Consider the following 54,891-nt stretch of genomic DNA (forward strand, 5'->3'; position numbering starts at 1 on the left):
GTCGCCCCCCTTAAAGACAAAGCCGCACTTTCGTACATGGCCAGGGGCGACCTGGCGGCGCGAGTTTGTGAGCGCGCTGGCCAAAAAACACAGGCTTCTAGCCGCACCTCAGGACTAAACCAAAAAGCCCCTGAAGGCCACCATGACGGCGTAAAACGCCGTCATGGTGGCCTTCAGGGACCGTCAAGCCTGCTGCTCGGCAATGTGCTGCGCGACGGCCTCCGGCAGCGTGATCGTGAGCGGGGTGCGGACCGGCATTGGCGCGTCGCCGCGGTCGACGATGGTGTGCCGCACGATCTCCCGCAGCACGGCGGGTGCCTGCGAGGCCTGCGACTGCGGCCCGGCGATGACCCCGCGCAGCATCCAGCGGGGGCCGTCGACGCCGACGAACCGCAGCGCGACGTCGCCGACGATGGCGGAGAGCTCGAGGCCCCACTCCCCCATGCCGATGCTCACCTTGGCGCCGTCGGCGCGCAGCTGGTCGCCCAGTTCGGCGCCGACGTCCTTCCAAAGGCCGCCGGAGCGCGGTGCCGCGTAGCCGCTCACCGTGATCTGGCCCTGCTCGGTCACGACGTGGACCGCGCGCACCCCGCCGTTGGCGGGGTCCATCTCGACCTGGACCTGCGAACCGTCCGGGACCGGCACCTTGACCGAGCCGAGGTCGATCCGGGGTATGCCGTCGTCGGTGGCGTCGGCGATGTCGAACGGGCCGTCCGGCGTCGCCGAAAGCCCCGTCTCCTCGTCGTCGTAGTCGTCGTGGTCGTCAGCGTCGTCGACCTCGGGCGCGGCATGCCGTCCGCCGGGCCGATCGTCCGCGGCCCGCCGCTTGCGTCCGAAAATCCCCACTACTTCTCCGTTCCTTCCCCAGTACCGGCTCGTGCTCCCAGTGTGGCGTGTCCACCTGTCGAGCCGTATCCACTTTCGCCGCGTTCGGTCGCGTCGAGCTCGCTCACCTCGACGAACTCGGCGTGTTCGACCCGCTGGACGACCAGCTGCGCGATCCGGTCGCCGCGCGCCAGCACGACCGGCTCACGCAGATCATGGTTGATCAGGCAGACGCGGATCTCACCGCGGTAGCCCGCGTCGATCGTGCCGGGGGTGTTGACCACGGACAGCCCGGTCTTGGCGGCCAGCCCGGACCGCGGGTGGACGAACCCCGCGTATCCCGGTGGGAGCGCGATGGCGATCCCGGTGCCGACCAATGCCCGTTCGCCGGGACCGAGGACGATATCCGAGGTGGTGACGAGGTCGGCGCCCGCGTCGCCGGGCCGCGCGTAGGCGGGCAGCGGGACGCCGGGGTCGATCCTGGAGAGCAGTACCTGAACGCTGGACACGGGCGGCGAGACTACCCTGAGGAAGTGGGTAACAGCGTGAGCGCGGCCGTACAGGGCGCCGTCAGACACTCCGAACGGCTTTACGTCCCCTGGTGGGCCTGGCCGCTTCCCGTGATCGGCGGTGTTTTGCTGGCCGCGGAGATCGACATGGGGTATCCCGGTGTCCGGGCGTGGCTGCCGTACGTGGTCCTGCTGCCGCTGGTGGTGGCGCTGATGCTCTCCCTTGGCCGCACCCGCGTGCGGGTCACGGGCGCCGGCCCGGACGGCCAGGAGGCCGAGCTGTGGGTGGGTGACGCGCATCTCCCGCTCCGGTTCGCCGGGGAGGTCGAGGTCATCGGCAAGGAGGCCAAGCGCAAGGCACTGGGCCCGGAGGGCGACCCCGCGGGCTTCGCGATGCACCGCGGCTGGGTCGGCCCGATGGTCCGGGTGTGGCTGACCGATCCAGACGATCCGACGCCGTACTGGCTGTTCAGCACCCGCAACCCGGAGAAGGTCGCCGAGCTGCTGCGCGCGGGCTCCTGAAAGGGCGGGTCCTGACACGAGGAGAGGGGGCCGGCCTGGTTGGCCGACCCCCTCTTTCCCTCTTCTTTACGCCCCGTACCCCGCTGTCGCGCCCGTTCGTCCCCTGAAACCCGTAGGCTCAGGCGCAGTCGCGACAGATCAGCCGGTTGCCGTTTTCCTCGGCAAGCCTGCTGCGGTGGTGCACCAGGAAGCAGACAGAGCAGGTGAACTCGTCGGCCTGCTTAGGCACGACCTTCACGGTCATGTCCTCCCCGGAAAGTCCGGAGAGGTCAGCACCGGGAAGCTCGAAGTTCTCGGCGGTCGCGTCCTCGTCGACGTCGACTACGCCGGACTGGTTTTCGTTCCGCCGTGCCTTCAGCTCTTCCAACGAGTCTTCGGCCAGCTCGTCAGCTTCGCTGCGGCGCGGAGCGTCGTAATCGGTCGCCATTGTCCCTCACCCCTGCGATCAGCTTCGATGTAGATGGCCCGGACCCCCCGAGCAGGAACTCGTGAAGTCCTTCGTGCCGCTGGTCAACGTCCCAGCGCCCCTGTTTGTGCCCGGCAAGCGCAGTGAGCGAGGTCTCTCTTTTGTGCCTCTTTCTACGGCCTGAGCTCGCAGAGGGTAGCTCACCGCGAAAACGGCCCCGCAACGAGTCAGACCTAGCCGGAAATACGTCACCCATCAGGGGGAATCACGTTCCCAGACGATCTTGGTCCGAAAGGGTTGCCCAGGAGTCGGCAGCCTCACCGGGGTGCCGTGTCGGCTTGCTCACGCGGACCCTCGCGTGGTGCTATCCCAGTGCAGCGGCCGCAGAGCCCCGGTCCCGTCTCGGGCACCGCCGCGACGAACTGAGCGACGAGGGCAACCCTCACCACTGCCCGAAGCGTGTAACCGCATAGGGTTATCGGCGATAGACAGTACGGATGATCGGACGCTGTCCGGGATCCGCGTTCGGAAGGGACGGGGCAGGGTGGCGTCGGGGAACGGCATTGGGGACCGTAAGGCGCGACCGTATCGCAAGCGCCGTCCGCTGCCCGCGCTCATCGTGATCGGCGTGCTCGCGCTCGGCGCGATCGTCGTCTGGGTGCACGCGGTGGTGACCCGCGCCGACATCGACGCCGCGGTCCGCTGCGACCCGCCCCCCAACCCGGCGCCCGGCGTCACCTACACCCCGCTCCCCCATTCGGGTCTCGACGACCGCACACCCATCCCGCCCGACAAGGTCGCGGCCAGGGTGCTCAACGCCAGCGACGTCCGAGGCCAGGGCGGCATCGCCACCACCTCGCTGCACGACCTCGGGTTCACCCAGATGGGCGAGCCGACCAACGACCCCGCCTACGACGGCCGCAAAGCCAAATGCCGCGGCCAGATCCGCTTCGGCGAGAACGGCGCGTCCGCCGCCCGCACACTCAGCCTGGCCGTCCCCTGCGCCGAACTGATCAAAGACAACCGCAAGGACGCCACGGTCGACCTGACCACCGGCACCACCTTCGGCGACGTCCGCCCCAAGGCCGAAGCCCGCCAGATCCTCGAGCAGCTGACCCTCTGGTCCCAGCAACACTCCGGAGGCGGCGGAGGCGAGCAATCGGCAGGCGCCACCGCACCGCCTCTGGACCAGAGCGCACTCGCTTCGGCTCGCGAGCTCGCCTGCTGATTCTTTTGGCCAGCGCGCTTACGAACTCGCGCCGCCAGGTCGCGCGGCGTGAAGTGGTCCTGGCCCCCGGGGCTGGGTTTGTGACTGTCCCTGAAGGCCACCATGAGGGCGTTTAGGTCCCTCATGGTGGCCTTCAGGGCACGCTGCAATCGGGCAAGTCGGAATCAAACGGACTACAGCGGGACTGTTTCGTCCTTTGTGGACGGAGGGTCGCCTGGGCGACTGCCCCTGAAGGCCACCTTCACCGCGTAAAACGCCGTGAAGGTGGCCTTCAGGGGCACGTTGGGTGCGGTTTCGGGTTAGACGTCGCCGATGCCGGAGGCTATTAGGGCTTCTCGGAGGGGGGTGGCTATTGAGGACGCGGCCGCGTAGGTCGCGTCGGGGCCCAGGGCCGGGTCTTCGCCTGGGAGGGAGACTGTCGCTCCCGCTTCGGAGGCGACGAGGGCTCCGGCGGCCCAGTCCCAGCGGCCGAGGCCGTGCTCCACATAGGCGTCGAGCCAGCCCGCTCCGACCGCGCACAGGTCCAGGGAGGCCGCGCCGTTGCGGCGGATGTCCCGGACCCGGCCCACCAGTCCCGCGGCGAACCGTGCCTGCCGCAGGCGGCGGTCGACCTTGTAGGCGAAGCCCGTTCCCACCAGGGTCAGGTCCAGCCGTTCGGGCGCCGACGTCGTCAAGGGCCTGCCGTCCAGCCAGGCACCCTGGCCGCGGGCCGCCGTCCAGACCCGGCCGCTGACCGGCTCCACCACCGCGCCCGCGACCGACACGCCGTCCACCTGCGCCGCCACCGAGACCGCGAACCACGGGAGCCCGTAGAGGAAGTTCACGGTTCCGTCGATCGGATCGACCACCCAGGTGACGCCGTCGCCCGCGTCCCCGCCGCCCTCCTCCCCCAGGACGGCGTCGCCCGGCCTCAGTTCGGCCAGGCGCGCCCGCACCAGCTGCTCGGACTCGTGGTCCACGGCGGTGACCACGTCCGTGTCCGCGGACTTGGTGTCCACCCGGACGACGCGGCCCCTGTTCATCCCCTCCCACGCGTCTCGGACCAGCTCGGCGGCTTCGCCCGCGACACGCTCGGCGACACCCTTCAGCAACGACTCGTCAACGCCCACGTCCGCCATGTCATCACATCCGGTTAAAGTCTCCGAGGCAGGCTTCTGAATCGTGCGAGAAGGGACCACGTCAGTGACGGCGACCCGAGGTTTCGGTATCGACATAGGCGGCAGCGGGATCAAGGGCGCGCTGGTCGATTTGGAGCAGGGGCAGCTCATCGGCGACCGGCTCCGCATCGACACCCCCCAGCCCTCGACCCCGGAGGCGGTGGCGGACGTCGTCGCCGAGATCGTGGCCCACTTCAGCTGGGACGGCCCGGTCGGCGTGACGCTGCCCGCCGTGGTCAAGAAGGGCGTCGCGCACACCGCGGCGAACATCGACCACAAGTGGATCGGCACCGACGCGGACGCGCTGTTCGCCAAGCGCATCGGCCGCGGCATCGACGACATCGCGATGCTCAACGACGCCGACGCGGCGGGCATGGCGGAGATCCGCTTCGGCGACCCGGCCGCGCGCAAGGGCGTGACGGCGCTGCTCACCTTCGGCACCGGCATCGGCTCCGCGGTGTTCCACGACGGCAAGCTGGTGCCCAACCCCGAGTTCGGCCACCTCGAGGTCGACGGGCACGACGCGGAGAAGCGCGCCGCCGCCTCGGTCAAGGACAACGAGGGCATGTCCTACCCCGATTGGGCGAAGCGGGTGAAGCGTTACCTGACCGTGCTGGAGAACCTGATCTGGCCGGACCTGTTCATCGTCGGCGGCGGGGTCAGCAAGAAGGCCGAGAAGTGGGTGCCGCTGCTCGACATCCGCACCCCGATCGTCGTGGCCTCGCTGCAGAACAACGCGGGCATCGTGGGCGCCGCGGCGGCCGCGGTGGAGGGCATCGAACACTGATCGCCCGCGTCGCGCGGCGTGTCGCGACGGACCGAGAAAGTGATCGCTGCGCGACGCACTCGCGCAACGTAGTTACAATGGAACACGGCCCACGGCTGCGGAGGACAAAACCGCAGGCCGGGGCGTGTTCCCCGAATTTGAGGCAGCTGAGGCCGTCGTGCCTTTGCTCGTCATGATCGACCGCTGCGAAAGGGCGTAAGTGGCAGCCGCAAGAACCGCAACCCGAAGCGGGACGAAGACAGAGACCGCAGCTGGCGAGCCGGCCGACGAGGCAGCCACCGGCGCGGACAAGCCCGCCGCGCGCAAGACCGCTCCCAAGGCGGCCGGCGCGAAGAAGGCCCCTGCCAAGAAGGCGCCGGCGAAGAAGGCCGGAGCCAAGGGCGAGGACGGCGAGCCCGACGGTCCAGCAGACCTCGACGAAGCCGAACTCGAGACCCCGGATCTGTCCGACCTGGAAGAGGTCGAGGTGGACGTCGTCGACGCGACGGTCACCGAGGAGCCGGAAGAAGCCGACGACGAAGAGTCCGACGAGCCCACCACCAGAGCCGGACGGCGGGCGGCCTCGGCCGCCGAAAAGAGCAACTCCAAGTCCTCCGACAACCCGGACTTCGTCTGGGACGAGGAGGAGTCGGAAGCGCTCCGCCAGGCCCGCAAGGACGCCGAGCTCACCGCCTCGGCCGACTCGGTCCGCGCGTACCTGAAGCAGATCGGCAAGGTCGCGCTGCTCAACGCGGAGGAGGAGGTGGAGCTCGCCAAGCGCATCGAGGCCGGGCTCTACTCCGCCGAGCGGGTACGCAACGCCGAGGAGGAGGGCGAGAAGCTCGTCACCCAGATGCGCCGCGATCTCAAGTGGATCGTGCGCGATGGGGAGCGGGCCAAGAACCACCTGCTCGAGGCGAACCTCCGGCTCGTGGTCTCACTGGCCAAGCGCTACACCGGGCGTGGCATGGCGTTCCTGGACCTGATCCAGGAGGGCAACCTCGGCCTGATCCGCGCGGTCGAGAAGTTCGACTACACCAAGGGCTACAAGTTCTCCACGTACGCCACCTGGTGGATCCGTCAGGCGATCACGCGAGCGATGGCCGACCAGGCCCGCACCATCCGTATCCCGGTGCACATGGTCGAGGTCATCAACAAGCTCGGCCGTATACAGCGTGAGCTCCTGCAGGATCTCGGTCGCGAGCCCACCCCCGAAGAGCTCGCGAAGGAAATGGACATCTCCCCGGAGAAGGTCCTCGAGATCCAGCAGTACGCCCGCGAGCCGATCTCGCTCGACCAGACCATCGGCGACGAGGGCGACTCCCAGCTCGGTGACTTCATCGAAGACTCCGAAGCTGTCGTCGCCGTCGACGCGGTGTCGTTCACGCTGCTGCAGGACCAGCTCCAGTCGGTCCTGCAGACCCTGTCCGAGCGTGAGGCGGGCGTGGTCCGGCTGCGCTTCGGCCTGACGGACGGCCAGCCGCGCACGCTCGACGAGATCGGCCAGGTGTACGGGGTCACCCGTGAGCGCATCCGGCAGATCGAGTCGAAGACGATGTCGAAGCTGCGTCACCCGTCGCGTTCGCAGGTGCTGCGCGACTACCTCGATTGAGATTTAGCCTCAAAAAGGCCGCTGACCTGTGAATCCATGGGTTGGCGGCCTTTTTGCTGGACACCTACAGCGCTCCCTGACTGGACCTTGAGTCCCCACTCAACGCTCGCGCGCCGTCCATGTCTCGGTCTCCGCCTGGGTGACTCGCCCCTTGCGCAGCGACTCGGGGGCCTTGACGCGGTCCAAGCTGTCCAGCGCGGTCACTGCTGGCCGGTCTCCGGCTCGCGACGACCTGGGGCACCGCAGTACGGCGTCCGTACCCGTCGCCCGTCCGGCAGGTGCTCGACCCACACCCCGGCCGGGGTCAGGCCGCACGGACACCGCTCGTCATGGCGCGGCCGGTCATGCGTCACCGGGTTGCCCGCCGAGCTGTCGGGGTAGCTCACGAGATCCTCCCGGTCCGCACCAGCGCGAGCTCGGCGCGGCACTCGTGGCAGACCTGAAACGGGCTGTCCGGCGTGATCGGCGCGGTGTCAACGTCCTCATACCGGTGGAGCTCGGGCGTGAGTTTGCCGACCTGGCACCAGAGCGTCAGTTCGCTGACGGACCGATCGGCCAACTCGCGCTTGCGGTAGTAGTGCGGCGCGCCGTGCGCCCGGTAATACCTCGCCGTGTAGTCAGCCTCTGTGACCACCGATGCGGCCTCAACCAGCGTGCGTTTCCCCATCGCGCCCAACTCCACCGTCACTGGTAAGGATGTCTTGACCACTTAACGGTGACATAGGACTTGCAACTGGTCAAGACGAGTTGATGTGTGGACAATGACGGCCATGGTGGATCGCACAAGCGGGGTGCCCGCGTTCCGACAGGTCGCGGCTGACCTCCGCGCGAAGATCAGCGCTGGCCAGTACGCGCCGGGAGTGCGGCTTCCGAGCGAACGGGAACTGGTCGACACCTACGGTGTGTCACGCCCCACTGTCCGCGAAGCTGTCAACCTCCTGCGGCTGGAAGGCGTCGTAGACGTTGAGCACGGCCGGGGCGTGTTCGTCCGGCCACCGTCGAACATCCACCGCCTCGCGCGGTCCCGCCTCTCCCGTGAAGCCCGGGAACGAAACCAGGGTGCGTTCCTCGCCGAGGCCGCCGCGCAGGGTTTCACGGCCTCCAGCAACGTCAAGGTTCGATTCGAGCAAGCCGACGCGCGTGCAGCTGGCTATCTGGCCGTAGACCCGGGTACCGAAGTGACTGTGAGGGACCGGGTGATGCGCGCCAATGGGCTCGTTGCCCAACTCGCGGTGTCCCGCCTGCCCCGCTCGATCACTCGGGACACCGCTATCGAAAAGGTCGACACAGGCCCCGGCGGCGCCTACGCACGCCTGGAAGAGGCCGGTCACGTGATCGGCTCGTTCGTCGAACACGTCGGCGCGCGGATGCCGACACCTGATGAGATGACGCTGCTGCAGCTGCCCGACGGCGTGCCCGTTGTCGCCGTCACTCGTGTTGCCTACCGCGCCGACGGCGTCCCGCTTGAGATGAACGACATCGTGCTGCCCGCCAACCTGTACGAGCTCTCCTACGAGTGGCCCGCGGACTGACTTGCGTTTATCGCAGGACGGTCAAGGGACGGCGAGGCCCGCTCGGCGCAGGGACTCCTCGACGCGCAGGCGTTCGAGCTCGCGGTCGAGGCCCTCGGGCAGCTCGGCGAGGCGTTGCTCGATCTCCACCGCTGAACAGGCCTGGGCCAGCAGGGCGTCGTAGGCCTGCTTGGTCGCGGTGCGCCGCGAGGCGGGGGTGCCCGTGCCGAAGTGTGCCAGGAGCTCGTGCACGCGGCGCAGGTCGGCGGCGAGGAGCTGGATGGGAGGGTGGTCCGGCTGGGCGGCGGGCGGGCGGAAACGCCGGTGCGCCGAGCGGAGGAGGCGGGGCAGGGCGAGCAGGAGCCAGAACCCCAGGGTCGGCGTCGCCACCACCAGTGCGTAGAGCACCACGTTGGCGACCGGGAACCCGGTCGCTGCGGCCATGCGGGGAGTGTAGGCCCGGAAACCGCCTGGTGGAACCGGTCGGCAGCGTACCGTGATCATCGATGGCACCTGTGCGCTTTTCGGCCTCGACCTGGCAGCAGCCCGTCCCGGCCCCGGCCTCGGCCGCGCGGGGCGAAATGATCGCGCGGATCGCCGCGCGGGTGACCGCGCTCGGGGCCCATCGCCTGCGGGTGGGTATCGACGGTTTCACGGCGTCGGGCAAGACGAGCCTCGGGCATGAGCTGGCCGAGCGGATCGGTTCGCTGGGGCGTCCGGTGCTGCGGGCGAGCCTGGACGACTTCAAGAAGCCCTGGCGGGATCGGCATCTCTACGACCGCGAATCGGGTGAGGGCTACTACCGCAACGCCTTCGACTACCCGGCCGCGCGACGGCTGCTGCTCGAGCCCGCTGGTCCGCGGGGGTCGGGCCGGTGCGTGCTGTGCGGCATCGACCCGCTGACGCAGGTGGATCACTCGGCGGTGGTGACGACCGCGGAGCCGGACGCCGTGCTGATCGTCGACGGCGTCTTCGCGCTGCGGCCCGAGCTCATCGGCTACTGGGACTTGCGAGTCTGGGTGGACGTGCCCGCGGAGACCTCCGTGCGCCGCGGCGCCGCCCGCGACCAGGACTGGGCGGGCTCGGCGGCCGAATCGATCCACCGGGACCGCTACCTGCCCGCCGAGCGAATCCACCTCGCCGAGGCCGACCCGATCGGGCTGGCCGACGTCGTCGTCGACAACTCGGACTTCGCCGCGCCCCGGCTCGTCCGCGGGTGATCCCGGCCGAGCCACCCCCAGATGCGCGGCTCGGCCGGAAATTACTTGGAGCCGCCGCGCTGTTTGCGGATCTGGTGCAGGAACAGCAGCGCCGCGCCGGCGGCGACCAGCACGACGCTGGCCGCGACGTGCAGCTGCGGCGGCAGGAGGTGCAGCTGGAGGAACCAGCTCGGCGAACCGCTGCCCGCGAGCCGGTTGATCAGCCCACCGCCGCCCTGGATGACCAGCAGGATCCCCACCAGCTCCATCACGAGTTCACCCCGTCCCTTGCTGGGTCCTTTGTGGACAGCAGCTGCAGGAAAGGCCCGGTGGCGAACCAAATCGCGACGAGACCGCCCAGCCGCGGGAACCAGCCCCACAGCGCGTCCGTGCGCGCGGGCACGCCCACCATCAGCATCAGCCCCAGCAGGACCACGGCGGCGATCACGGCCGCGAGCACGCACTTGCCCCACTCACGCCACTCGTGACGTTGCTTCGCACGGCTGCGCTTCGGCAGTTTCACCGGCGCGGAGCCGCTGGCGAAGCGGTGTGCGAACCGGACGTCGGCCCAGCGGACCATGCTCGGCCCGAACACCAGGCTGAACCCCAGGTAGACCGCGGCGAGCCCGTGCACGGAGGTGGCCGTCGCCCCGTGGGACAGGTCGACCACGGTGGCGACGAGCACCAGCAGGTCCGCCACCGGCGTCAGCGCGAGCAGCACGACGCTCGTGCGGCGCCGCCGGAGCAGGTATCGGGTGACCAGGCCCGCGACGATGAATACCCAGAAGGCGATCTCTCCCGCGACGATCACCGCCGCCATCGGATTGTCACGGATGAAACCGAAGAATTTGTCCACGACGGCAGCTTCTCGTGCCCTTCGCCGCCGCGCGTCGGCGAAGAGCACGAGAGGATGGTCATCACTTCGTAGGACGCGGTGGCGGGCCCGGATGTGCTGGGATGGGCACGTGCGACTCCTGCCCGTCCTGCGTGGCCTGCCCGTGTGGCAGCAGGACGTCATCGTCGCGGCCGCCACCTGGCTCGTCGGGCTGGTGTTCTACCTGGCGCAGCTGCATCAGCTGGTCGCGGCCGGGCATCAGGTCCCGCTGTGGGCGCGCCTGATCGAGCTGACGGTCGTCTGCGCCGTCCAGGTCGCCCGGCGCAAGATCCCGGCCGCGCTGATCGCGGGGACCGTGCTGCTCGGCGTCGACCTCGCGATCGGCCCCTCGCTGCCGATCGTCATCGCGTATACCGACTTCTTGTACGCGGCGACGCTGTACGGCACGCGCCGGATGCACCAGTTCATGATCGGGCTGGCGGCGGTGGGCACGGTCGGCGGCGTCGCGGGCGCGGCGGTGTTCGTGCCGGACTGGCGGCTGGCGATCGTCGCCGCGCTGGGCGCGGTGCCGTTCCTGATCACCCCGGTGTGGTGGGCGACCAACGTCCGTCAGCAACGCGACGTCGCCGACGCGGAACGGGCGAACGCCGAGCAGCTGACGAAGATCGCCGAGCTGGACCGCAACGCCGCCGTGGCCGCCGAGCGCGCCCGGATGGCCAGGGACCTGCACGACGTCATCGCGGGGCACCTCTCCGCGATCGCGATCCAGTCCGAGGCCGCGCTGACGATGAGCGACGCCGACCCCGCGCTGGGCCGGTCGGTGCTGAAATCGGTGCGGGAGAACAGCGTCAGCGCGCTGGAGGAGATGCGGGCGATGATCGGGCTGCTGCGCGCGGAGCCCGGCGCGGCCGGGGCGCCGATGGAGACCACCTCCCCCGGCAGGCTCGCGGAACTGTCCAAACTGGTCGAATCGGCGCGCACCAGCGGGATCCGCGTGGACGTGGTCTCCACTGTGGACGAACACGACGGCGCCCTGCCCGCCGCGATCGACCTCACCGCGTACCGGATCGCGCAGGAAGCGCTCACCAACGCGGTGAAACACGCGCCGGACAGCCGGGTCACCGTCGACATCCGGCGTGGCGACGGCATACTCACCGTCGAGGTCGGCAACGACCTGCTCGCCCGCCGCCTGCCGCGAGCGGGAACGAGCACCGGGACCGGCTTGCTGAACATGCGGGAACGAGCGAGCGCGGTGGGCGGCTCGCTGTCGGCGGGCCCGGCCGGGTCCGGCTGGCTGGTCCGCGCGGAACTACCGCTGGAAGGACTGGGAACTTGACCGTACGGGTTCTCGTGGCCGACGACCACGGCGCGATCCGCGCCGGGCTGATGCTCATCCTGGGCAACGCCGAGGGCATCGAGGTCGTCGGGGAGGCGGCGGACGGCGCCACTGCGGTCCGGCAGGCGAGGGCGCTGCGCCCCGACGTCGTGCTGATGGACGTCCGGATGCCGGGCACCGACGGCATCGCCGCCACCCGGGAGCTGACCGCGGCGGGCCTGTGCGAGGTCCTCGTGCTCACCACCTTCGACCTCGACGAATACGTGCACGCGGCGTTGCGCGCCGGCGCCGCCGGGTTCCTGCTGAAATCGGTCGAGGCGCCCCGGCTGATCGAGGCGGTGAAGCTGGTCGCCGCCGGTGAAGGCGTGCTGGCGCCGCAGGTCACGCGCAAGCTGATCACCGCGTTCGCCGAGAACTCGCGCAAGCCGGTGACCAGGCCCGGCGGGCTCGACGAGCTGACCGACCGGGAGAACGACGTGCTCGGCTGCCTCGGCGAGGGCCTGTCCAACGCGCAGATCGCCACCCGGCTGCGTATCGGCGAGACGACGGTCAAGACGCACGTCTCGCGTGTGCTCACGAAGCTGGATCTGCGCTCGCGGGTGCAGGCGGCGATCCTGGCACAGGAGAACGGGCTCGGCGCGGACCGGCCGATCTGCGAATGACGCGCTGATCTCCTACCGTTGCACGTCATGGGCGTGCGGCGAACTCTGGACGTGGACGAGGTCCTCAAACGGCAGGACTCCGGCGAGCTGAAACGCAGCCTCCGCGGCCGAGATCTGATCGGCTTCGGCGTCGGGATCATCATCGGCACCGGGATCTTCACCCTGGCCGGGGTGGAGGCGAAGACCCACGCGGGCCCGGCGGTGACGCTGTCGTTCGTGATCGGGGCGGTGGTCGCCGGGCTGGCGGCGCTCTGTTACGCCGAGCTCGCGTCGAGCGTGCCGACAGCGGGCAGCGCGTACACCTACGCCTTCGCCACCCTCGGCGAGATCTTCGCCTGGATCATCGGCTGGGACCTGCTGCTGGAGTTCGCCCTCGGCGCGGCGGTGGTCTCCCGCGGCTGGTCGGGCTATCTGGCGAACCTGCTCGGGCTCTCGCCGCAGTGGTTCGGGGAGGACGCGAAGATCAACGTCGGCGCGGTGCTGATCATCGCGGTGCTGACCGTGGTGGCCGTCGCCGGGATCAAGCAGTCCTCGCTGTTCACCAACGTGCTGGTGCTGGTGAAGGTCGCGGTGTGCGTGCTGATCCTGGTGGTCGGCGTGTTCTACATCCGCGGCGCGAACCTCAGCCCGTTCATCCCGCCCGCACAGCCCGCTCCCGGCGGCGCGAGCGCGTTGCACCAGCCGATCGTCTCGGCGGCGCTGGGGCTGGAACAGTCGCTGTACGGCGTCGCGGGCATGGTGACGGCCGCGGCGGTGGTCTTCTTCGCCTACACCGGGTTCGAGGCGCTGGCCAACCTCGGCGAGGAGACGGTGAACCCGCGCAAGGACCTGCGGGTGGGCATCCTCGGCGCGCTGGGCGTGTGCGCGCTGCTCTACATCGGGGTCTCGCTGGTGCTGACCGGGATGGTGCCGTTCACCGACATCGACACCGGCGCCCCGCTGGCCGACGCGTTCGACCGGGTCGGGCAGCACTGGGTGGGCGCGCTGATCTCGCTCGGCGCGGTCACCGGGCTGACCTCGGTGATGATGGTCGAACTGGTGACCATCGGCCGGATCGGCTTCGCGATGGGCCGCGACGGCCTCCTGCCCAAGGCGCTCGGCACCGCGCACCCGAAATGGGGCACCCCGCACCGGATGACCATCGGCGGCGCGGTCCTGATCGCGGTGCTGGCCGCGTTCATCCCGATCTCCGAGCTGTCCGACATGGTGAGCATCGGGGCGCTGTCGGCGATGATCATCGTGGCCGTCGCGGTGCCGGTGCTGCGGCGCAAACGCCCGGAACTGGACCGGCCGTTCAAGGTGTCGTTCTCGCCGCTGCTGCCGATCGTCGCGGCGCTGGCCTGTTTCTACCTGATGCTGAACCTGGACGTGCTCACCTGGATCCGGTTCGCCGTCTGGCTGCTGCTCGGCCTGGTGATCTACTTCGGCTATGGCCGCAAGCACTCCCGGCTGGCGCCCGGCAACGCGGCCAAGACCGAGTCGGCGTAGCTCGCAGGTGTCATGAAAGACCCTTTCCTGACACTTTTTGTCCGGAAAGGGTCTTTCATGACACCTCCCACGGCCGGGAGCGCAAGCCCGCGGCGGTGACGGCCTCGGTCGCGGCGGCGGCCTGCGTGGCGTCGACGACGAGCAGGAGGCCGCCGGGCCGGTGCGGCTCGCGGCGCAGGGCTGCGACCAGCCACTCGATCGGCTGCTCGTGGATTCCGTTGTCCCCCAAGGACGGGTAAGTGTCCACAACGGACAGCAGGGTACCCTCGGCGCCGATCCGCACGCCCGCGAGGAGAACGAAATGCTCGCCCTCGGCACGCCAGCGTGACGACCACAATGGCGGGACGCCGGTGTCGAGGTAGTCGAGCAGGGCGCGTTCCGGGGTGTCGGGCGCGCCGAGCTCCGCCGATTCGACCCTGGCGAGCACCGCCACCCTCGGCAGCTCCCCCAGCCCGGCCAGCAGGTCGAACAGGGAGTCCACGGTCCAGTCGCCGGAAGCCGGGATCGCCCGCAGCCGTCCGGCCGACAGCTCACCGATCGCGCGCGCGAGCCCGGTCGCGCTCGTTCCGGCCGCCGCCGGGTCGTCGGTCTCCGGCAACCGGAGCCGGAACCCGGTCCGGGCGGGCTCGCCGGGCGGCCGGTCGGGCGTGGTGAGGCGCACGGTTCCCGCCGCGAGCGCGACCTCGTCCTGATCCGTCACCGCGATCCCGGCGGCACGCAACGCGGCCAGGGCGGTGAAAGCCGCCGCGAGGCCGTCCTTCTGCGGGAGTTCCGCGCGGGTCACGGCGGCGAGGTGTTCCCCGCCGGGCAGCCAGCGCAGGCTCGAGAGCCCGGATGGCATCACCCGGCGAACCGGCCGACGGCGTTCCCGGCCATCGGGGCTAGTAGCGCCACAGGTGGGCGGCCACGACCTCGTCGGTGGTCCGGTCCGACGCCCCAGGCCGCGTCCGAGGCCCGGACCGCCCGGAAGGCGCCCAGCAGCTCGTCCCCGAGGGCTCCGGTGACGCGGGGCGACGCGACGAGCGCGGCGTCCTGCTCGGCCGGGTTCACCGGCAGCAGCCGGATGTCGCGGGCGGCCCGCTCCCGCGGCGTCCAGCCGCCGGGATCGTCGCCGATGGGGTCGGCCAGGGTGAGCCCGTCCTCGATCCCGGCCATCCCGGCCGCCAGCACCGCGGCGAGCGCCAGGTACGGGTTGGCCGACGCGTCGGAGGTCTTGAGCTCCAGGTTCGCGTGGTCGGTGCCCAGCAGCGCCGAGCCTGGGACGTACCGCAGCGGCGCCTCACGGTTCTCGACGCCCCAGAAGGCGTAGGCGCCCGCGAAGTAGCCGGGCCGCAGCCGCAGCGTCGACGGGACGCTCGGCGCCGTGATCGCGGTCAGCGCGGGCAGGTCGCGCAGCAGCCCGGCCACGTACGCGGCGCCGTCGCCCTCAGGCAGTCCGTCACCGGCGAGCAGGTTGCGGCCGCGCCGCTGGACGGACGTGTGCAGGTGCCACCCGTTGCCCGCGGCGCCCATGCCGATCAGGGGCGCGAAGCTGACGGCGAGCCCGTGGGTGTGCGCGGCGGCGTGGATGGTCTGGCGGGCCAGGAGCTGGTCGTCGGCCGCGGAGAGGGGGTCCGACGCGGCGAGGGAGAGCTCCAGCTGCGCGATCCCGTACTCGGCGTGGAGCTGGCCGATCTCCAGCCCGTTCGCGGCGAAGTCGTGCAGGAGCGCGGCGACGAACCCGTCGAGCGGCACCAGCGCGTGGGGGCTGTACGCGGGACCGGCATGCCCCGGCGCGGACACGAGGTCCGCGTTGCCCGCCGCGGTGACGGCGAACTCCAGCTCGTACCCGGCGCGAAACTCCAGCCCGCGGGAGGCGGCCTCGGCGACCTGCCGTTCGAGGACCGAGCGCTGGCAGTACGGCCACGGGGACCCGTCGGCGGCCACCTGCCGGGCGGGCGCCCAGGCCAGCGCGGGCTGCCCGGCCAGCCGCCGCACCCGCTCGACCACGGGCAGCAGGCGGACGTCGCCCGAGGGCGTCGACAGCCCGGGGTGGGCGTAGGTGATCGCGTCGTGGGTGTCGAACACGGCGAACAGCGAGGTCACGCCGACGCCGCGGACGGCGGTCTTCGCCAGCGCCCCGACCGGCACGATCCTCGAGCGCGGGATGCCGTTGTTGTCGGCCCAGGCGAGCTGGACACCGGTCACCCCGGCCGCGGCGAGATCCTTCGCCGCGGCGGCTGCCGCCTTCGTCATGCCGACCTTCTCTCGCTAGCCGAACCCGGGCCAGTATCCCGGTCGCCCGCTCGCGGGGCCACGGGCGGGCAGGAAGCTAGCCGGGAGGCTCCGTCAGGACCTCTGGGCGGCTCCCACGGCCTCGCAGAGCGACTCCGAGCACGACGGCGAGGGTGCCCAGTGCTTCAGGCAGGCTGGGCACCTGGGCGAGCAGGACGAAACCGGTGACCCCGGCGGCGACCGGCAGCAGCGCCAGCAGCAGGGCGAACCGGGCACGGCCGACCCTGGCCAGCACCACCTGGTCGAGTCCGTAGGGCACGACGGTCGAGAACACGCCGACGCCGATGCCGAGCACGAGCAGCCGTGGCGAGCCCCACACCGCGCCGGTCTGCAGCGCCAGCGGCGAGAGCGCGACCGTGGCGACGGCGAACCCGACCGCGAGACCGTCGATGCCGTTGCCGCCGGTCGCGACCCGCTGGCCGAGCAGGATGTAGGCCGCCCAGGCCAGTGCCGCGCCCAGCGCGAACACGACGCCGAGGCCGCTGCCTGCCAGCCGGACGTCGGCGATGGCGACCACCCCGGCCACCACCAGCAGGAGCGCGAGGAAGTCGCGGCGGGTCCGGGAGCCGATCGCGGCGACCACCACGGGCCCGGCGAACTCCAGCGCCACCGCGGTGCCGAGCGGCAGGCGGGCGATGGCCTCGTAGAACAGCACGTTCATGCCCGCGGTGACGAGCCCGAACGTGCCGGCCAGCAGCAGCGGACGGCCGCGCCAGGCCCCCCGGGGCGGCCGCCGCCAGGCGACGAGGACCACCGCGGCACCCAAACAGCGCAGCCAGGCCACCGCCGAAGGTGACATCGAGGTAAATAATCCGACCGCGACCGCCGCTCCGGCGTACATAGAAATTCCGCTGAGAACGAACAAGATCGGGGCGGGTACCGCGCCCGACCGGTATTTCGACGTCGACACACCCACTCCCGCATGGTGCCTGACCTCGAAAAACCCACGAATCCGGGCTGTCATCTCCCGGATTGCGGGATGTGTTTACGACATCTGGGGTAATTCCGCGTGACACACCTCCCACCCGCGCGGGAACACTTGCGGGCCGCCAAACGTCTGCAAGAGTGGAAGCACGAACACGGCGGGGCCGCGAGAGATCCCTCTCTCGGCGTCAGTGCCGAAGTGGTCGTAGCTGGATCAAAGGTACCGGGCAACCGGTACCGGGACGGAGGGAGACTCCCATGACATCACCGACGCTCACCCGCCCCGAACTGACCGCTGTCGACCGTTGCGACCGTTGTGGCGCGGCAGCCCAGGTTCGAGCCATCCTCAGCACCGGTGGCGAGTTGCTCTTCTGTGGACACCACGCCCGTGAGCACGAGACGAAGCTCAAGGAACTGGCCGCCGACATCCAGCGGTGACCTGAATCGAAGGGATGGCGAGCGCTCACGACGAGCGCTCGCCATTCTTCGTTTCAGGACCCCCAACCACGACTGCCCCTGAAGGCCACCTCGGCGGCTCCCAGCAGCTTGACGTCGGCCCCGAGCGCGGAACTCACGATCCGGGTCCCTCCCACCGCGCGGCTGACGAGACTTCGGCGCCGGACCTCGGCGGACACGGTCCGCACGATCGAGTCCGGCAGCACGGTGAGCAGGTCCCCCAGCACGACCAGCTGCGGCCCGAGCAGGTTCACCACGTTCACCAACCCCAGCGTCAGCCACTCGGCGAACTCCGACAGCCGCTCTTCGGCGGCCACCGAGTCCCGCCCGAGCGCCCGCAGCTCGAACAGAATCGCCCCTCGCGGAGTCTCTTCCGGCAGCCCGAGGGCGCGGCAAAGAGCAGCCTCTCCGACCTCGGTCTCCCAGCACCCACTGCTCCCGCAATAACAGGGCCGTCCCCCGGGCCGGATCACCATGTGACCGATCTCACCCACGTAACCGGACCCGCCCCGCAGCGACGATCCACCGGCGATGACGCCACCACCGACCCCGACGTCCGCGGACACGTAAACCGCGTCCGAAGAGCCTCGCGCCGCACCACGGATGTGCTCGGCCACCGCGCCGAACTCGGCGTCGTTGCCGACGAGGACCGGGATGCGCAGCACGCTGCCGAGACGTTCACCGAGGGCGACGTCGGTCCACCGCAGGTTCGGCGCTTCGTGGACGTAGCCGTCGGCGCGGCGGACCACGCCGGGCACGGAGACCCCGGCGGCCATCGGGGTGACCCCGAGGTCGCCGGCCAGGACGGCCGTCGACTCGATGACGTGGGTGATGACCTCTTCGGCCTCGCGCATCCGGCCGCGCAGGTTCCAGCTGTTGCGCCCGAGGATCTGGCCGCCGAGCCCGACCAGCGCGATCGCCACGTGCTCGACGCTCAGGTCCACCGCGAGCACGACCGCGGCCTGTGGCTGGGGCAGGACCAGGAGCGAGGGGCGGCCCGCCCCTCGCCCTGGCCTCGGCACCCGCTCCTCGACGACGCCCGCGTCGGCGAGCCCGTCGACGAGCGTCTTGATCGTGCTGCGGTTCAAGCCCAGCTCGGTCGCCAGCACCGCGCGGGTGCACGGTCCGCCGACGTGCAGCAATCGGAGCAACGTCGTCCGATTGTGCCGGCGCACCTCGTCTGGTCGTGCGACAGGTGTGCTGGTCACGGGCCTTATCATTCCATGCTGACGACTAGCGGACCGCCGCCGCCGCGCGACGGCGTGACAACGCGTCGACACTGGCCGCGAGCAGCAGTACCAGGCCGGTGATGATGCTCACCACGGCCGCCGGCTGCCCGAGCAGGCCGAGCCCGTTGGTCACCACCGCGAGCACGAGCCCGCCGATGACGGCGTCGAACACCCTGCCCTTGCCGCCGAACAGCGAGGTGCCGCCGATGACCGCGGCGCCGACCGCGAACAGCAGCGTGTTGAGGCCACCGGACTGCGGGTTGACCGAGCCGATCTTCGACGAGTAGACGATGGCGCCGATCGCGGCCACGGTCGAGCCGATGATGAACACGCTGGTCCGGATCTTCGGCACGTTGATCCCGGCGCGGCGCGCGGCCTCCTTGTTACCGCCGACGGCGTAGATGTGCCGCCCGTACTGCGTCCGGTTGAGCGTGTAGGTGCCGATGGTCAGCAGCACGAGCACGATCGGGACGACATAGGGCACACCCTCGATGACGATGTTGGCGTTCTGCGCGCGGTTGATCGTCATCAGGTAGGTCGCGACGGCGCTGATCAGGACGACCACGCCGACCTTCGTCAGCACGAGCGGGGTCGGCTGGGTCACCAGGCCGCGCTTGAGCCGCGAGAAGTGCTGGCCGAGCGCCACGGCCGAGAACCCACCGGCGCCGACGACGAACAGGATCCAGCTGCCCGCGATCGACAGGTTGCCGTTGGCCACCGCGTCGAGCACCGGGTCGGTGCTGATGCCGAGCGTGCCGCCCTCGCCGATGAACTGGATGATGACGCCCTGCCAGACGATGAACAGCGCCAGCGTCACCACGAACGAGGGCATGCCGATCTTCGAGACCAGCGCGCCGGTGATGCAGCCGATGGCGCAGCCGACGCAGATCGCGAGCAGCATCTCGAGCCACGCGTTGGCGGTGGCGCCGGACAGGATGACCACCACGCCGATCAGCGAGATCACCGCACCGGCCCAGATCCGCTGCAGCGCCGCCAGCACGGCGGCGAGCACGAGGACCACCAGGAAGGTGATGAACACGCCGGTGCCGAGCGTGCCGAGCAGATTGCCGCCCTTCACGTAGTGCAGCGCCATGATGGAGGCGCAGACACCGGAGGCGGTGCCCGCGGAGAGGTCGATCTCGCCCAGCAGCAGCACGAACACGATGCCCATCGCGATGATGGTCTGACCGGCGCCCTGCGCGAACAGGTTCGCGATGTTGTTCAGGGTGAAGAAGCTGTCCGACAGCGCCGCGAACAGGATCACCAGCACCGCGAGGCCGAGCAGCGCGGGCAGCGAGCCCAGCTGGCCTGCCCGGAGCCGGGAGAGGTAGTCACTGATCGCTTCGCCGGTCGACATCGATGTCGTGTCGATGCCGAAGTCGGTGATCGCCGCGGAAGCCGTGTCCTGCGGCGCGGGCTTGGCTGGTGTTTCAGTCATTTCCGGTTCTTTCTCGTTGCTCACAGAACGGCGGCTTCGGGGCGGGCCAGCCCCAGATCGCCGGACCGGCCGGCGGTGATCAGTTCGACGACCTGGCCGTGCGTGACGTCCTTGGTGTGCACCTCCGCGACCAGGCGGCCGAGGTAGAGCACGTCGATGCGGTCGGCGACCTCGAACACGTCGGCCATGTTGTGGCTGATCAGCACCACGCCGAGGCCCTGCTCAGCGAGGCGGCGGACCAGGTCGAGCACCTGACGGGTCTGCGCGACGCCCAGTGCGGCGGTCGGCTCGTCGAGCAGCACGACCTTGCTGTCCCACAGCACGGACTTGGCGATCGCGACGGTCTGCCGCTGGCCGCCGGACAGCGCGGAGACCGGCGTCCGGACGGACTTCACGGTGCGCACCGACAGCGAGGCGAGGGTTTCGCGCGCGGCCTTCTCCATGCTGGCCTCGTCGAGGAGCCATTTGCTGCCGCGTTCGCGGCCGAGGAACATGTTCTGCACGATGTCGAGGTTGTCGGCGAGCGCGAGGTCCTGGTAGACGACCTCGATGCCGAGGTCGGCCGCGTCCCTCGGGCCGCGGATGTGGGTCTGCTCGCCGTTGAAGGTCACCGTGCCCGAATCGGACGGGTGGATGCCCGCGATGCACTTGACCAGCGTCGACTTGCCGGCGCCGTTGTCACCGACCAGCGCGGTCACCTCGCCGGCGCGCACCGAAAAGTCCACGTCGTGCAGGACGTGGACGGGGCCGAAGCTCTTGTTCAAGCCTTTGATGTCGAGAATGGGCTCGCTCATGGACTCTGCAATTCTCCCGAGTGGGTACCGGGCCGGGATGCGTTGTCGGGGAACACATCCCGGCCCGGCTGACTTGGTGTGACGGGGTGAACCAGGCTTAGGAAACGCCGACCTGGGTGCAGATCGCGGCCAGGTCACCGCCGCAGATGTCGCTCGCCTTGACGTAGCCCTCGGTCACGACGGTCTTGACGTCGGCCTTGAGGATGAGCTTCGGGTCGAGGAGCACCGACTTGAGGTCGCGGTTGTTCTTCGGGTCGTGCAGCTTGCCGGTCGCGACGGCGTCCGCGGCGGCCGTGTCGCCCTTGGCCAGCGCGGCGGCGAGCTTGGCGGTGGCCTCGGCCTCCTGCTTGATCGGCTTGAAGATCGTCAGGTACTGGTCGCCGCGCAGGACGGCCATCAGGCCGTCGGCGGTGGCGTCCTGGCCGGTGACCGGGACCTGGCCGTTGAGGTGGTTCTTCTTCAGGATGGTGATGACCGCGCCGGCGAGGCCGTCGTTCGCCGCGACGACGCCGTCGACCTTGCCGCCGTTCTTGCTCAGGATCTGCTCGAACGTGGTGCCGCCGACCTGCGCGTTCCAGTCGTCGATGGCTTGCTTCTGGACCTTCTTCAGCGCGCCCGAGGCGTAGAGCGGGTCGAGGACCTTGTCGTGGCCGTTGCCGAACAGGGTCGCGTTGTTGTCGGTCGGAGCGCCCTCGATCTGCACGACGGCCGCACCCGGCTTGTCCTTCAGCTTGTCGGCCAGTCCCTGCGCCTGGATCTCGCCGACCTTCTCGTTGTCGAACGAGACGTAGTAGTCGGCGCTGCCGCCGAGGCTCGGCCGGTCGTAGTCGATGGTCGGGATGCCAGCCTTCTTGGCCTTGGCCTCGATCGCCGCGCCGACCTCGGGGTCGGACGGGGCGATGACCAGTACCTTGACGCCCTTGTTGATCATGCCGTCGGCGAGGGTGGCGAACTTCTGGTTGTCGCCCTGCGCGTTCTGGACGTCGGCCTTGAAGCCCTGCGCCTTGAGCGCGGCCTCGAGCATCGGCTTGTCGAAGGCTTCCCAGCGGGCCGAGGTGGCCGTCTCCGGCAGGATGACGCCGACCTCGCCGCTGGCGCCGCCGCCCGCGGCGGGCGCGGAGGCCGAGGAACTCCCCGACCCCGTCGAGGGCGTGCTGTTGGCGCCACAAGCCGTGAGCAACGCGGTGGCGCCCACTGTCGCGGCGAGGAGGGTAAGGGTTCTGCTGCGCATCCTCGGTCCTTCCGAATCCTGCTCGCGGGCGGCGATCCGGCAGGACCGACGCTCCGTCGCGCATATGTTGTGGGCGACAACATATGCCGCCGAACGAGTCAGCGGAAGATGGCTGGATCGATTAAGTCGCCCTTAATGGACACAGTTTGGCAACATGGGGTTTGCACAGCGAGGAGAAGCGTAAGCGCTCTGACGGTGTGATCGCTACCACGTACGGAGAGTGACGATCCGCTCTTCGAGTTGCTCGATCGTCGCCATCGCCGTCGGCGGCCCGCCACAGACGCGCCGGAGCTCGTTGTGGATCGCGCCGTGCGGCTTCTTGGTCCGGTGGTGGTACATGCCGACGAGGGCGTTGAGCTCCTTGCGGAGGTTGCCCAGCCGCTCGCTCACCGACTGCGGCCGCGCCACCGGGGCGGCCTGCTCGACCTTCGGCTTGCGCTTGCCCGCGTCGGCGAGCTGGTCGGACTGCCGCTTCCGCAGCAGCGCACGGACCTGATCGGGCTCCAGCAGGCCCGGCAACCCGAGGTACTCCTGCTCCTCGTCACTGCCGGAGAACACGGCGGTGCCGAACGAGTTGCCGTCGTAGATGACCTGGTCGAGTTCGGCGGAGGCACCCAGCGAGGTGAACGCCTTCTCCTCCTCGCCGGGCTCGTCCTCGGTGCGGTTGGCCTGGGCGAGCAGTTCGTCGTCCCAGCCCTCCTTCTCGCGATGCGGCTTGCCGAGCACATGATCACGCTGTGCTTCCAGCTCGCTCGCCAGCTCCAGCAGCACGGGCACGCTGGGGAGGAACACACTGGCCGTCTCGCCCTTGCGCCGCGAGCGCACGTACCGGCCGATCGCCTGGGCGAAGAACAGCGGGGTCGAGGCGCTCGTGGCGTAGACGCCGACCGCGAGCCGCGGCACGTCGACGCCCTCAGACACCATCCGGACCGCGACGAGCCAGCGGTCGTTCGAGTCGGAGAACTCCTGGATGCGCCCCGACGCCTTCGGGTCGTCCGAGAGCACCACCGTGGGCGCCTGCCCGGACATCCGCTCCAGAATCTTCGCGTAGGCGCGCGCCGACTCCTGGTCGGTGGCGATCACCAGGCCACCCGCGTCGGGGATGCCCTGCGCGCGCAGCTGGCTCAGGCGGGTGTCGGCGGCGTGCAGCACCGACGGGATCCACTCGCCGGACGGGTCGAGCGCCGTCCGCCAGGCGCGGGCGTTCTGCTCGGCCGTCAGCGGCTCGCCGAGCCGCGCGGTGAACTCCTCCCCCGCGCTCGTGCGCCAGGACGCCTCGCCGGAGTACGCGAGGAAGACCACGGGCCGGACCACGCCGTCGGCGAGCGCGTCGGCGTACCCGTACGAGTGGTCGGACTTGCTGCGCAGCAGGCCCTCTTCGTCGGGCTCATAGGTGACGAACGGGATCTGGGAGTCGTCGCTTCGGAACGGGGTCCCGGTCAGCGCGACGCGGCGGGTCGCCGGGGTGAACGCCTCGCGAATCGAGTCGCCCCAGGACTTCGCGTCGCCGCCGTGGTGGATCTCGTCGAGGATCACCAGGGTCTTGCGGTTCTCCGTGCGCACCCGGTGCAGCGTCGGGTGCGCCGCGACCTGCGCGTACGTCACCGCGACCCCGTTGTAGTCCGAGGAGGTGACGCCGGTGGTGTTGCGGAAGTTCGAGTCGATGTCGATGCCGGCCGCGGCCGCCGCGCCCGCCCACTGGTGCTTCAGGTGCTCGGTCGGGGTCACGATGGTGACCGCCTCGATCGTGCGGTCCGACAGGAGCTCGGCGGCGACCCGGAGGCCGAACACCGTCTTGCCCGCGCCGGGGGTCGCGACCGCGAGGAAATCCTTGGGCCTGGTCGTGAGGTACCTGGTCAGCGCGCGGCGCTGCCAGGCGCGCAGCGGCCGGGAGGTCGCGTCCTGCTCCGCGGGCGGCGCGCCGAATCCGGACCCCGCCCGGTCACGTTCCGTCGTCTCCGACATCTCCGGCCCACCCCCTCCGCTGGCGCTCGAATCCCGCCTCGACGTGCTGAAAGGCATACGAAAACCCCCACTGTGGTACCTGGCTGCGACGCCCGGACTTCGGTGAGGGCACTGCACACAGCCTACCGTTCGCACCGCCGGCTCGCGGGCACCGGCACGGGTGATGTCGGCCCGGGTGAGGCCGTTCACGCGGGGCGACGAGCCAAACCCAGGCGAATGCACCATGCTGGAGCACGACATGAGCGAGCAGAACGCCCCCGCGTCACCGGACGCCGGGCGGGCACCCGAGGCGAGGGTGGCCCGCAAGGGCCCGCTACGCCTGCTCAGCCGCACGCTCGGCAAGGCCTGGGAAGGCAACATCTTCTCCGAGGCGGCCGAAGCCGCCTTCTGGCAGACGCTTTCGCTCCCCCCGCTGCTGCTCGGCCTCCTCGGCGCGCTCGGCTTCCTCGGCGAGTGGTTCGGGCCGTCCGTGGTCACCGCGGTGCACGACAAGATCATCACCTTCGCCGGGACGATCTTCAGCAGCAACGCCGTCCAGGAGATCATCGAGCCGACGGTCAACAGCATCCTGACCGTCGGCAAGGGCGAGATCGTCTCCGTCGGGTTCGTGATCTCGCTGTGGGCCGGGTCCTCGGCGATGTCCTCGTTCGTCGACGCGATCACCGTGGCGCACGACCAGTACGGCGTGCGCAACGAGGTCTGGCAGCGGATCTTCGCCCTGCTGCTGTACCTGTGCGGGCTGGTGATGCTGGTGGTCGGCCTGCCGCTGCTGGCGATCGGGCCGGACCTGCTGCCGGAGTTCTTCCCCGAGGCCTGGCGCGGCACGGTCGAGGCCTGGGTCGGCGCGCTGTACTACCCCGTGCTCGGGGTGATGATCGTGCTGGCGCTGACGACGTTGTACAAGCTGGCGCTGCCGCGCAAGCTGCCGTGGCATCGCGGGCTGCCGGGCGCGGTGCTGGCCATGGTCATCTTCCTGCTTTCCAGCGTCGGCCTGCGCATCTACCTCAACTGGATCACCAAGACCGGCTACACCTACGGCGCGCTGGCCGCGCCGATCGCCTTCCTGCTGCTGATGTTCTTCATCGGGCTGGCGGTGGTCGGCGGCGCCTACTTCAACAGCGCGATGCAGGAACTGTGGCCCGCCAAGGCGACCCGCCGCCAGCGCCGCAAGTGGCGCAGGCTGGAGATGGGGCGCGCCAGCGAACGCCTGCGCACGGAGGAGGGGCGCAACCGGTGGGAGCGCAGCACCATCCCGCTGCTGCGGCCGCGCCGTCCCGAACACGGGGAAGAGCAAGAAAGCGGGGCAGATCACACTGTCCACAATGATCATGACGACGCCGGGTCCGAATCGGACGGCGGTCCGCGACCGGAGGTGACCGAGCGCTCACCGGAATCGGGCGAAGACCAGGTGGAAACCCTCGAGGACGAGTCACGCGCGGGGCGTACCGGCCGCTGACACCGGGTCGGCTCCACCCGTTCTCCACCCGTCCAGGGGACCGCGGTCATCCTGAAGTCGTACCCGGCCTCCACCCCTGGTGTGAATACCCCCGAACCCGTCCGTGAAAAGCTCGGCACGCCGAAGAAGAACCGCTCGGTGACACTTTTCCTTTCCTGGGGGGATCCCGCTATGTCCGTGCTGGCCAGACTGAGCCTGCGCAACAGAAGCCTGATCGGGCTGCTGGCGCTGGTGATCATCGGTTTCGGGGCGTTCGCCCTGCCGCAGATCAAGCAGCAGCTCTTCCCGTCGCTGCAGCTGCCGACCGCGGTGGTCGTGACGCCGTACGCGGGCGCGTCGCCCGACGTGGTGGATCAGCAGGTCACCGAGCCCATCCAGGGCGGCCTGCAGGGCCTCAAAGGCCTGAAGGAGCTCAGCTCGACCTCCTCGGAGGGCGCCTCCACGGTCGTCGCCCAGTTCGAGTTCGGCACCGACATCGACGCCGCCGTCGGCCAGCTGCAGCAGGTGGTCAACCGGCTGCGACCGCGGCTCCCGGCGAACAGCGACTCGACGGTCTCCGCCGGGCGCACCGACGACATCCCGGTGGTCATGCTGGCCGCCGGAACCACCGGGGACCAGCAGAAGCTGGCCACGCGGCTCACCGACGAGACCGCGCCGGAGCTGCGCAAGATCGACGGCGTCCGCACGGTGACCGTGACCGGCGCCCGCCAGCCGACGGTGACCGTCAACCTGGACTACGCGAAGCTCGCCGCCGCCGGGGCGGACCCGGCCTCGATCACGGCCGCGCTGCAGACGGCGGGCGCGACTGTCCCGGCGGGCACGCTGACCGACGGCGACCGCACGCTCACCGTGCAGGTCGGTGGCGCGGCGGCGACGGTCGACGCGCTCAGGAACCTCTACCTCACCCCCGCCGCCGGTGCCGCGGCCCGGCCGGGCACCCCGCCGCGGGAGCCGGTCAAACTCGGCGACGTCGCGACGGTGGAAGCCGGGCTCGCCGCGCCGACCTCGATCACCCGCACGAACGGCAAGCCGAGCCTCGGCCTCGCCGTGACCATGGTCGACAACGGCAACGCGGTGGCCATCTCGAAGGCCGTGCGCGACAAGCTGCCGGACCTGAGCACCAAGCTCGGCGCCGAGATGAGCGTCGTGTTCGACCAGGGCCCGCAGGTCGAGGACGCGATCAGCGGACTGACCGTCGAAGGCCTGCTGGGGCTGGCGTTCGCGGTCATCGTGATCCTGCTGTTCTTGCTGTCCGTGCGCTCGACGCTGGTCACCGCGGTGTCCATCCCGTTGTCGGTGGTGGTGGCGCTGCTGGCGCTGTGGACCGGGAACCTCTCGCTCAACCTGCTCACCCTCGGCGCGCTGACGATCGCGATCGGCCGGGTGGTCGACGACTCGATCGTCGTGCTGGAGAACATCAAACGGCATCTCGCGTACGGCGAGGACAAGCAGCGCGCGGTGCTGGACGGGGTGAAGGAGGTCTCGGGCGCGGTGACGTCGTCCACGCTGACGACCGTCGCGGTCTTCCTCCCGATCGCCTTCGTCGGCGGTCTGACCGGTGAGCTGTTCTCGCCGTTCGCGATCACCGTCACGGTGGCGCTGCTGGCTTCGCTGCTCGTTTCGCTGACCGTCGTCCCGGTGCTCGCGTACTGGTTCCTCAAGCCGCCGAAGCAGGCCGCCAACGAGGAAGAGGCGGAGCTCGCCCGGCTGGCAGCGGTGGAGAAGGAGCGTCGCGGCCTGCTGCAGCGCGCCTACCTGCCGGTGATCCACTTCGCGACGAAGCGACGGCTGACCGTGGTCGTGCTGGCGCTGCTGATCTTCGGCGGCACGATCGGGCTGGCTTCGACGCTGGAGACCAACTTCCTCGACCAGTCCGGCGGGACCACGCTGAACATCAGCCAGGAACTGCCGCCCGGCACCAGTATCGAGGCCAAGGAGAAGGCCGCGTCGGCGGTCGAGAACGCCCTCATGGCGACCCCCGAGGTGAAGATGTACCAGGTGCAGGTCGGCGGGGGCGGCGCCGGCGCGGCGTTCGGCTTCGGCGGCGGCACGGCGACGAGCATCTCCGTCACCGTGGACAAGGGCACCGACATCCCCGCACTGCAGGACAAGCTGAAGGCCCGGATCGGCACCCGGCAGGGCATCGGCACGGTCAAGTTCGGGTCCGACGCCGGTGGTTTCTCGTCCGAGCAGATCTCGGTGCTGGTGACCGCGCCGAACGCCGCGGCGCTCAAGCCCGCGGCGGATCAGGTGCAGCAGGCGCTCAGCGGCGTCAGCGGGCTGAGCGAGGTGTCGAACGACCTGGCGAAGGGCTCACCCCGGGTACAGATCGAGGTCGACCAGCAGGCCGCGGCGGCCCGCGGGCTCAGCGCGACGACGATCGGCCAGATCGCGAACCAGGCGATCGCCGGGCGCACGGTGACCCAGCTCCCGATCGACGGCCAGCGCACGGACATCGTGCTGCGCTCCGGAACCAAACCGTCCACAGTGGACTCGATCAGCGCACTGCCGGTACCAGGCCCGGCCGGGGTGGTCCGCCTCGGCGACGTCGCCAAGGTGTCCACAGTAGACGGACCGGCGTCGGTCAAGCGCACCGGCGGTGAGCTGAGCACGACGGTCACCGCGAAGAACACCGGCTCGGACCTGAGCGCGGTCACGAAGGACATGACGGCGAAGCTGGACAACCTGCGGCTGAAGGGCGGCGCGAGCTACTCGCTCGGCGGTGTCAGCCAGGATCAGCAGGAGGCGTTCGGCAACCTGTTCCTGGCGCTGCTGGCGGCGATCGCGATCGTGTTCCTGATCATGGTGGCGACGTTCCGCAGCCTGATCCAGCCCCTGATCCTGCTGGTGTCGATCCCGTTCTCGGCGACCGGCGCGATCGGGATGCTCCTGGTGACGGGCACCGCGCTGGGCCTGCCGTCCCTGATCGGCATGCTGATGCTGGTGGGCATCGTGGTGACGAACGCGATCGTGCTGATCGACCTGATCAACCAGTACCGCACCGAGGGCATGAGTATCAAGGACGCGGTGGCCGAGGGCGGCCGGCGCCGTCTCCGCCCGATCCTGATGACGGCGTCGGCGACGATCTTCGCCCTGATCCCGATGGCACTGGGCATTACGGGCCAGGGCGGTTTCATCGGCAAGCCACTGGCGGTGGTGGTGATCGGCGGCCTGATCAGCTCAACCCTCCTGACCCTGGTACTGGTCCCCACCCTCTACACCATGGTGGAGCTCCGCAAGGAAAAGCGCCGAACCAAGCGCCAAAACCGCAAAACCCACCGCACCACAACAAAAGAACAGCACGAACAACTGGAGCCCACCCCGACCCCAACCTGAAACCCACCTGCCCCTGAAGGCCACCTTCACGGCGTTTTACGCCGTGAAGGTGGCCTTCAGGGGCAACAAAAACTCCCGCGACAAGACCCCGAACCCGTCACCCGCCCCCAAAACCCCACCACCGCCAAACCCCAAGACTCACCGCCGCGGAGCCCCAAGACTCATCGCCACCGAACCCCAAGACTTCACAGCGCGCGGAACCACCCACACCCAGCCACACCACTCACCGGCCACCAAGACTCAGCCACGCCCGGCCTCAGACCCCAAAACTTCACAGTGTGCGGAACCACCCACACCCAGCCACACCACTCACCGGCCGCCAAGACTTAACCACGCCCGGCCTCAGACCCCAAAACTTCACAGTGTGCGGAACCGCCCAGACTCAGCCACGCCAGTCACCGGTCCATCCAGACTCGCCCCCGACACACACCACCAAAACCCGGCCACCGCTATCCGGGACCACAGCGTCTCCGCGAGCTCTGCGAGTGGAGACTTCACCGCCGCGCGCCCTCTTTCGCGGCCGCCAGGCCGCCCCAACTCGCGACGGTAGGTCGCCCCCGTTAAAGCAAAAGCCGCACTTACGCTGGAAGTCAGGGGCGACCTGGCGGCGCGAGTTTGTGAGCGCGCTGGCCAAAAAACACAGGCTTCTAGCCGCACCTCAGGACTAAACCAAAAAACCCGCACCGCCGCTGGGTGCCAGGACCGACCTAGCGGCGCGAGTTCGTGACCGCACTGGCCAAAACTACTGCCGAAACCGCCAAGTCTTGCTGTCAAAGGCGATACAGATACTCGGCGACATCACGACAACCCGCAGTGTCGCGTCCCGCTCGTCAAAATCGATCCCCTCGACCTCGAAGTTCCCCGAGCACCCGCTCTGCAGCGGCAGCTGCCCCAGGGACGTCACGTGCCCGGTTACGTCACTCCCGGACACCGCCGCCACGAGATCCACCTGAAGCAGCGGTTTGGTCGCCCCGAACAACGCCCCCTCGGGATCGTCGGAGGCGCAGAACAGCCGGGTCGGGGTGGCGAAATCGCACCCCTGGACGTCCCGCACGGCATGATCGAGCCGCACGGCCGAGGCGTAGGGGAGGTTCTTCGACGGGTCGGTGAAGGCTGTCCCGGGCATCGGGTGCACGAGCAGCCGATCCATCGTGCCCCATTCTCCCGCGACCATCCACCGGCCGTCCGGGGACACCGCGGCGAACGAGTTGTTGTTCGCTTCCCAGGGCTCGAGGGCGTGCTGGTAGTTCGCCCAGGTGCCGTCGGGGGCCTGGACGCGGAACAGTTTGGCGCCGCGGTCGTCGCGCTGGTAGGGCTCGACGTAGTAGCCCTGCGCGGAGCCGGGGTCGCCGACGTGGTTCCAGCCCTTGCTCGACAGGTCGTAGGGCACCGTGCTGATTCCGGTGTAGCGGATGGTGGTGCCTGACGGGCGGACGATGGTGGCGAGGCCCTGGCTCTCGTCGAGCGGTCTGGCGTTGTCCGAGCCGATGGTGTTCCAGCCGGTCACCGCCTGGGCGAACGCGGGTGACACCACGACCATGAGGGCGACGAGGGTGAGCACGATCCCGGATCTGCGCATGAGGACTCCGTCCCGGCGGGAAATGCTGGCGGGTACCTGAGTACCAGCGATCGCCGGGGCGGACAGCCGCCACGTGAATGATTTTCACTTCTTGTCCGGTCTTCGTGCCCGACCGGACATCGGCTATTCGCCGGAGCGGTAGCCCTCGTAGATCTTCTTGCAGTCGGGACACACGGGCGAACCGGGCTTGGCCGACTTCGTCACCGGGAAGACCTCGCCGCACAGCGCCACCACGTGCGTGCCCATGACCGCGCTCTCGGCGATCTTGTTCTTCCGCACGTAGTGGAACATCTTCGGCGAGTCGTCGTCGGTGCTGTCGGTGCCCTGGGGCGTGGTGTCCGGCTTCGGCAGAGTTTGCGTGCTCACGAGACCATCATGCCTCAAATACCTGTGGACGCCGCCACGACCTGGCAAGATCCCCGGCATGTTCCAGAAGGTGCTCGCGACGTTCGGCTCGGGCGGGGCGCGGATCGACGCCCGGCTGCTCGACCGCGCCATCACGCCCGGCAAGCCCCTGCGCGGCGAGGTCGTGCTGCTCGGCGGGGAAGTCGATCAAGAGATCAACGGTCTCGCGGTGAACCTGCTGGCCAGGGTGCAGGTGCCAGGCGAGCGGGAGCCCCGCGTCGAGGACCTGCGGTTCGGCACCCAGCAGCTCATCGGCCGGGAGCACATCAAGCCGGGCCAGCAGGTGACGATCCCGTTCGAGACGCAGCTGCCGTGGGAGACGCCGATCTCCAGCGTGTTCGGCAAGCCACTGGCCGGGGTGGCGATCGGCCTGCAGACCAACCTCGACCTGGCCAACACGGTCACCGACCCGGCCGACGTCGACGCCGTCGCGATCGAGCCGCTCCCCGCGCAGAAACGCGTCCTCGACGCGTTCAGCCACCTCGGGTTCGTCTTCCGCGAGGCCGTGCTGGAGCAGGGGCGCATCAACGGTGCCGCCCAGCAGCTGCCGTTCTTCCAGGAGATCCGGTTCACCCCGTCACCCCGGTTCGCGCCGGTCTTCACCTCGGTGGCGGTCACCTTCCTGTCCACCGTGGCGCAGACACAGGTGGTGCTGGAGGTCACCAAGCGGGTGCGGGTCGCAGAGCCATCGCTAGTGGGTTAGCCACCTAAGCAGGGTGTTCCCGAGGCTCCTCAAACTGAGCCACAGGGAGACATCCTATGCCCAACCTGACCCCGACCGACAAGCGCGCTGCAGCCGTCGCTGCCGTGCTGCCCGTCGTGCCGGGCTACACGTCCGAAGACGCCACTGTCGAGGCGGCACAGCGATGAGCGCCGTCCTGCTGCTCTGCCTCGCCGCCGCCGCGCTGGCCGGATGCATCGTGGCCGCGGCCCTGTTCTTCGCCTCCGGGCCGAAGCGATGACCGGCCGCCGAGCGGGCCGGATCGTCCGCGCGGTCTGGCGGGGCGCCACGGCGCCGCACGTAACACAGCACGTGATCAACACGAGTCCATCAGCAGGATCCGACGGAAGGCAGACACATGTCCACCCCTGAGAACGTCCAGAGCTCCAGCACCGCAGTTGGGTACGCCAGCCGCAAGTCCGCCGCCGAGCTGGCCAAGCGCCGCGTCCTCGCCAGCGATGACCCCATCCGCCAGGCCGCCCTCGAGCAGCTGGCGGTCACCTACTCGATCCGCACGATCCTGATGTGGACGCTCGTCATCGTGCCGGTGGCTCTCGTGGCCCTCGCCGTCGTGTTGTCCGCGGCGCGTCCCTGAGCCCCGGACACAGCAGAGGGCCCCGGCGTTCACGAGTCGCCGGGGCCCTCTGCTGTGTGCAATACCTAGTTGGCGGACACCTTCGCGAGGAAGGCTCCCCAAGCACCAGGCGAGACGGCCAGATGCCCGGCGGCCCGGTCCTTAGTGTCCCGCACGCCTACGGTCTTGGTCGCGAGTGCGACTTCGACGCAGTTGTTCGAGCCACCTGAGGATCGCGAAGACTTCCGCCAGTGTGCGTTCTTCAGCTCCGCGTTCACGGCTTCGACCTCTCAAGATCCAGTGCAATCGAATCCATCAGACTGATGCTCTCACGCGCTGACAAGGCAGTTTCCGTCAGCGTGCGGAACGCCAGTCCGTACGCGTTCACGTGCGAATCTCCGTCGAGCAAGTCGGCTCTGGTGAGATCTTCGAGGTAGGCCCACGACTTGTTCGATGTGCCGACAGGCACCGTGAGCAGCGTGAAGCCCGATCCCAGGGCAGCGTGTTGGCCGGCTGCGAACGGGAGAATCTGCACGGTGACGTGCGCCAGGTCTGCCACGGTGACGAGGCGTCGGATCTGAGCAGCAAGAACGGCGGCACCCCCGATCTCACGGCGCAATGCAGCCTCGCCCAGGATGAGATGGATCTCCGGCGGCGACTGCCGTTCGAGCAGCACCTGACGGCGCATCCGGGATTCCACCACACGCGGGATGTCGACCGCCGCAACGACAGCGCTGGTGCTCACGACCGCCTGGGCGTACTCAGGTGTCTGGAACAGGCCGTGGATCAACTCGGTGTCATAGACGTTCAGCGCCACGGCGTCCCCTTCGAGTCCGAGGTACTGCCGGGCCCAGTCGGCGACCTTGCCGAAGCTGCCACGCTTGCGGGCCAGTGCGCCTGTCTCTTGAATCCGCTGCACCTCTTCGGGGTCGGCGCCGTAGAAGGTGAGCAGGGCCGTGATGTCGTTCGCCTTCAGAGTGGCCTGCCCTTGCTCGATCTTGCTGATCTTCGCGACATACCAGGACAGGTGCGCGGCTACCTGCTCGCGCGTGATCCCTGCCTTCTCGCGAAGCTCTTTCAGATCGCGGCCCAACACCAGCCGGTGGGTGGCCGATCCCGACGTTTCCATGGTTGCGCATCGTAGCGTCACCCGTTCGGACTGACCACAACAAGGATTCCTAGTTGTATGGTCAGCTGAGTACTCACAAGGGAACTCACGGAGATGTCATGGGACGACACGCGCTGATCGAGACGAGAGTGACCACCGACGCCGACTTCACGGCCCGGTACTACAAGGCCCACGGTGCGGCGCACCTGTACCGCAAGCGCGATCTTGCCGACAACTCGATTGGCCTGCTGGAGCCGTGGTGCCTGGTCGGGAAGCTCGCCCCTGAGCTGCACAAGCGCGAGGACATCGACCCGGCGCCGATCACGCCGGGAAGCTCGTTCCTGGTCTGCCGCGAGTGCCGCACCGAACTCGCCCTGGTCCGAACCGGGCGGATCTCGTGACGGATCCACGTGGCTGGCGCCGGACGCGCGTGGTGTCGAGTGTCGACTCCCTCGGCCGTCCGGTCACCGTGACCACGGGCTTGACCACCAACACAGCGGGCGAGGTTGTCGCCGCGATCGGCATCGACAACGGCCCGACCGCGATCCTCGACAGCCTCGACGTGGCCGTGAACATCGAGCAGACCCTCGCGGATCTGCGCCAGGTCGCCCAGCGGGGCGAGCGATGACCGGTGTCCAACTGCGTACGAAGGCAACGCCCCTGCCGTCCGCGGCGAAGGGTCGTGCGACGCCGGAGGAGATGACCACCTGGACGCCTTACGAGCTGGAGATCCGGGCCTGCTTCCACTGCCACGTGGTCTACCGGTCGGCTGGCTACGCGTGGGACTGCGAGCACTGGCACGAGCGAGGTTCGGCGTGAGTTGGCGCCGGACGTTCGACGGCACGATCGACGACCCCGACGGTGACGGCCCCGTCGACGACGAGCAGGACGACGAGGACGAGTAGACCACCGGTCGGCGCGACGGCCCCCGCTACGGCGCGCCGACCCTCCCCCTGATCGTCCGGCCGCCGCACCGTCTCTCCCCTCGTGCAGTGCGGCGGCTGGGCTTCCACTTCGCGCGTTACCCGGCGCGTGAAGGCCAGAGCCCCCGGTGTCTTCACGAGCACCGGGGGTTCTGCGCTGCGACGACGAAAGGCCCCCGCCCGACCGGATTCGTACCGGTGAGGGCGGGGGCTTTGTTCTCGATCACGTTGGAGGCGTGTCTTCTTGCGGCGGAGCCTACTTGCTACGGCTCTTCGCGGTTGCGGGTTTCTCCTCGGGACCGGTCGGCTCGTCGAGCCGCACATCCGATGCCTGAATCGGGCCGGTCGGGTCGGTGAACATCGCGACGATGCCCGCCTCGGCCGGCATGTCCGGAGACTGTGGACCGCTGCGCCACGCCTCGTGGTCCGGGTGTGCCGGGTTGAAGTGCGGATCCGCGGGGTGGTACTCCTGCTCGCTCATGAACGGCTCTCCTTTGCTGCTCTTCGAGGGGCTTACTGGGGTGGGACGGGCGCGACCTTGCGTCGTGCGAGGACACTGCCCAGGATTGACAGGGCCAGCGCGAGCCCGGACACGATCGTGTTGATCGTCGCGTCGGGGATGGTCAGCCACCCTGCGGTGACGATCCCGGCGAGGACAACGCGGACGGCTTCGGCGATGGCGACGGGCTCGGACGTGCCGATGGTCGACGAGCCGATCGGGTCGCCGTGCTGGGCGCCCATCAGCTGGCCAGCCTGTTCTTGAGCTCGTCGGCGACGGCCGCGGCGAGGGTGGGTCCGACGAGCGCGGCGACCTTCGCGGCGAGGGCGTCGAGGTCCACACCGCCGGTCGCCTGGGCGGCCTTGATGGCGTCGACCTGCGCGCGGAGGTCCTTGACGTACTGGAGCAGGCCGACGCCGCCCAGCGGGCTGTCGCCGCCGCCGTACCAGATCCCGACGTGGTCGCTGATGATCGCGTTGTTCCAGTCGCCGATCTGCTTGTCGGTCAGTGCCATGTCGTCCTCCGGAGTGGTGGTGAAGGGTTTGAAGATCAGGACGCGGTCGGTCTTGATGCCGTCGACGACGGGCTGGGTGTTGTTGTCCTGCCAGCCGTGCACGAACGGGCGCACCGCCGAGCGGGCGCCGCACTGGACGAAGAAGTCGACGTGCCCGACCGCGGCGTCGATCGCGTCGGCGAACCCGTAGGCCCCGGTCCGGTTCCGTCCGAGGACGGACACCGCGCCGTCGAGGTAGGCCTGCCACACGCTGGGCGGGATCGCGGGGTTGCCGGGTGCCGCGTACATCCACCGGTCGCAGCAGAACAGGATGACGCCGTCGAACCCGAGCCAGCTCGCGCCGGCCAGCGCGCGCCGAGCGTTGGCCTGCCCGCCCGCGTAGCCGGACAGCGGGTCGTTGCGCCCGACCTCAAAGTACATCGCCTGCATCGCGAGCCCGGACCGGACGAGGTCGGTGTACTCCTGCACGTTGGTGTGTTTGGTCTGCAGCTGCGCGGGCGCGTCGAGGTAGCGGATCACACCGGTCGGGTGCTCACCCTGCGGCCCGACCGCGGTGGCCTTGATCGTCGCGGCGGACAGGCGTTTCGCGCTGTAGTCGATCCACCAGGTGTCGGTCATCGGTCAGCCTCCGGTCGTTGGCAGGGGCAGGGGCGGGTCCGGGCTCGAGCTCGGCGGTGGCGCGGAGGTTTTCGGGTCAACGCAGGCTTTGCCCCGGTAGGTCGAGCCGTCCGGCGCGGTGATGACCGCGTCACGCAGCTCGTAGCCCTCGGGACAGGTGGGCCCTGCCGCGCCGGTCGCACCGTCGGCGCCGGGCTTGCCGTCCACGCCCGGCTTGCCATCGACACCAGGCTTGCCCGGTGCTCCGCGGCACGGCTCCGTCGGCTGGCCGCAGTACGCCGCGACCGCGACCGCGGCGTCACCGTTCGTCCCGTCACGGCCGTCCTTCGGCACCGGGATGCGCGCGACGACCGCGGTCACGATCGCGTCGAAGTTCGGGCTGGCGCCGTCCGGGCCCCGGCACCCGTTGTTGACCGCGCAGTAGTCGTTCACCGCTGTCCGCGCGGCCTGGCGAACGACCGCCGGGTCAGGGGCGACGGTGACCGGTGCCGCCGCCGGTGGTGCTTGGTCCTTGACCTCGGCGGCCTTCGCGCACGCCGGGCCGAGCTCGGCAGCGGCCCGGCCACCTTTCGCGCAGGTGGCGCTTACCTGCTCGGCGAGCGATTGGCCGGCGGCCGCGTCCTGCCGAGCCGTGATCTGCTCGTAGATGGTCCACCCGGCGGCGAGCAGCGCCAGCGTGGCGAGCACCACCGCGATGATCGGTGTCCTACGCATCTACGTCACCGGCCTTCCTGCGGGCTTTCGCGGCTGCGTCTTCGGCTTTCCAGCGGCGTGCGCGTTCCGCGTCGACGAGCCCGGCGTGGCGTTTCCGCTCGGCGTCGAGATCGTTCTGAAGCCGGGTGTTACGGCGTTCGGCGCGGAGCCAGAACCAGCCGACGACGAGGACGACCACGAGCAGTGCCGCCGACGGGCCGGCCGACGCGAGAAGCTGACCGATGTCCAAGGCACCCACCGTCACCCCTTTCGTTCTCTCCGAGCGATCAGTGGAGCCCCGGGTTCAGGTCGTAATATCCCTTACCGATTCCGTAGGCTCCGGAACAGGAAACCCATGCGGTGCCTGATGCGGACCGAGGCGTAACCAGCGCTCTGAGCGTCACAGGCGCATTCATGAAAGTTGCCGGAAGCAGCAGCATTTTTGTGATGGCGCTGGTGCTATTCAGTCCGGTGGTGATCGAGGTGGAAACGGTGGTAGCGCCACTCTGTGCTGTAACCCTGAAGTCATAGTTGGTTATGAGCGTGTAGATGGTAATTGAACAAAGCACCGCCGGGTTGTATGCCTGAACACCCCCCACCATCACAGTATTCTCGGTGTTGACACCCATCGACTGATTGCCGTTTCCGGCTATCTCGGTAGACATGCCGTAAGACAGCGTGGGTTCCGAGAGCCCGTAGCCTGCCACCTCATCGGTGCCCCACATGATGTGCCCGGACTGGTCGTACAACTTGGAAGTCTTCTGCCCGCCCGCGCCGGTGAAAGTGCGCAGCAACGGCCCGCCAGCTCCGTCGTTGACGGTCAGGTTCGCGCCGCCCGCCGCGCCCGTGTCCGGCACCACCGAGAAGTCCACGATTCCCGGATCGTGGCTCACCACGAACGGATACTTCGACTGCCGGGTCAGCGCATCGACCTGCGCCTGCAGATCAGCGATTTTGTTGGTCAGGGCGTCGTAGGTATTCGGGCGCTCGATCGGGATGTTAGCGACCATGTCAGAAACTCCTAGCAGCCTGCAGCTGGTGGTCCACCGTGTTGCGATCCGAGCTCCCGGAATGGGACAAGCCGACGATCCGCCAGTTGTAGATTCCATCCGGCAGCCAGTGGTGATTCTTCACGCTGTAGTTGGCGAAGTGACCTGGAATGTACGTCGAAATGTCCGGGTCGTAGCTGGCCTTCACAGTGGCCTGCCACAGTTCGGGCTGCACGCCATAGCGGGCCACGTCCGCGGCGGCCCAGCCGTCGAGCGTCGGCTGCAGCGCCGCGTCGGTGTGGTTGGTGTCCACCATGTCCAGCGCGGGCCACCCTGCGTCCGTGAGGGCCGTCGCCGTGGCGTAGCCGTACAACTGCCCGGCTTCGTTGCCGGTGCCCTTGACGAACGCCGTGATGGCCGGCGTCGTCCCGCCGCCCTGGATTCCGAGGGATACCAGCGACGAGCGGTAGTCGAAGAGCAACGGCACGCCGGGCTGCACGAGAAAGGGCTGCCCGATGAGCATCCGGTGCCGGACGAAACGGGTTCCGCCGACCGTGGTCATGTACGGCTGGAAATACACGTCCGGGCCACCATCGACCTGCGTGAGTTCCTTGAGTCGCTGCCCCGCGCTGGCCATCTCGTAACCGTGATAGGTCCGCACGTTCGGTCCCCCGCCAGCGATGTACGGCGGCAGATCGAGCGGCAGCGCGGACCCTGGCCGGAACGCCCAGAGCGTCGACTGCTCAACGATCTGCCGCGCGATGTTCGCCAGGAGATCGGTAAACGTGATGTCCGCGGACGAATCCGTGATCCGCTTGGACGACGGGTCCCACAAACGGTTGTGCAGAACGCGCCGATTCATCAGCTCCCAGAAACCCTTACCTTTCACGGCGATCGTGGACTCGTTCGACGACGGGTCGTAGGGCAAGATCGGCCCTGCCTGGCAGACGGTGGACCCCAAGATGATCGCCACCGAGTAGCGATAGGGGATGATCCACTCGTGCAGTCTGACCGTGGATTCCCCGCCTCGCAAGGGGATGGGCACCGACCAGTCGCCTTCTTCGTTGATCTTAGCTGACCAGTCAGGGTCTCCTGCCAGGTCGATGTCATAGAGCACACGACCAGACGTGGTGGAGTACACCACCGCCGTGTACTCCTGCTCCGCAGCCATTAGGCCCGGACCCACGTGAGCGTCATGCACGGCATTTGGTCGACAACACCCAGGGTGAATGACTGGTTTGTGTAGTGCCACATGGACACGCTGTCGCCAGCGCTGAACCTGTCCTCCTTGGACACCGTGGACGCCTGGTATACCGACGCGGTGGCGATCGTTTGCGAGTTGTTCCGGCCGGTCGCAAACGTGTTGGCGTCAGAGATCCAGGTAATCTTGTCGCCTATCGATGAGTTCGGGGCGCGCAGCGCGGCCGTCAGCGACCACACCCCCGACCGGTTGAGGGTGAAGCGGTCCAGCGCAGCGTTCGGTGTCACATCCGGACAACTGACCGTAGCGCCCCGAAGTTTGATGCGAGTCTCCACACCGCCGGTAATTCCCTGGGTGCCCGTGTCGGTGTACTTGGCGAACCCGGACCCCGCACCGCTGAGCGCCACTGGCTGCCAGGAGCCGTCCGAACCGCGCCACATATCCAAGGTGCTGCCGGTCCAGCGCAGGTCGCCGCTCAAGTTGGATTGATCGGCCAGCGCGTCGCCAGGCAGCAACGGCCGAACGCCGCCGAGCAAGCTCGTTCCCTTGCGCAAGTCGGTCAGCGTGATCACACCGCCGGTGGACACCTGAGCGCGTGCCAGCGCCAGCGTGACACCGCCACCAGCCAGCCCGGTGATGGCCGGGTCCACCGGGACCGCACCAGGCGTGCCGGTGATGACCTCGATCTGACACGGGCCGGTAGCAGGCACCGTGTCGCCCTGAGCAGCGTCGTAAATCCGCATCACCACGATGTCGTTGCGCGGGTTGGTGGCGGGGGCGGTGTCGGACGCTATCGGCACCGAGGAGCCGGTCAGCCACCCCTCGTACGGTCCCTGTCCGGTACGGTTGATGATCGCCGTGCCGGGCTTGACCGACATCGCCAGACCGCTGGTGACGATCACACGCAAGTCGTAGATGATGGCCCCTGAGTCCACAGTGGGCACCACCCCTGACCGCACGGCAGCCAGCGGAATCGGGTCCCCGCCGTTCGTGTTCACGCCCAGGTAGAGCCCCTGGAGCAGGGCGCGGCCTTGGCGTGCGTTGTTGCGGTTCTGGATCGACCACGCGCCCGTGGCCGCTGCGTTCGTCGGTGCCATGACGGCCCCCCTTTAGTTGTAGGCGTACTGCCAGGTGGCGGTGAGCGTGCCGACGCCCGTGCCCGCGAACTGCGCGACCGTGGTTCCACCGGCGGGGATGGAAATCCATTGCGCGGACGACAGCGCACCGGACCGGTCGATGCCGTTGAGCTTCACGGAGCGGGTGAATGGCGAGCAGTCGATGACGAGCGTTTGCCCTGCGGCGACGGTCCCGTTGTAGGCGACGGTGTTGCCCGTCGCCGGGTCCGTAACGCTGGGGTTCACAAGCGGGCCGGTGAAGGTGAATGTCGGCCAGGTGATAGCGCTGCCGGGGTTGTCCATCACGATGGGCCCACCCGAGCCGCTGGTACCCCAGTCGAGGCCGCCGGGTGTTCCGGCGAGCCAGTCGAGTCCAGCGCCGGGGACGTTGCCGTCTAAGGCGACTACGGCACCGCGGGAGATCGCGGCGGTGCCGCCGGACACCGTGAATGAGCCGGCCGCGATGTTGGCTGGTGCTGTTCCTTGGATGGTGTAGTCCCAGACGATCGAGGCACCGGAGCCGGTGACGGTGCTGATGTCGCCGATCTCCGTCGCGCCCGCGATGGTCGCCACACCGGTGTTGATGGCCTGCTTCCAGCCGACGTAAAGCACCACGGCGCGCTGGGTGGGGACGGTGACGGCTGGGTAGGCGATGTCCTGCACGGACCCGTTGAGTTGGGTGGCGGCGTTGAGTACCGTCAGCGACAGCCCACGGAAAGCCGACATCTGCGCACTGTTCGTTGCGTTGACGACGCCGCCCGTGAACGTGACTGTGGGAGCGGACTCCACCCCGTCGTAGACCTTGCCGAACAGCCGAAGGTTCGAGCCATCCGACAGCAGCGTGTATCCAGCGGGGGTGTCGACTGTGCCCGCGCCAGAGTTACGGATCGCGGCCAGCAACAGCAGGGTGTCACCCGCGACGATGCCCGCTGGCATACCCGGTGTCCGTGGCGCGTTCGAACCCTCCGACGCCACACCCGCCGAGATGAACTGCGGCCCCGGTGCGGCCCAGTCGAGCCCGTCAGTGGATGCCCCGCCGATGGTCGTCGACACGGCACGGACCGAACTGTTGACGTAGCGCGGATCTGCGGCGTACAGCGAGAGCTGCCAGTCGAAACCCTGCGCGTCCTTCCACACATCACACTTCGGCGCGTCATTGTTCAACTCCACCAGCAGTTGCCGCGTGGAATTCCCCGTCGACACGACAAGCGGTGCTTGGCCGCCGTCGGCGAGCACCGCCATCAGCCGGTCACGAGCAGCCTCACGACCAGCTCGATCCGGTGCTTGGCACCACCCCTGCATCGTGCCGATACGCGCCGCTGGATACGACCGATCCCGATACGCGCCGGGACCGAACGGCCGTTCCGTGGTGTGGGTCTTCCTCCCCACGCCGTCGTTCAACGTCTGGTTCACGACGACCCACAGACAACCGAAGTCGTCCGTCACGTTGGCCGACCACGAGCCGATCGCGTAGTTTGGCCACAGCGCTGGAGTGGGCATCTACACTCCTCTCATCGACCACGAGAGCTCCCCCGACACCGCGGCGGCGAGCGCTCGCGGGTCCTGGGCGATCGTGTGGATGGTGATGTTGTTCGTGACCGTCGTGCCGCCGCGTGGGCCCATCAGCCCCTCGTGCTGCGCCGCCTTGGTCAGCAAACCGGCGGTGCGCTCAGAACCGTTCAGTGGCGCGAAAACCTCCGGGGTCGTCGCGTCACCGGCCCACTTGTACGTGCCCGGCGGGACGACCTGGGCGAGTCCGTTGAACGAGTTCGACCCGGTCGGTGCCGGGAACCCGCCGTCAGCGAATCCCATGTTGGCGCCGTAGTAGTTGCCCTCGGCGTTCATCGTGATGTTCGTGCCGGGGACACGAATCGAGTCGCGGTAGTTCACGCCGACGTTGATCGTCGAGGTGCGATCGCGCGCGGTGTTGTTGAGCGCACGCTCCGCGGCACTGGTGTTGGCCTCGGCGTTGACCCACCCGACGGTGCCGTCCGCCTGACGCACCCACGCTTGCAGCTTCCCCGTCGCCGGGTCGAGGCGTGAGTCGGTAGTGGTCCAGGCGTACGTGCCGTTGGCCTGTGCCGCCCACACCTGGAGCTTGTTCGACGCCGGATCAACGCGGGTGTCGGTGGTCGTGAGGCCTACGGTGCCGTCTGCCTTCTGCTGCCACACCTGCACAGAGCCGGTCGCGTCGCCGGTGTCGGCGTGCACCGTCACCGTCGACTCAGAGTGGTTGATGTTGTTCAGCAGCTCCACCGCCGCCTGCTGAGCGGGGGCGGTGTTCGAGAACACCTGGAAGCTACCGTCAGGCAGCTGCACCACCTTGTAGCCCAGCTCTTGCAACGCCTTCACCGCAGGACCGGTCAGGGCGTCGACGTGCACACCCTTGGTGTCCGGAATGCTCTTGATCTGCGCAACGACCCCGGCGATCTTGTTCTGCGTCTCCGTGTCGCCCTCGAGGCCCAGCTGGGTGACCACCTTGTCCGGCAACATCCCGTAGTGGTCGAGCACCTTGCCGATCTGCGTGTCGTTGAGGCCGAGCTGCTTGAGCTGCTTGGTGAACTCGTCGCGCATCCCGACCAACTTGCCGCGGATCTCGTCGGCCGGCGCGCCCGCGTCCTTGAGGGACTGGCTGTAGGCCGCGAAGTCGTTGGCACCCTTCTCGACGGTGTCCTGCAGCTTCGATCCGGCCTCGGTGACCGTGTTGATCGCGCCACTGGAGTCGATGAGGTCCTTGGCGTGGTTCTTGATGTCGAGCTTCTTGAACGCCTCACCGATCCCGCGCAGGTCGTCGTTCCACGCCTGCAGCGCTTCCTCAACCGTTGGGGCTTGCCCGGCGAGGCGACGCATCACGTCGATGATCGCCTGGCCCTTGGTCGCGACATCTCCGCCGGTGGCGGCCAGCTTCGCGAAGTCCTCCTTCAGCGCCACGGTCGCCACCGACGCCGCGTAGGCCGCCGGGGTGACACCGCGCGACAGCACCGACGACGCGTGGTCCATCGCGGCGGCGTAGTCGTTCTGCGCCTGCTGTGCCTCGGCGGTCTTTCGAACCTGTTCGCCGATCGCGCCGTTGCCGTTGAGCAGCGCGCGGAGCTGGTTGAACGCTTCGTGGTTGGATCCGGCCAGCGACTGTGTGTAGCCCGACACCTTCGTCTCGACATCGGAATACGACCCACCGGTGGTCAGCAAGTGTGTGCTGATGTCTTGCAGGCCCTTGATGTTCGTGTCCGAGAGCATGTTCTGCTGCCCCATGGACGCGATCCACGTGTTCGACTTCGCCGTCAGGTCTGCCAGAGCGATCGAGTTGCCGCCCGCCGCTGCCGAGGCGACACCCAGCGCGCCGCCGTAGACGGAGATGTTCGCGGCCGCGTTCTTCGCCTGCAGCGCGTCGGTGTTCACCTTGGAGGTGTGCTCGCCGACGACGCCGTTGTCTTCGCGCAAGGCCTGCGTCAGCTCGCGCACACCTTCTTTGTGCTCGGCGGTTTTCGCGGACGCCTCGGCCTGCTTCTGCCCTAGGATCTGCAGCCCGATCCCGAGGGCTGCCACCGCCAGGAACGCGGGGTTGAGCCCGCCAGCGACCAGGCCGCCGAGCGCGGTGCCGACCTTGGACCCGGCCTTCGCCGCGCCGGTCATGTCCGCACCCGCGTTGCGGACGCTCTCGCCAAGGCCACGGAATCCGGCCCCGGCGTCGATGCCGAACTTGGACGCGATCATGGTGGCCGCCGTCATCGACCCAGCGAACTGGGTGACACCCGGCGGGAGCAGCTCCAGCAGGGACAGCAGACCGCGCAGCGACGCCACTGTGCCGACGCCCGCGTTGCCGAACCCGGTCAGGAAGCTGATAGCCGCGCTGCCGTGCGCGGTCAGGTCGATCAGGGCACCGGTCGCGAGGTCCACGATGGCGTGTAGCTGGCTCAGCGGGCCTGCGGACCCGTTGGCGAGGTTCGCGAACAGCGTCCCCAGCCGAGCCTCGAGCAGTTGGACCGTGCCGCCGAATATGACCATTCCTCGGCCAGCGGCTTCGCTACCCCGCGAGGCGTTGGTGAAGAACTCGCCCAGTCCGGTACCCGCTTCGCCTGCGAACGTGCGCAGGCCCTTCAGCGCCGCGTCGGACGACTTGACCGCGACCACCAGTCCGGGCATCGCGCCCTCGGCGAGATCGGTGGCGGCGCCGGTCAGCTCCCGGATGGCCGGGGCGGACCCTGCCACTGCCGTCGCGATCTGCGGACGAAGGCGGGTCCAAGCCGTACCGACGCTGTCGATCGCGCCGACCACCTCGCCCTCGAGCGGCGCGGCCATCACCTTCGTGTCGGCCCGCACCTGCAAGGACAGCTCGGAAAACCGCGACTGCACCCGGTCACTGCTCGCCACACCGGCGACCGCGAGCGCGGCGAAACCGCCCGCGAGCAGCGCCAGTGACAGCGTCGCCCCAGCCGCTCCGACTGCCGCGGCCGCGGGCAGCCCCACCGACAGCCCGGTGAACACCAGTGCGTTGAACTGGGCGTTGGCCCGTGCCGCCAGGCGCGAGATCTCGTCCTCGGCCGGCTTGGTCTTCGCCTGGACTTCCAGCTGCATCGTGCGGCGTCGGGCGGTGAGCGCGGCGAGCTCGGCCTCGGCCTTGCGGATGTCGGCGTCGACCTCGACCGACACGCCGCGCTTCTTGCTCAGCTCATCCAGTTTCGTGCGCAGCTGAGCGATGTTCGCGTCGAGGTCGATGACGGCGTTCCTGCGCTTGGCGACGAACTCGTCGGCCTTCGCCTGCGCCAGCTTGTCGTCGAGGTCCGCGTTGATGGTCACCGGCTTGCCCGCAGAGACCTTCTTCTTCACGATCTCGGTGTTCGCCGGGTCGTTCAGCGCGGTGTCCCAGTTGATCGCCGATTCGCCCTCGAGGCGGGCGCGGATGCGCTTCTCGTCGGAGGAAGTCTCGTCCTTGAGCCGGATCTCCACGTACGCGCCTGCGAGCTTGAACTCACCGTCGGACATCTGACCCCCTTATCCGAGGTCGAAGATCCCGACCTGCTGGTTGGACCCGAGCGGGCCGTACTCGCGGGACTGGTTGAGTGCGGCGAGCTCGCCGCGGCTGTGCGGCTTGACCGTGACCGGCTCCGACAGCGGAACGGGGGTCGGGCGGGCGAGCGGCTCGGGTTCCTCGGCGGCTTCGCGAGCGGCGAACGCCACGGCGCCGCCGTAGACCGGGAGCCGGACCATGCGCGAGAGGAACACGGCCGCGGGTCCGTCGAGGTTCTCGATCCGGTGGTAGGCCGACATGTCCGAGCACACGTCGTCGAGGTGGGCGAAGTACCAGCCCACCGTCGAGAGCCGACGGTGCCAGTCGTCGGTCACGCTTTTGGGACAGCCAGCCCCTCGGGCAGCACGCGGTCCATGATCGCGTTCAGCACGGTCGAGAGGTCATCGCGGGTCAGGGTGTCGCACGCCTGCAACGCTTCCCACGCCTCGGTGGTGAGCGCCTTGCTGGCGGCGAAGGCCAGCGCCGCGCTCTCGCCCTGATTGACGGCTACGTTGAACGTCTGCAGCGACCAGGAAACGGGCACCGTCTTCGGGATGGTGTAGGTGACGCCGCCGATGGTGAACAGCGGCTCGCGGTCCTCGACGAGACCCGCGGTGGCCGTCTTGGCGGCGGCCCGGTCGAGGACCAGCCCTTGGTCGGCAGCGGGCTTACGGGCAGGGGTTTTGCGGGCGCGTGCGGGCATGACTTCTCCTGACAGAAGGCGGGAAAGGGGCAGCCCCACGTGCCGGAGGTTCAGGCTCACGGCACGCGGGGCTGCGTCGGGGGTGGATCAGCTGGTCTGGTCGATGATCCGAACCGGCGAGGTCGTCTCGGAGACGAAGAACGCCGCGAACTCCGAGTCGAGGACCTGCTGGTCGGCCTTCCCCCAGTTCAGGGCGGTGTTGCCGGACGGCAGGACCTTGCGCAGGATCGCGCGCCGCTTCAGCGGCAGCCCTGTCGTGGAGTCCGGGCCGGCGCCGTCGATCAGCAGCGTCCGGTACGGGGCGCGGTTGGCGTCCTGCCCGGCGTTGAGGTCGGACACGGCGTAGTTCGCGCCCGTCGCCCCGGCGGTCATGTTCCACGCGTAGGACATGTTGGTGCGCGTGATCTCGGCGTACTTGACCGTGGTCTTGATCTTCCGGCCGGTCAGGCGCGCGCCGAGCTCGTCGACGAGCTGGTCCGCCATCAGCGGCGTCCAGGTCGGCTCGATCGACAGGTTCGTCCCGCCGAGCGTCAGGCCCGTGTCGTACCAAGCCGAGGCGGCCGGGGCGATGTTCACGTCGACGAGCGCGGGCTCGTAGGCAAGCGCCGGGTCGAACGCGAGCCGGTAGATGTAGAGCCGTGCGGGCCCCATCACCAGGTTGGACGGCTGGTAGCCGCTGGTATCGGCCATGAGGAACTCCTAAGAGAGGTGCGAAAGGGTCGGGGTCCCCTCTCGGGGTGCTCACTCACTTCGCGACCGGTGTCCAGTTCAGGACCAGGTCGAGGGTGTAACCGGCGTAGTCGCCGAAGTCGCCGTACGTCCGGCGCGGTTTGCTGACCGCGTAGGCGGTCTTCACGGTCGCGTTCTCGCCGCACTGCGGCAGCGGCAGGAACCATCCGCCACGCTGGTAGGTGCCGCCCTGGATCGCCGCGACCAGGTTGCGCGCCTTCTCCCACGGCGGACGGTCGAGCCCCGGCGTCACCGCCCAGCCCTGCACCATCATCACCGGGGATTCGAGCCGGAACTCCGGCACGGTGGACCCGCCCGCCACGGTGACCGTGACGAACCCGGAGGCCTCCCAGCCGGTCGTGTCGCGCGGCAGCTGCTCCCCCACCATCTCGGCGGTGAAGCCTGCCAGTTGCGCGATCCACGCGCGGGTGACTGTCTCGTCGGTCGCGGCCACGAACACCATCAAGGACCCCGCTTCCGGTAGAGCGCCGGGCGAAGGAACGGTTGCGGCGAAACCACTTCGCCGGTGAACTCGGTCTCCCCCGCCGCGTTGCGGAACGCCACCCGGTGGCCCTCCTCGACGTAGAGGGCGTAGTTGAGGTCCGAGCCGATGCGGGCGGTGTCGCCGTTGATCTCGGAGTCGACGGACTCCCTCAGGTGTCCGGTGTCGACCGGGGCGAGCGCGCGGGCGTCTTCGCGGACCTCACCGGTGAGCCTGCCGAACAGCTCCCGCACGTCGGCGGCGATCCTCTCCCGCCAGCCGGGTTCCTCGACGTAGTCAGCCACCGTCGCCTCCCACCCGCTTGAGCTCCAGCTCCACATCAGGTGTCCGGCCGGGTGCGTGCGGCCGGGTGACGTTCTGCACCGCGTACAGCGCGCCGGTAGATCCGTCACGGATCCGGTCACCGGTGCGGATGTCCGTAGTGGACGGCACGGTGCCCTTGACGTTGCGCACGACGCGCGGTGTCTGCGTCGCTGGGTCCCACACCGCCGAGCGCCATTCGACGATCGACGCCAGCACGTTGCTGTGCAGCGGGGTGGTGTTGTCCGGCACCGGGTTTCCGTAGTCCGGGTCCTGTGTCGTGGCGCGGTAGATCGTGGCGCGGCACGTCGCTAATGCCCACAAAGGAACCACCTCCGATGATTTCGCATGTACATCAGAGCGGCTCGTAACGGCCGTAGAGGTTGTTGTCGTCGCGCCCGAACGCGCCGTATTCGTCGGCGGCGCGCACGTGCAGGGAGCGGGACTTCAGCCACGACACCCGCTTGAGCGCCCAGCGGGCATCCGGTGCGAGGACCAGTGCGGTGTCGGTGAACATGGTGCGGTTCGCCGCGCCCCCGGCTTCGGTGATCTCTAGGCGCTGGAACGCGTCTGGCTGCGCGACCAGCCACGCCGCCTGGTAGGCCACCGCGAGCTTCAACCAGTACTGGTCTCGGTCGGTGATCAGCAGGATATCGGCGTAGATCCGCGCGGTGTGCATGTCGATCTGGGCTTGCGCCCGCATCAGGTCGGCATCGGTGACGGTGACCTGGGTCAGTGCGAGCACATCCGCCACGGTCGCCCACGTGTTCACCATCGCGCCTCCTTAGAACCTAACGAGGACCCGGGTGCCCTTGAGACAGGACACCCGGGTCACGGGGCTGGCGGTCAGTTCTTGACCAGCATCGAGAACGCGCCCGGCGCACCGGGCGCGAACGCCTTGCGAGCCCGGAAGTACAGGACGTTTTCGTCGGTGTCGACGCCGATGCCGTTGGTCGAGTCCTGGAAGTTGACCGCGAGCGGGTTGCGGTCGCCGACCTGGAGGAACTGGCGGTTGCCGAACACGACGAACGGGGACCCGGTCGGGGAGTCCGACCCGGTGGCGCTGGTCTTCGCGCCCAACGACCACTGAAGGTCGTAGCCGAACGCCTTGAGCCCCCCGCTCTGCCCGCCGCCCGCGTCACCGCTGGACGACTCGTTGAAGATCGGCTCGCCCGTGGAACTCTTGATCTTCCGGAGTGTGCCCGCGAAGCTCGGGTGCGCGATCGCGACCGTCTCGGCCGGGTCGAAGAAATCACCCTGCTCGTAGAGGCTCAGCGCGTCGCTGAGCCCGTCGTAGGTGATGCCGCCCGTGCCCGCCAGCGTGAGGTTCGAGTTGGCGACGTAGCCCGTGGTCGTGTCCGCCTGCGTCAGCAGGTAGTACAGGGAGTCGAAGCCCCACCCGCTGACGGCCTTCGCGACCGTGATGCCCAGGCACACGTTGTCGAACAGCTTGCCGTACGAGGTGCCCGCGTCGACGCTCTTGGTCTTGGTGATGGACGCGAGCGAGTCGGACATGTCCTCTTCGGCGATGGTGACCTTGCCACCGATCTTGTCCGAGTTGAGCAGCACCGAGTCGTTGCCGGTGGTGTCCGCCGGAGCGGAGGTCGACTTCGCCCAGCGCGCCAGGTGCACACCGCCGGAACGCGGGGTGTACTTGGTGTTCGAGCCCATCGGCACGTGGTGACCGAACCGCTCGACGGCCGAAGCCTGCTTGACCTTCTGGATGACTTCGGGGTTGGTCTCGATCGGGATCCAGCCTGCGCCGGTAAATGCGACAGCCATGACGGCGTCTCCATTCTGTGAAGGGGTTGGGGTGCGCCGTCACCCCTCACGGGCTGCGGCTAGTGCGCCTCACGGCGCGATCAGAAGTGGGGTTAGCCGCCGTACTGCTCGGCGATCAGATCCCAGGGGGCTTTCTCAGTTTCGGCGGGCTGCTTGCCGCCCGGCGTGAGCTTGCCGGGGCGCGGCTTCTCGCCCTCGACCTTGAAGAACTCGGGGTACTCGGCCTTCACGCGTTTGACTTCCGCGTCCAAGCCGGAGATCTCGCCCTTGTCGTTGATGTCCAAACTGGACACGTTGAGCAGTCCAGCCAAGGCCGCCACGCGGTCGGTCTTGGCATCGGCTTCGAGCAGAGCGGACTTCGCCGACGCACGGATCGCGGTGGGCTTGTAGACCGCCGTCGCGGTCTCCAGCGCCTCACGCTTGATCTTGTCCGCGTCGGTCTCGTGCTGCTGCTCCAGCTCCTTGAGCTTCGTCCGGCGCCCCGCGCTCTCCGCGTTCACCGCACTCAGCTTCGCCTGCAGCGCCTCGTACTCCGCCTTCGTCGGGGCCTTCCACTCCACGGGCGGCTCCACAGCGGGCGGCACAGTCGGCGCCGGAACGACAGGGGCAACGGGCGGTGTCGGGTCGTCAGCCATCTCGGCCTCTTTCTGGTTGCTGCCCTCACGGGCTTCTATTTACGGCCGGTGGGTACCGACCGGGTCGTGAACGTGCCCTTGGTGAGAGCCCGCTCAGCCCGCTTCTTGACAGAGGCGGGAACCCGCCACCCCGAAGGTGCGGGAGCGTTCTTCTGCTGCCCGATGCGGGCCAGCAGCTTGTCGGCGGCCTGCACGCGCACCGACTCGGATTCCGAGGGCAGCGCGTAACCGTTGAGGATCGAGCGCTCAGCCTCCCGGCGAAGCGCGGCGGGCAGGTCGAACGCGGCGGAGTCCCGCGCGGCCGCGGCCGCTTTCCGGGCAGCAGCCTCGGCCACCGGGTCGTTGTTGGCCTTGGCGTCGGCGATAGCGCCCGCCCAGTCGTGCGTCACCGACACCGCGCCCTCAGTGTCGTGGCCAAACCACGGTGTGAGGCGGCAGCGGCAGTTCGGGTGCCGTGGTGGCCCGAGCAACGGGCCTGGTGGCTTGTACGCCTTCTTGCCGAAGGTGCGGCGCCAGTCGAACTCGCCGTCCACGTCGATCACCTGACCCGACAGCGCGAGGCACTGCACGCACGCGTCCCGCTCGGCGACCCACACCAGCCGGGCACCGGCGGCCTTCGCCGCGACCCGGATCCCGGCGTTCAGCTCGTCGTTGAACGTCGTCCGCGCGGTCTTCGCCAAGATCGCCGACGCCTGCCGGGCCACCGACGCCCGCCGAAGAACCTCGGCGAGGCTCGCCTCGCGCAGCTGCGCGAGGTCGGCGGCGCCGCTCTCGAGCTTCTCCCGCGCGTGCCGGACCGCCTTCACCACGGCTTCCCGAGTCCGGTCGGCCACAGGACCCGGGTCCGGCACCACCGGGAACCCGGCTTCCCGGGCGCCTTGGTCAGCACCGAGCAGCCGTGCCCGCTGGGCGTGGTGCAGCAGCGCGTCCACCGGGTCGATCCCGATGCCGACGAGGCGGGTCGTCAGCTGCTCGACGAGCGACTGCAGCTGGTCGCCGTCAGCTCGCGTCGAGGGCTTCCCGAACAGGCGTGCCCACAGGCCGAGTAGCCAGCGCCACAGCGCGGTGAACGCGGTGTCCAGCGGCCCGGTCACGTCGGCGACGGCCTTGTTCTCGGCGGTGAGGGCTGCCTCGTCGTGCTGGCGGATCAGGTCACGCGGGTCCGGACGCCTGGTCATCGATGTCTCCGATCACCTTCGTGACCACCTGCTGCACCACCGACTGATCGAGGATCCCGGCAGCGACGGCAGTGGAGAAGCTCGCCACGGCGTTACCGAGCTGGCCGAGCAGCTCGACCCGCTGCGGTAGGCCACCATCGCCCTCAGCCATCCACTGCGCAACGTCAGCAGCCGAGTAGCCGAGCTCGGTCAGCGACTGGTCCACCGGCACCCCAGCAGCCTGTTTGGCCGTGGCTTGGGCGAGCTTGGTGGTGTCGTCGGTGGACTCGATCGGTGCCCAGGCGAGCGTCACTGGGGCGCCTTCTTCGCCGAGCAGGAGCATAACGAAGCCGTAGAACCGGGACCAGGTCGAGGAGAACGAGTTCTTCCGCGCCTCGGCCTTGGTATCCAGCGGCTCGTTCGCCGTCTTCAGCGACTCCCCCGAGGGGATCTGCCCGGTCCGGTCGAACAGGTGCAGCGGCGTCGAGGAAGCCAGCGCGCCCTCTTTCAGGTACGCCGCCGCCGGATCGAGGAACGCCTTCGGGTCCGCCGGAGGGAACTCCCCCACGGATTTGACACCCATCAGGTCCCAGATCGAGCCCGGCTCACTAGACAGCGTCGACGGTGCGTCGCTGCGATTACGGGGCTTCTGAGCCAGCGGCGTCGAGACGAAGTCGTCCGGGTCCAAGTCGGCGGCCTCGGCGGTGTTGCTACCGGCCTCACGCAACGCGTACCGCTGCGGGAGCGCATGATAGTCCACGGAGGACATGTGGCCGATCTTTAGCTTCAAAAGCGTATCCTGCGTACCGTAAAAGCTCTTGTGCTCCGGTGTGCCGTACTCGCCGGGCAGACCGGTGCCGTGGAAATGCGCCATCGGTATCTGGCCGAAGGGGTTGACCTCGACCGCGTCGCGCCCATCCGCCGAGTAGGGGATGAAGTCGGTGATCCGCGTCGCTGGACCGCCATCGGTACGGCTGATGAAGTGCTCGATCCGGTCCCGGTAAAGCAGGTCCACACGGACTCGCTTGCCGAAGGCCCACCGCTGCACACCGAGGCGGGGCACGGTCGGATGCTCGTCGTCGTAGAGGATGCGGGCGGTACGGGCGTCGTGGACGGAGACGCTGACCTTGCCCGACACCGGGTCGCCGTTGTCGTCGAGCACCGGCCACGCCGAGAGGTAGCTGTCGCCTTGCTGCAGCGCGCGGCGCATCACGGCGGGCCGGATCAGGCCCATCTCGTTGTCGGCGTCCACCGAGGCGATCATCGCTGTGCGGACATCGGTGTCGGAGGTGATGGCGGTCAGCTTCAACTTGTTCGCTACCGCGTCGATCACCACATCACCAAGCAGGGCTTGGAAGGTGACCCGCTTGTCGAACAGGAGCCGCCGCATCCGCCGCGACGCGAACACTTCGTGCACCGGGCCTTCGCTGTAGGCCACGGCCTTCTGGTAGCCGGGAGCCGCGGCGGCCATGGCGTCCAGCGCCATGCCGAGGTCACTCGTCATCGTCGCCCCCCTCTCCTGTGCCGCCAGCCTCACGGGCTTGGACGGTGCGCGGCTGCTTGTCGTTCTTCAGGAACACCTCGACGCCGGAGCCGACGGCGTCGACCAGGTCGTCGTGCTCAGCGAGCGGGAATTTCACCATCTGCGCTTCGAGCTGCGGGATGCGTTTGGCGTGGAACACCCGGCCGCGTTGGTACTTGGTGAGCAGTGACCCGGCGCGGACTTCCTTCGGCAGCGACTGGTGCACCGTGGACACCTTGACCGGCAACCCATGCAGGATCGCCTTCCACGCGTCACCGCCCTGGTTCGTCTCCACCAGCACCCCAGCGATCTCTGGAAAAGCGTCGAGGATCCGCAGTACACGAGCCCGCAACTGCTCCCCTGGCGGAACCTTGATCTGCCAGGCGTCGAGCACCACGCAAGCACGGACTGTGCTGCTGTACCCGATGACAGCGAGAGCGGTGAAGTCGGACTTCGCTTTGGTCGTCACAGCCGGGTCAATCGACAGCAAGTGGTGGGTCAGAGGCAGGTCGTTGCGGACCTGGAAGTCCTCACCCCGCCAGAACGCCGAGTCAGCGGCCATGGGGTTGTTGCGCATCTGCGACTGGAACGTCCGGGTGTGCCGTACGGAGTTGAGGTACTCCATGGACCACTTCTCAGGCCACAGGCTGCGCTCAACACCGTCGTCGTCGGTCAGGATCGCGTCGAAGTAGCGGGGCGTGAAGTTCTCATCATCGACCCAGTCGGGGTACTCCTCGCCGCGTTGCTTCGCAGCGATGTCGTCGATGATCGCGCCCGGGATAGCGACCGTCCCGGCCATCGTGACGGACGCGAAGACGTTCAGTGGCAGGATCCCCGACAGCAGCGTTGCCAATCGGTTGGTCTTGTCGCGGTCGGAGTAGTTGCCTTCGGTGCCTTCGATGTCGTCGAGGACGATGTGGTCGGGGCGGCGGTTGCCGATCTTCATGCCGAGGTTCGCAGAGTCGATACCGCGACCAGCAAATACGAATCCGGACTTGGCGATGTACATCGACTGCGAGTCCGACACCGTTGTGCCGGCAGGTCGGCGGGCTGGGGTGCAGAGGTCGGGGAAGTCCTGCCTCAGCAGCTCGTTGCTTTCAGTCTCTCGCTTGAAACTGCCCAGGTGATCCGTTGCTTGTGTGGCCGAGTTCGCGAACGCGGCGACGAATCTCCGGTGACCATGCGCAGCCAGCCACATTGGGATGACCAGGAACAGCCATGTCGACTTGCCGACGCCACGCGGGCCGATGAACGCGTCCCGTTGCTTGGCCGGTGCCCCACCGATCGGTTCCATGTAGCGCTTCGCCAGGTCAGCGAGCTCCACATGAAACTCGGAGAACGTCAGCTCATCGGCCGTCTCAGGCCCACGCAAGTGATGCTTGAGGTAGATCAGTCCAAAGAGGATCGGGTCGCCTTCGGTCAGGACTCGTCGGCACTCCCGGTTGTCGAAGAACTCGGGGTCGAACTTGGCTAGGTAAGCAGTGAGATCAAACATCGCTCACCACCTGTAACGGGCCAGCTCGTCGGAGTCGTCGTTGCAGGTAGCTGGGCGTCAGCAGATCTCAAGGACTGACACCCTCCGCGTCCTGCCCGTCGGCCGGGCCGTGACCGAGGGCCCTACCCGCCTTCGGCAGGCAGCCGCTCAGCCCCAGGTCTCGGCGAACAACCGCACGTTGGGGTTGTCGTTGCTCAGGTCGTGGTGGGTCTCGGGGTGCCAGAACTGCGACAGCGGGTTACCGGAGTAGGACTGCGGAGTCGAGCGTGGTGTGTCGCGTTGCAGCCGGTACCAGAGATCCACATCCTCGTAGGCCCACCCCTCGTACCGTTCGTCGAACCCGCCGACCTTGTCGAAGGTGGCGCGGGTGAACGCGATCGGGCCGACACATGGTGAGGCGAACAGTGCGACCGGCGGCCAGCTCACCTCCGCCAGTTCACCCGCCACGAAGTGCGCAGTGTTGTGCTCGTCGAGTGCCCGGCCACGGTCGTACAGCAACGTCCACGGTTCAGTGTCGAGCTGGACAGCGGCCCACGCCACGGTGTCTTCGTCGGGCGGCATGTCCGCTCCGAGCAACACGAACCGGTCGTACTCCGGCGGGGCGAGGCGGACCGCACGGTTGATCGCACGCGACACGGAGAACTTGCCGCGCTCAGCGAACAGCGGATCGCCCGCCACGATCAGGTCCACGCTCGTCTGTTCCCACTGCGGGCGCAGCTTCTCCCACACCCGCTCGCGTGGCCCGTGGTCAGTGCCCCACGGCACGATGACAGCGATGCCCATCAGTACGGCCACCCCACATCCACGCTCGTGGTCGGCAACCCGACGTAGCGGCCGGGCTCGATCTGGGTTGCGGTGTCGCCGCTGCCCAACAGGCGACGCAAGCAGCGCGGCCCATCTTCCCAATCCTCTTCGCCCATCCACTCCAGCAGACGGACGACCTCCGTCACGGAGAACGTG

61 protein-coding genes and 1 pseudogene (1 of these 62 only partly in view) are annotated in these 54,891 nt (G+C 68.7%); 17 read left to right on the top strand and 45 right to left on the bottom strand.

The window, feature by feature from the left end; translation table 11 throughout:
* Positions 1 to 183: 183 nt before the first annotated feature.
* Positions 184 to 846, bottom strand: coding sequence for a DUF3710 domain-containing protein (locus QMK34_RS05245; protein WP_326412131.1), 663 nt, complete (start codon positions 844 to 846; stop codon positions 184 to 186).
* A complete protein-coding gene (gene dut / locus QMK34_RS05250; protein WP_326412134.1) occupies positions 846 to 1,334 on the bottom strand; it encodes a dUTP diphosphatase in 489 nt (162 codons plus the stop codon). Before dut ends, QMK34_RS05245 begins: the two co-directional genes overlap by 1 nt.
* Before the next feature lie 24 nt (positions 1,335 to 1,358).
* Between dut and QMK34_RS05255 the strand changes: the two genes are divergently transcribed.
* Complete coding sequence (locus QMK34_RS05255) at positions 1,359 to 1,856, top strand: DUF3093 domain-containing protein (RefSeq protein ID WP_326412136.1); 498 nt, start codon at positions 1,359 to 1,361, stop codon at positions 1,854 to 1,856.
* Positions 1,857 to 1,974: 118 nt separating this feature from the next.
* Here the strand turns inward: QMK34_RS05255 and QMK34_RS05260 are convergent, their stop codons facing one another.
* Positions 1,975 to 2,283: a DUF4193 domain-containing protein gene (locus QMK34_RS05260; protein WP_326412139.1), complete on the bottom strand. Its 309-nt coding sequence runs from the start codon at positions 2,281 to 2,283 to the stop codon at positions 1,975 to 1,977.
* A 523-nt stretch (positions 2,284 to 2,806) separates the two neighbouring features.
* Here QMK34_RS05260 and cei point away from each other — a divergent pair.
* Complete coding sequence (gene cei / locus QMK34_RS05265; protein WP_326412141.1) at positions 2,807 to 3,490, top strand: envelope integrity protein Cei; 684 nt, start codon at positions 2,807 to 2,809, stop codon at positions 3,488 to 3,490.
* Positions 3,491 to 3,789: 299 nt separating this feature from the next.
* On the opposite strand, the gene QMK34_RS05270 is transcribed toward cei, so the two are convergent.
* Positions 3,790 to 4,608: an inositol monophosphatase family protein gene (locus QMK34_RS05270; RefSeq protein ID WP_326412143.1), complete on the bottom strand. Its 819-nt coding sequence runs from the start codon at positions 4,606 to 4,608 to the stop codon at positions 3,790 to 3,792.
* A 64-nt stretch (positions 4,609 to 4,672) separates the two neighbouring features.
* Between QMK34_RS05270 and ppgK the strand changes: the two genes are divergently transcribed.
* Positions 4,673 to 5,434, top strand: coding sequence for a polyphosphate--glucose phosphotransferase (gene ppgK / locus QMK34_RS05275; RefSeq protein ID WP_326412146.1), 762 nt, complete (start codon positions 4,673 to 4,675; stop codon positions 5,432 to 5,434).
* 199 nt (positions 5,435 to 5,633) lie between these two features.
* Complete coding sequence (locus QMK34_RS05280) at positions 5,634 to 7,025, top strand: RNA polymerase sigma factor (protein WP_326412148.1); 1,392 nt, start codon at positions 5,634 to 5,636, stop codon at positions 7,023 to 7,025.
* 200 nt (positions 7,026 to 7,225) lie between these two features.
* Here QMK34_RS05280 and QMK34_RS05285 read toward each other — a convergent pair whose 3' ends face one another.
* Complete coding sequence (locus QMK34_RS05285; protein ID WP_326412150.1) at positions 7,226 to 7,411, bottom strand: hypothetical protein; 186 nt, start codon at positions 7,409 to 7,411, stop codon at positions 7,226 to 7,228.
* Positions 7,408 to 7,659, bottom strand: a complete 252-nt coding sequence (locus tag QMK34_RS05290) for a hypothetical protein (protein WP_326412153.1) — start codon at positions 7,657 to 7,659, stop codon at positions 7,408 to 7,410. The genes QMK34_RS05285 and QMK34_RS05290 overlap by 4 nt, the downstream gene beginning before the upstream one ends.
* Before the next feature lie 136 nt (positions 7,660 to 7,795).
* Between QMK34_RS05290 and QMK34_RS05295 the strand changes: the two genes are divergently transcribed.
* On the top strand, positions 7,796 to 8,557 hold the full coding sequence (locus QMK34_RS05295; RefSeq protein WP_326412155.1) for a GntR family transcriptional regulator: 762 nt from the start codon (positions 7,796 to 7,798) through the stop codon (positions 8,555 to 8,557).
* 21 nt (positions 8,558 to 8,578) lie between these two features.
* Here QMK34_RS05295 and QMK34_RS05300 read toward each other — a convergent pair whose 3' ends face one another.
* Positions 8,579 to 8,980 (bottom strand): hypothetical protein, encoded by a 402-nt coding sequence (locus tag QMK34_RS05300; protein ID WP_326412158.1) that lies wholly within the window; start codon positions 8,978 to 8,980, stop codon positions 8,579 to 8,581.
* Positions 8,981 to 9,042: 62 nt separating this feature from the next.
* Between QMK34_RS05300 and QMK34_RS05305 the strand changes: the two genes are divergently transcribed.
* Complete coding sequence (locus QMK34_RS05305; RefSeq protein ID WP_326412160.1) at positions 9,043 to 9,756, top strand: uridine kinase; 714 nt, start codon at positions 9,043 to 9,045, stop codon at positions 9,754 to 9,756.
* A 41-nt stretch (positions 9,757 to 9,797) separates the two neighbouring features.
* On the opposite strand, the gene QMK34_RS05310 is transcribed toward QMK34_RS05305, so the two are convergent.
* Complete coding sequence (locus QMK34_RS05310; protein ID WP_326412418.1) at positions 9,798 to 10,004, bottom strand: hypothetical protein; 207 nt, start codon at positions 10,002 to 10,004, stop codon at positions 9,798 to 9,800.
* Positions 10,004 to 10,591: a hypothetical protein gene (locus QMK34_RS05315; protein ID WP_326412163.1), complete on the bottom strand. Its 588-nt coding sequence runs from the start codon at positions 10,589 to 10,591 to the stop codon at positions 10,004 to 10,006. Before QMK34_RS05315 ends, QMK34_RS05310 begins: the two co-directional genes overlap by 1 nt.
* A gap of 91 nt (positions 10,592 to 10,682) precedes the next feature.
* Between QMK34_RS05315 and QMK34_RS05320 the strand changes: the two genes are divergently transcribed.
* From QMK34_RS05320 to QMK34_RS05330, 3 genes are read left to right on the top strand one after another with little or no spacing between them, the layout of a single operon-like run.
* Positions 10,683 to 11,906, top strand: a complete 1,224-nt coding sequence (locus tag QMK34_RS05320) for a sensor histidine kinase (protein WP_326412165.1) — start codon at positions 10,683 to 10,685, stop codon at positions 11,904 to 11,906.
* On the top strand, positions 11,903 to 12,568 hold the full coding sequence (locus QMK34_RS05325) for a response regulator transcription factor (protein ID WP_326412167.1): 666 nt from the start codon (positions 11,903 to 11,905) through the stop codon (positions 12,566 to 12,568). Before QMK34_RS05320 ends, QMK34_RS05325 begins: the two co-directional genes overlap by 4 nt.
* A gap of 27 nt (positions 12,569 to 12,595) precedes the next feature.
* Complete coding sequence (locus QMK34_RS05330) at positions 12,596 to 14,056, top strand: APC family permease (protein WP_326412169.1); 1,461 nt, start codon at positions 12,596 to 12,598, stop codon at positions 14,054 to 14,056.
* Positions 14,057 to 14,111: 55 nt separating this feature from the next.
* Here QMK34_RS05330 and QMK34_RS05335 read toward each other — a convergent pair whose 3' ends face one another.
* From QMK34_RS05335 to QMK34_RS05345, 3 genes and pseudogenes are all read right to left on the bottom strand, one after another.
* Positions 14,112 to 14,897 (bottom strand): DUF6885 family protein, encoded by a 786-nt coding sequence (locus QMK34_RS05335; RefSeq protein ID WP_326412172.1) that lies wholly within the window; start codon positions 14,895 to 14,897, stop codon positions 14,112 to 14,114.
* 40 nt (positions 14,898 to 14,937) lie between these two features.
* Positions 14,938 to 16,291, bottom strand: a pseudogene (locus tag QMK34_RS05340) (glutamine synthetase).
* A 76-nt stretch (positions 16,292 to 16,367) separates the two neighbouring features.
* The gene (locus tag QMK34_RS05345) at positions 16,368 to 17,171 is read right to left on the bottom strand and encodes an EamA family transporter (RefSeq protein ID WP_326412174.1); all 804 of its coding nucleotides are present in this window, start codon (positions 17,169 to 17,171) and stop codon (positions 16,368 to 16,370) included.
* Between the two features lie 341 nt (positions 17,172 to 17,512).
* Between QMK34_RS05345 and QMK34_RS05350 the strand changes: the two genes are divergently transcribed.
* Positions 17,513 to 17,692 (top strand): DUF7455 domain-containing protein, encoded by a 180-nt coding sequence (locus tag QMK34_RS05350; protein WP_326412176.1) that lies wholly within the window; start codon positions 17,513 to 17,515, stop codon positions 17,690 to 17,692.
* 53 nt (positions 17,693 to 17,745) lie between these two features.
* Here the strand turns inward: QMK34_RS05350 and QMK34_RS05355 are convergent, their stop codons facing one another.
* The 5 genes from QMK34_RS05355 to QMK34_RS05375 form a co-directional block, all read right to left on the bottom strand.
* A complete protein-coding gene (locus QMK34_RS05355) occupies positions 17,746 to 18,930 on the bottom strand; it encodes an ROK family transcriptional regulator (protein ID WP_326412179.1) in 1,185 nt (394 codons plus the stop codon).
* A 13-nt stretch (positions 18,931 to 18,943) separates the two neighbouring features.
* Positions 18,944 to 20,377 (bottom strand): sugar ABC transporter permease, encoded by a 1,434-nt coding sequence (locus QMK34_RS05360; RefSeq protein ID WP_326412181.1) that lies wholly within the window; start codon positions 20,375 to 20,377, stop codon positions 18,944 to 18,946.
* Between the two features lie 20 nt (positions 20,378 to 20,397).
* Positions 20,398 to 21,171 (bottom strand): ATP-binding cassette domain-containing protein, encoded by a 774-nt coding sequence (locus QMK34_RS05365; RefSeq protein WP_326412183.1) that lies wholly within the window; start codon positions 21,169 to 21,171, stop codon positions 20,398 to 20,400.
* 97 nt (positions 21,172 to 21,268) lie between these two features.
* A complete protein-coding gene (locus QMK34_RS05370) occupies positions 21,269 to 22,402 on the bottom strand; it encodes a sugar ABC transporter substrate-binding protein (protein WP_326412186.1) in 1,134 nt (377 codons plus the stop codon).
* Positions 22,403 to 22,606: 204 nt separating this feature from the next.
* Positions 22,607 to 24,367: a DEAD/DEAH box helicase gene (locus QMK34_RS05375; RefSeq protein WP_326412188.1), complete on the bottom strand. Its 1,761-nt coding sequence runs from the start codon at positions 24,365 to 24,367 to the stop codon at positions 22,607 to 22,609.
* Positions 24,368 to 24,605: 238 nt separating this feature from the next.
* On the opposite strand from QMK34_RS05375, the gene QMK34_RS05380 reads away from it, so the two are divergent.
* Together QMK34_RS05380 and QMK34_RS05385 are read left to right on the top strand one after the other, a co-directional pair.
* Positions 24,606 to 25,823 (top strand): YihY/virulence factor BrkB family protein, encoded by a 1,218-nt coding sequence (locus QMK34_RS05380; RefSeq protein WP_326412190.1) that lies wholly within the window; start codon positions 24,606 to 24,608, stop codon positions 25,821 to 25,823.
* Positions 25,824 to 25,994: 171 nt separating this feature from the next.
* Positions 25,995 to 29,159, top strand: a complete 3,165-nt coding sequence (locus QMK34_RS05385; RefSeq protein WP_326412420.1) for an efflux RND transporter permease subunit — start codon at positions 25,995 to 25,997, stop codon at positions 29,157 to 29,159.
* Positions 29,160 to 29,901: 742 nt separating this feature from the next.
* Here the strand turns inward: QMK34_RS05385 and QMK34_RS05390 are convergent.
* Positions 29,902 to 30,738, bottom strand: coding sequence for a hypothetical protein (locus QMK34_RS05390; protein ID WP_326412193.1), 837 nt, complete (start codon positions 30,736 to 30,738; stop codon positions 29,902 to 29,904).
* 123 nt (positions 30,739 to 30,861) lie between these two features.
* Entirely contained in the window at positions 30,862 to 31,104 is a 243-nt protein-coding gene (locus QMK34_RS05395; RefSeq protein ID WP_326412195.1) for a DUF3039 domain-containing protein, read from the bottom strand.
* 58 nt (positions 31,105 to 31,162) lie between these two features.
* On the opposite strand from QMK34_RS05395, the gene QMK34_RS05400 reads away from it, so the two are divergent.
* Positions 31,163 to 31,846 (top strand): sporulation protein, encoded by a 684-nt coding sequence (locus QMK34_RS05400; protein WP_326412197.1) that lies wholly within the window; start codon positions 31,163 to 31,165, stop codon positions 31,844 to 31,846.
* 376 nt (positions 31,847 to 32,222) lie between these two features.
* Positions 32,223 to 32,459, top strand: a complete 237-nt coding sequence (locus QMK34_RS05405; protein WP_326412199.1) for a hypothetical protein — start codon at positions 32,223 to 32,225, stop codon at positions 32,457 to 32,459.
* 65 nt (positions 32,460 to 32,524) lie between these two features.
* Here QMK34_RS05405 and QMK34_RS05410 read toward each other — a convergent pair whose 3' ends face one another.
* Complete coding sequence (locus tag QMK34_RS05410) at positions 32,525 to 32,716, bottom strand: DUF397 domain-containing protein (RefSeq protein WP_326412201.1); 192 nt, start codon at positions 32,714 to 32,716, stop codon at positions 32,525 to 32,527.
* Positions 32,713 to 33,567: a helix-turn-helix domain-containing protein gene (locus tag QMK34_RS05415; RefSeq protein ID WP_326412202.1), complete on the bottom strand. Its 855-nt coding sequence runs from the start codon at positions 33,565 to 33,567 to the stop codon at positions 32,713 to 32,715. Before QMK34_RS05415 ends, QMK34_RS05410 begins: the two co-directional genes overlap by 4 nt.
* A 98-nt stretch (positions 33,568 to 33,665) precedes the next feature.
* Here QMK34_RS05415 and QMK34_RS05420 point away from each other — a divergent pair, with 98 nt between their 5' ends.
* From QMK34_RS05420 to QMK34_RS05430, 3 genes are read left to right on the top strand one after another with little or no spacing between them, the layout of a single operon-like run.
* Positions 33,666 to 33,947: a hypothetical protein gene (locus tag QMK34_RS05420; protein ID WP_326412203.1), complete on the top strand. Its 282-nt coding sequence runs from the start codon at positions 33,666 to 33,668 to the stop codon at positions 33,945 to 33,947.
* Positions 33,944 to 34,174: a hypothetical protein gene (locus QMK34_RS05425; protein ID WP_326412204.1), complete on the top strand. Its 231-nt coding sequence runs from the start codon at positions 33,944 to 33,946 to the stop codon at positions 34,172 to 34,174. Before QMK34_RS05420 ends, QMK34_RS05425 begins: the two co-directional genes overlap by 4 nt.
* Positions 34,171 to 34,365: a hypothetical protein gene (locus QMK34_RS05430; protein WP_326412207.1), complete on the top strand. Its 195-nt coding sequence runs from the start codon at positions 34,171 to 34,173 to the stop codon at positions 34,363 to 34,365. The genes QMK34_RS05425 and QMK34_RS05430 overlap by 4 nt, the downstream gene beginning before the upstream one ends.
* 360 nt (positions 34,366 to 34,725) lie before the next feature.
* On the opposite strand, the gene QMK34_RS05435 is transcribed toward QMK34_RS05430, so the two are convergent.
* From QMK34_RS05435 to QMK34_RS05550, 24 genes are all read right to left on the bottom strand, one after another.
* Positions 34,726 to 34,950 carry a hypothetical protein gene (locus tag QMK34_RS05435; RefSeq protein ID WP_326412209.1) on the bottom strand — a complete coding sequence of 75 codons (225 nt, stop codon included), beginning with the start codon at positions 34,948 to 34,950 and terminating at the stop codon, positions 34,726 to 34,728.
* Between the two features lie 32 nt (positions 34,951 to 34,982).
* The gene (locus QMK34_RS05440; RefSeq protein ID WP_326412210.1) at positions 34,983 to 35,210 is read right to left on the bottom strand and encodes a hypothetical protein; all 228 of its coding nucleotides are present in this window, start codon (positions 35,208 to 35,210) and stop codon (positions 34,983 to 34,985) included.
* A complete protein-coding gene (locus tag QMK34_RS05445) occupies positions 35,210 to 36,100 on the bottom strand; it encodes a glycoside hydrolase domain-containing protein (protein WP_326412212.1) in 891 nt (296 codons plus the stop codon). The genes QMK34_RS05440 and QMK34_RS05445 overlap by 1 nt, the downstream gene beginning before the upstream one ends.
* A gap of 3 nt (positions 36,101 to 36,103) precedes the next feature.
* On the bottom strand, positions 36,104 to 36,814 hold the full coding sequence (locus tag QMK34_RS05450; RefSeq protein WP_326412213.1) for a hypothetical protein: 711 nt from the start codon (positions 36,812 to 36,814) through the stop codon (positions 36,104 to 36,106).
* Entirely contained in the window at positions 36,807 to 37,052 is a 246-nt protein-coding gene (locus QMK34_RS05455) for a hypothetical protein (RefSeq protein ID WP_326412214.1), read from the bottom strand. Before QMK34_RS05455 ends, QMK34_RS05450 begins: the two co-directional genes overlap by 8 nt.
* A 28-nt stretch (positions 37,053 to 37,080) precedes the next feature.
* Complete coding sequence (locus QMK34_RS05460; RefSeq protein WP_326412216.1) at positions 37,081 to 37,803, bottom strand: hypothetical protein; 723 nt, start codon at positions 37,801 to 37,803, stop codon at positions 37,081 to 37,083.
* A gap of 1 nt (position 37,804) precedes the next feature.
* Entirely contained in the window at positions 37,805 to 39,034 is a 1,230-nt protein-coding gene (locus tag QMK34_RS05465; RefSeq protein WP_326412217.1) for a hypothetical protein, read from the bottom strand.
* On the bottom strand, positions 38,953 to 40,080 hold the full coding sequence (locus tag QMK34_RS05470) for a hypothetical protein (protein ID WP_326412218.1): 1,128 nt from the start codon (positions 40,078 to 40,080) through the stop codon (positions 38,953 to 38,955). The genes QMK34_RS05465 and QMK34_RS05470 overlap by 82 nt, the downstream gene beginning before the upstream one ends.
* Before the next feature lie 12 nt (positions 40,081 to 40,092).
* Positions 40,093 to 41,598, bottom strand: coding sequence for a phage distal tail protein (locus tag QMK34_RS05475; protein ID WP_326412220.1), 1,506 nt, complete (start codon positions 41,596 to 41,598; stop codon positions 40,093 to 40,095).
* A complete protein-coding gene (locus QMK34_RS05480) occupies positions 41,599 to 45,081 on the bottom strand; it encodes a hypothetical protein (RefSeq protein ID WP_326412221.1) in 3,483 nt (1,160 codons plus the stop codon).
* 9 nt (positions 45,082 to 45,090) lie between these two features.
* Positions 45,091 to 45,441, bottom strand: a complete 351-nt coding sequence (locus QMK34_RS05485) for a hypothetical protein (protein WP_326412222.1) — start codon at positions 45,439 to 45,441, stop codon at positions 45,091 to 45,093.
* Positions 45,438 to 45,809 carry a hypothetical protein gene (locus QMK34_RS05490; RefSeq protein ID WP_326412223.1) on the bottom strand — a complete coding sequence of 124 codons (372 nt, stop codon included), beginning with the start codon at positions 45,807 to 45,809 and terminating at the stop codon, positions 45,438 to 45,440. Before QMK34_RS05490 ends, QMK34_RS05485 begins: the two co-directional genes overlap by 4 nt.
* Before the next feature lie 87 nt (positions 45,810 to 45,896).
* Positions 45,897 to 46,499 (bottom strand): hypothetical protein, encoded by a 603-nt coding sequence (locus tag QMK34_RS05495; RefSeq protein ID WP_326412225.1) that lies wholly within the window; start codon positions 46,497 to 46,499, stop codon positions 45,897 to 45,899.
* Between the two features lie 55 nt (positions 46,500 to 46,554).
* Positions 46,555 to 47,001 carry a hypothetical protein gene (locus QMK34_RS05500; RefSeq protein ID WP_326412226.1) on the bottom strand — a complete coding sequence of 149 codons (447 nt, stop codon included), beginning with the start codon at positions 46,999 to 47,001 and terminating at the stop codon, positions 46,555 to 46,557.
* A complete protein-coding gene (locus QMK34_RS05505; protein ID WP_326412227.1) occupies positions 47,001 to 47,324 on the bottom strand; it encodes an HK97 gp10 family phage protein in 324 nt (107 codons plus the stop codon). Before QMK34_RS05505 ends, QMK34_RS05500 begins: the two co-directional genes overlap by 1 nt.
* Complete coding sequence (locus QMK34_RS05510; protein WP_326412229.1) at positions 47,317 to 47,664, bottom strand: hypothetical protein; 348 nt, start codon at positions 47,662 to 47,664, stop codon at positions 47,317 to 47,319. The genes QMK34_RS05505 and QMK34_RS05510 overlap by 8 nt, the downstream gene beginning before the upstream one ends.
* 31 nt (positions 47,665 to 47,695) lie before the next feature.
* Positions 47,696 to 48,115, bottom strand: a complete 420-nt coding sequence (locus tag QMK34_RS05515) for a hypothetical protein (protein ID WP_326412230.1) — start codon at positions 48,113 to 48,115, stop codon at positions 47,696 to 47,698.
* Positions 48,116 to 48,186: 71 nt separating this feature from the next.
* Positions 48,187 to 49,122, bottom strand: a complete 936-nt coding sequence (locus QMK34_RS05520; RefSeq protein ID WP_326412231.1) for a phage major capsid protein — start codon at positions 49,120 to 49,122, stop codon at positions 48,187 to 48,189.
* Between the two features lie 92 nt (positions 49,123 to 49,214).
* Positions 49,215 to 49,757: a phage scaffolding protein gene (locus QMK34_RS05525; protein ID WP_326412233.1), complete on the bottom strand. Its 543-nt coding sequence runs from the start codon at positions 49,755 to 49,757 to the stop codon at positions 49,215 to 49,217.
* A gap of 35 nt (positions 49,758 to 49,792) precedes the next feature.
* Positions 49,793 to 50,935: a hypothetical protein gene (locus QMK34_RS05530; RefSeq protein ID WP_326412234.1), complete on the bottom strand. Its 1,143-nt coding sequence runs from the start codon at positions 50,933 to 50,935 to the stop codon at positions 49,793 to 49,795.
* On the bottom strand, positions 50,910 to 52,400 hold the full coding sequence (locus QMK34_RS05535; protein ID WP_326412235.1) for a hypothetical protein: 1,491 nt from the start codon (positions 52,398 to 52,400) through the stop codon (positions 50,910 to 50,912). The genes QMK34_RS05530 and QMK34_RS05535 overlap by 26 nt, the downstream gene beginning before the upstream one ends.
* Before the next feature lie 7 nt (positions 52,401 to 52,407).
* Positions 52,408 to 53,931: a hypothetical protein gene (locus tag QMK34_RS05540; protein ID WP_326412237.1), complete on the bottom strand. Its 1,524-nt coding sequence runs from the start codon at positions 53,929 to 53,931 to the stop codon at positions 52,408 to 52,410.
* Between the two features lie 147 nt (positions 53,932 to 54,078).
* Entirely contained in the window at positions 54,079 to 54,714 is a 636-nt protein-coding gene (locus tag QMK34_RS05545; protein WP_326412238.1) for a glycosyltransferase family 2 protein, read from the bottom strand.
* Positions 54,714 to 54,891, bottom strand: the 3' portion of a protein-coding gene (locus tag QMK34_RS05550) for a hypothetical protein (protein WP_326412240.1). Its footprint extends 68 nt past the window's final position; 178 of the gene's 246 nt are visible here — the last part of the coding sequence; its start codon lies beyond the right edge, outside the window; it ends in the stop codon at positions 54,714 to 54,716. The genes QMK34_RS05545 and QMK34_RS05550 overlap by 1 nt, the downstream gene beginning before the upstream one ends.

This window comes from Amycolatopsis sp. H20-H5 (genome assembly GCF_035828755.1).
Taxonomy (GTDB): Bacteria; Actinomycetota; Actinomycetes; order Mycobacteriales; family Pseudonocardiaceae; genus Amycolatopsis.

Excerpts from the sequence above, each read along its gene's own strand:
- QMK34_RS05385 (WP_326412420.1), top strand. The coding sequence starts at position 25,995 with ATGTCCGTGCTGGCCAGACTGAGCCTGCGCAACAGAAGCCTGATCGGG.
- QMK34_RS05295 (WP_326412155.1), top strand. The coding sequence starts at position 7,796 with ATGGTGGATCGCACAAGCGGGGTGCCCGCGTTCCGACAGGTCGCGGCT.
- QMK34_RS05530 (WP_326412234.1), bottom strand. The coding sequence starts at position 50,935 with ATGACCAGGCGTCCGGACCCGCGTGACCTGATCCGCCAGCACGACGAG.
- QMK34_RS05360 (WP_326412181.1), bottom strand. The coding sequence starts at position 20,377 with ATGACTGAAACACCAGCCAAGCCCGCGCCGCAGGACACGGCTTCCGCG.
- QMK34_RS05540 (WP_326412237.1), bottom strand. The coding sequence starts at position 53,931 with ATGTTTGATCTCACTGCTTACCTAGCCAAGTTCGACCCCGAGTTCTTC.
- QMK34_RS05375 (WP_326412188.1), bottom strand. The coding sequence starts at position 24,367 with ATGTCGGAGACGACGGAACGTGACCGGGCGGGGTCCGGATTCGGCGCG.
- QMK34_RS05355 (WP_326412179.1), bottom strand. The coding sequence starts at position 18,930 with ATGATAAGGCCCGTGACCAGCACACCTGTCGCACGACCAGACGAGGTG.
- QMK34_RS05450 (WP_326412213.1), bottom strand. The coding sequence starts at position 36,814 with ATGCGTAGGACACCGATCATCGCGGTGGTGCTCGCCACGCTGGCGCTG.
- QMK34_RS05475 (WP_326412220.1), bottom strand. The coding sequence starts at position 41,598 with ATGCCCACTCCAGCGCTGTGGCCAAACTACGCGATCGGCTCGTGGTCG.
- QMK34_RS05520 (WP_326412231.1), bottom strand. The coding sequence starts at position 49,122 with ATGGCTGTCGCATTTACCGGCGCAGGCTGGATCCCGATCGAGACCAAC.
- QMK34_RS05445 (WP_326412212.1), bottom strand. The coding sequence starts at position 36,100 with ATGACCGACACCTGGTGGATCGACTACAGCGCGAAACGCCTGTCCGCC.
- QMK34_RS05350 (WP_326412176.1), top strand. The coding sequence starts at position 17,513 with ATGACATCACCGACGCTCACCCGCCCCGAACTGACCGCTGTCGACCGT.
- QMK34_RS05345 (WP_326412174.1), bottom strand. The coding sequence starts at position 17,171 with ATGTACGCCGGAGCGGCGGTCGCGGTCGGATTATTTACCTCGATGTCA.
- QMK34_RS05435 (WP_326412209.1), bottom strand. The coding sequence starts at position 34,950 with ATGAGCGAGCAGGAGTACCACCCCGCGGATCCGCACTTCAACCCGGCA.
- QMK34_RS05440 (WP_326412210.1), bottom strand. The coding sequence starts at position 35,210 with ATGGGCGCCCAGCACGGCGACCCGATCGGCTCGTCGACCATCGGCACG.
- QMK34_RS05320 (WP_326412165.1), top strand. The coding sequence starts at position 10,683 with ATGTGCTGGGATGGGCACGTGCGACTCCTGCCCGTCCTGCGTGGCCTG.
- QMK34_RS05405 (WP_326412199.1), top strand. The coding sequence starts at position 32,223 with ATGTCCACCCCTGAGAACGTCCAGAGCTCCAGCACCGCAGTTGGGTAC.
- QMK34_RS05515 (WP_326412230.1), bottom strand. The coding sequence starts at position 48,115 with ATGGTGAACACGTGGGCGACCGTGGCGGATGTGCTCGCACTGACCCAG.
- QMK34_RS05420 (WP_326412203.1), top strand. The coding sequence starts at position 33,666 with ATGGGACGACACGCGCTGATCGAGACGAGAGTGACCACCGACGCCGAC.
- QMK34_RS05490 (WP_326412223.1), bottom strand. The coding sequence starts at position 45,809 with ATGCCCGCACGCGCCCGCAAAACCCCTGCCCGTAAGCCCGCTGCCGAC.
- QMK34_RS05460 (WP_326412216.1), bottom strand. The coding sequence starts at position 37,803 with ATGGTCGCTAACATCCCGATCGAGCGCCCGAATACCTACGACGCCCTG.
- QMK34_RS05415 (WP_326412202.1), bottom strand. The coding sequence starts at position 33,567 with ATGGAAACGTCGGGATCGGCCACCCACCGGCTGGTGTTGGGCCGCGAT.
- QMK34_RS05390 (WP_326412193.1), bottom strand. The coding sequence starts at position 30,738 with ATGCGCAGATCCGGGATCGTGCTCACCCTCGTCGCCCTCATGGTCGTG.
- QMK34_RS05400 (WP_326412197.1), top strand. The coding sequence starts at position 31,163 with ATGTTCCAGAAGGTGCTCGCGACGTTCGGCTCGGGCGGGGCGCGGATC.
- QMK34_RS05380 (WP_326412190.1), top strand. The coding sequence starts at position 24,606 with ATGAGCGAGCAGAACGCCCCCGCGTCACCGGACGCCGGGCGGGCACCC.
- QMK34_RS05330 (WP_326412169.1), top strand. The coding sequence starts at position 12,596 with ATGGGCGTGCGGCGAACTCTGGACGTGGACGAGGTCCTCAAACGGCAG.
- QMK34_RS05535 (WP_326412235.1), bottom strand. The coding sequence starts at position 52,400 with ATGGCGCTGGACGCCATGGCCGCCGCGGCTCCCGGCTACCAGAAGGCC.
- QMK34_RS05300 (WP_326412158.1), bottom strand. The coding sequence starts at position 8,980 with ATGGCCGCAGCGACCGGGTTCCCGGTCGCCAACGTGGTGCTCTACGCA.
- QMK34_RS05500 (WP_326412226.1), bottom strand. The coding sequence starts at position 47,001 with ATGGTGTTCGTGGCCGCGACCGACGAGACAGTCACCCGCGCGTGGATC.
- QMK34_RS05470 (WP_326412218.1), bottom strand. The coding sequence starts at position 40,080 with ATGGCACCGACGAACGCAGCGGCCACGGGCGCGTGGTCGATCCAGAAC.
- QMK34_RS05370 (WP_326412186.1), bottom strand. The coding sequence starts at position 22,402 with ATGCGCAGCAGAACCCTTACCCTCCTCGCCGCGACAGTGGGCGCCACC.
- QMK34_RS05495 (WP_326412225.1), bottom strand. The coding sequence starts at position 46,499 with ATGGCCGATACCAGCGGCTACCAGCCGTCCAACCTGGTGATGGGGCCC.
- QMK34_RS05310 (WP_326412418.1), bottom strand. The coding sequence starts at position 10,004 with ATGGAGCTGGTGGGGATCCTGCTGGTCATCCAGGGCGGCGGTGGGCTG.
- QMK34_RS05365 (WP_326412183.1), bottom strand. The coding sequence starts at position 21,171 with ATGAGCGAGCCCATTCTCGACATCAAAGGCTTGAACAAGAGCTTCGGC.
- QMK34_RS05270 (WP_326412143.1), bottom strand. The coding sequence starts at position 4,608 with ATGGCGGACGTGGGCGTTGACGAGTCGTTGCTGAAGGGTGTCGCCGAG.
- QMK34_RS05305 (WP_326412160.1), top strand. The coding sequence starts at position 9,043 with ATGGCACCTGTGCGCTTTTCGGCCTCGACCTGGCAGCAGCCCGTCCCG.
- QMK34_RS05525 (WP_326412233.1), bottom strand. The coding sequence starts at position 49,757 with ATGGCTGACGACCCGACACCGCCCGTTGCCCCTGTCGTTCCGGCGCCG.
- QMK34_RS05430 (WP_326412207.1), top strand. The coding sequence starts at position 34,171 with ATGACCGGTGTCCAACTGCGTACGAAGGCAACGCCCCTGCCGTCCGCG.
- QMK34_RS05545 (WP_326412238.1), bottom strand. The coding sequence starts at position 54,714 with ATGGGCATCGCTGTCATCGTGCCGTGGGGCACTGACCACGGGCCACGC.
- QMK34_RS05260 (WP_326412139.1), bottom strand. The coding sequence starts at position 2,283 with ATGGCGACCGATTACGACGCTCCGCGCCGCAGCGAAGCTGACGAGCTG.
- QMK34_RS05335 (WP_326412172.1), bottom strand. The coding sequence starts at position 14,897 with ATGCCATCCGGGCTCTCGAGCCTGCGCTGGCTGCCCGGCGGGGAACAC.
- QMK34_RS05480 (WP_326412221.1), bottom strand. The coding sequence starts at position 45,081 with ATGTCCGACGGTGAGTTCAAGCTCGCAGGCGCGTACGTGGAGATCCGG.